The 57,671-nt window shown below is 31.4% G+C and carries 48 protein-coding genes, 3 tRNA genes and 1 other RNA gene (1 of these 52 running past the window's edge); 31 read left to right on the top strand and 21 right to left on the bottom strand.

Annotated elements, in window-relative coordinates; genetic code table 11:
* A protein-coding gene (gene pfkA, locus OS191_RS01280; RefSeq protein ID WP_267153896.1) for a 6-phosphofructokinase crosses the window boundary here: on the bottom strand, window positions 1–485 show its 5' portion. Its footprint begins 502 nt before the window's first position; the window shows 485 of its 987 coding nt (coding positions 1–485); its start codon is at window positions 483–485; the stop codon falls past the left edge of the window.
* A gap of 123 nt (window positions 486–608) precedes the next feature.
* Window positions 609–5,015, bottom strand: coding sequence for a translocation/assembly module TamB domain-containing protein (locus OS191_RS01275; protein WP_267153895.1), 4,407 nt, complete (start codon window positions 5,013–5,015; stop codon window positions 609–611).
* Between the two features lie 93 nt (window positions 5,016–5,108).
* On the opposite strand from OS191_RS01275, the gene tsaD reads away from it, so the two are divergent.
* From tsaD to OS191_RS01235, 8 genes are all read left to right on the top strand, one after another.
* On the top strand, window positions 5,109–6,131 hold the full coding sequence (tsaD, locus tag OS191_RS01270) for a tRNA (adenosine(37)-N6)-threonylcarbamoyltransferase complex transferase subunit TsaD (protein ID WP_267153894.1): 1,023 nt from the start codon (window positions 5,109–5,111) through the stop codon (window positions 6,129–6,131).
* A gap of 111 nt (window positions 6,132–6,242) precedes the next feature.
* The gene (locus OS191_RS01265; protein WP_267153893.1) at window positions 6,243–6,872 is read left to right on the top strand and encodes a peptidylprolyl isomerase; all 630 of its coding nucleotides are present in this window, start codon (window positions 6,243–6,245) and stop codon (window positions 6,870–6,872) included.
* The gene (locus tag OS191_RS01260) at window positions 6,872–7,579 is read left to right on the top strand and encodes a 16S rRNA (uracil(1498)-N(3))-methyltransferase (RefSeq protein ID WP_267153892.1); all 708 of its coding nucleotides are present in this window, start codon (window positions 6,872–6,874) and stop codon (window positions 7,577–7,579) included. Before OS191_RS01265 ends, OS191_RS01260 begins: the two co-directional genes overlap by 1 nt.
* A gap of 36 nt (window positions 7,580–7,615) precedes the next feature.
* Window positions 7,616–8,263 (top strand): DUF4159 domain-containing protein, encoded by a 648-nt coding sequence (locus OS191_RS01255; protein ID WP_267153891.1) that lies wholly within the window; start codon window positions 7,616–7,618, stop codon window positions 8,261–8,263.
* 6 nt (window positions 8,264–8,269) lie between these two features.
* The gene (locus OS191_RS01250) at window positions 8,270–8,794 is read left to right on the top strand and encodes a TrmH family RNA methyltransferase (RefSeq protein ID WP_267153890.1); all 525 of its coding nucleotides are present in this window, start codon (window positions 8,270–8,272) and stop codon (window positions 8,792–8,794) included.
* Window positions 8,795–8,816: 22 nt separating this feature from the next.
* Window positions 8,817–9,908: an AI-2E family transporter gene (locus OS191_RS01245; RefSeq protein WP_267153889.1), complete on the top strand. Its 1,092-nt coding sequence runs from the start codon at window positions 8,817–8,819 to the stop codon at window positions 9,906–9,908.
* A 6-nt stretch (window positions 9,909–9,914) separates the two neighbouring features.
* A complete protein-coding gene (locus tag OS191_RS01240) occupies window positions 9,915–11,105 on the top strand; it encodes a THUMP-like domain-containing protein (protein ID WP_267153888.1) in 1,191 nt (396 codons plus the stop codon).
* A 31-nt stretch (window positions 11,106–11,136) separates the two neighbouring features.
* Entirely contained in the window at window positions 11,137–11,793 is a 657-nt protein-coding gene (locus tag OS191_RS01235; RefSeq protein WP_267153887.1) for an HAD family hydrolase, read from the top strand.
* A 201-nt stretch (window positions 11,794–11,994) separates the two neighbouring features.
* Here OS191_RS01235 and OS191_RS01230 read toward each other — a convergent pair.
* The 4 genes from OS191_RS01230 to OS191_RS01215 all read right to left on the bottom strand — a co-directional run bounded on the left by OS191_RS01230 (window position 11,995) and on the right by OS191_RS01215 (window position 14,415).
* Window positions 11,995–12,068 (bottom strand) — tRNA-Arg (locus OS191_RS01230).
* A 15-nt stretch (window positions 12,069–12,083) separates the two neighbouring features.
* Window positions 12,084–12,158, bottom strand: a tRNA-Pro gene (locus OS191_RS01225).
* Window positions 12,159–12,189: 31 nt separating this feature from the next.
* Window positions 12,190–12,274: transfer RNA gene (locus OS191_RS01220), tRNA-Ser, on the bottom strand.
* 92 nt (window positions 12,275–12,366) lie between these two features.
* Complete coding sequence (locus tag OS191_RS01215) at window positions 12,367–14,415, bottom strand: HD family phosphohydrolase (protein ID WP_267153886.1); 2,049 nt, start codon at window positions 14,413–14,415, stop codon at window positions 12,367–12,369.
* A 128-nt stretch (window positions 14,416–14,543) separates the two neighbouring features.
* Here OS191_RS01215 and OS191_RS01210 point away from each other — a divergent pair, with 128 nt between their 5' ends.
* Complete coding sequence (locus tag OS191_RS01210) at window positions 14,544–15,722, top strand: acetyl-CoA C-acyltransferase (protein ID WP_267153885.1); 1,179 nt, start codon at window positions 14,544–14,546, stop codon at window positions 15,720–15,722.
* Window positions 15,723–15,740: 18 nt separating this feature from the next.
* Complete coding sequence (locus OS191_RS01205) at window positions 15,741–16,490, top strand: C40 family peptidase (RefSeq protein ID WP_267153884.1); 750 nt, start codon at window positions 15,741–15,743, stop codon at window positions 16,488–16,490.
* A gap of 54 nt (window positions 16,491–16,544) precedes the next feature.
* Here OS191_RS01205 and OS191_RS01200 read toward each other — a convergent pair whose 3' ends face one another.
* Together OS191_RS01200 and gyrA are read right to left on the bottom strand one after the other, a co-directional pair.
* Entirely contained in the window at window positions 16,545–17,789 is a 1,245-nt protein-coding gene (locus tag OS191_RS01200) for a tetratricopeptide repeat protein (RefSeq protein ID WP_267153883.1), read from the bottom strand.
* A 32-nt stretch (window positions 17,790–17,821) separates the two neighbouring features.
* Window positions 17,822–20,374, bottom strand: coding sequence for a DNA gyrase subunit A (gene gyrA / locus OS191_RS01195; RefSeq protein ID WP_267153882.1), 2,553 nt, complete (start codon window positions 20,372–20,374; stop codon window positions 17,822–17,824).
* A gap of 257 nt (window positions 20,375–20,631) precedes the next feature.
* On the opposite strand from gyrA, the gene OS191_RS01190 reads away from it, so the two are divergent.
* Both OS191_RS01190 and OS191_RS01185 read left to right on the top strand, forming a co-directional pair.
* On the top strand, window positions 20,632–23,181 hold the full coding sequence (locus OS191_RS01190; protein WP_267153881.1) for an ATP-dependent Clp protease ATP-binding subunit: 2,550 nt from the start codon (window positions 20,632–20,634) through the stop codon (window positions 23,179–23,181).
* 106 nt (window positions 23,182–23,287) lie between these two features.
* Window positions 23,288–23,659, top strand: a complete 372-nt coding sequence (locus tag OS191_RS01185) for a hypothetical protein (RefSeq protein ID WP_267153880.1) — start codon at window positions 23,288–23,290, stop codon at window positions 23,657–23,659.
* Here the strand turns inward: OS191_RS01185 and hutH are convergent.
* Complete coding sequence (gene hutH / locus OS191_RS01180) at window positions 23,656–25,164, bottom strand: histidine ammonia-lyase (protein ID WP_267153879.1); 1,509 nt, start codon at window positions 25,162–25,164, stop codon at window positions 23,656–23,658. The two genes, OS191_RS01185 and hutH, sit on opposite strands and share 4 nt — an antisense overlap.
* A gap of 126 nt (window positions 25,165–25,290) precedes the next feature.
* On the opposite strand from hutH, the gene OS191_RS01175 reads away from it, so the two are divergent.
* Window positions 25,291–26,325 (top strand): TlpA family protein disulfide reductase, encoded by a 1,035-nt coding sequence (locus OS191_RS01175; protein WP_267153878.1) that lies wholly within the window; start codon window positions 25,291–25,293, stop codon window positions 26,323–26,325.
* A 57-nt stretch (window positions 26,326–26,382) separates the two neighbouring features.
* Here the strand turns inward: OS191_RS01175 and OS191_RS01170 are convergent, their stop codons facing one another.
* Complete coding sequence (locus OS191_RS01170; RefSeq protein ID WP_267153877.1) at window positions 26,383–27,927, bottom strand: NAD(P)H-hydrate dehydratase; 1,545 nt, start codon at window positions 27,925–27,927, stop codon at window positions 26,383–26,385.
* 73 nt (window positions 27,928–28,000) lie between these two features.
* On the opposite strand from OS191_RS01170, the gene OS191_RS01165 reads away from it, so the two are divergent.
* The 3 genes from OS191_RS01165 (at window position 28,001) to OS191_RS01155 (ending at window position 30,530) form a co-directional block, all read left to right on the top strand.
* Window positions 28,001–28,516 (top strand): GNAT family N-acetyltransferase, encoded by a 516-nt coding sequence (locus OS191_RS01165; RefSeq protein WP_267153876.1) that lies wholly within the window; start codon window positions 28,001–28,003, stop codon window positions 28,514–28,516.
* Between the two features lie 76 nt (window positions 28,517–28,592).
* Window positions 28,593–29,537, top strand: coding sequence for an alpha/beta fold hydrolase (locus OS191_RS01160; RefSeq protein WP_267153875.1), 945 nt, complete (start codon window positions 28,593–28,595; stop codon window positions 29,535–29,537).
* 177 nt (window positions 29,538–29,714) lie between these two features.
* The gene (locus OS191_RS01155) at window positions 29,715–30,530 is read left to right on the top strand and encodes an alpha/beta hydrolase (protein WP_267153874.1); all 816 of its coding nucleotides are present in this window, start codon (window positions 29,715–29,717) and stop codon (window positions 30,528–30,530) included.
* 56 nt (window positions 30,531–30,586) lie between these two features.
* Here OS191_RS01155 and OS191_RS01150 read toward each other — a convergent pair whose 3' ends face one another.
* Complete coding sequence (locus OS191_RS01150; RefSeq protein ID WP_267153873.1) at window positions 30,587–32,221, bottom strand: aminopeptidase P family protein; 1,635 nt, start codon at window positions 32,219–32,221, stop codon at window positions 30,587–30,589.
* A gap of 201 nt (window positions 32,222–32,422) precedes the next feature.
* Between OS191_RS01150 and gcvT the strand changes: the two genes are divergently transcribed.
* The 7 genes from gcvT (at window position 32,423) to OS191_RS01115 (ending at window position 38,712) form a co-directional block, all read left to right on the top strand.
* Window positions 32,423–33,505: a glycine cleavage system aminomethyltransferase GcvT gene (gene gcvT, locus OS191_RS01145; protein WP_267153872.1), complete on the top strand. Its 1,083-nt coding sequence runs from the start codon at window positions 32,423–32,425 to the stop codon at window positions 33,503–33,505.
* 3 nt (window positions 33,506–33,508) lie between these two features.
* A complete protein-coding gene (locus OS191_RS01140) occupies window positions 33,509–34,423 on the top strand; it encodes a glutaminase (RefSeq protein WP_267153871.1) in 915 nt (304 codons plus the stop codon).
* Between the two features lie 28 nt (window positions 34,424–34,451).
* On the top strand, window positions 34,452–35,285 hold the full coding sequence (locus OS191_RS01135; RefSeq protein ID WP_267153870.1) for a sugar nucleotide-binding protein: 834 nt from the start codon (window positions 34,452–34,454) through the stop codon (window positions 35,283–35,285).
* A 54-nt stretch (window positions 35,286–35,339) separates the two neighbouring features.
* Window positions 35,340–35,630, top strand: coding sequence for a 4a-hydroxytetrahydrobiopterin dehydratase (locus tag OS191_RS01130; protein WP_267153869.1), 291 nt, complete (start codon window positions 35,340–35,342; stop codon window positions 35,628–35,630).
* Window positions 35,631–35,784: 154 nt separating this feature from the next.
* Window positions 35,785–36,507, top strand: a complete 723-nt coding sequence (locus tag OS191_RS01125) for a YebC/PmpR family DNA-binding transcriptional regulator (RefSeq protein ID WP_267153868.1) — start codon at window positions 35,785–35,787, stop codon at window positions 36,505–36,507.
* A gap of 19 nt (window positions 36,508–36,526) precedes the next feature.
* Window positions 36,527–37,138 carry a hypothetical protein gene (locus tag OS191_RS01120; protein ID WP_267153867.1) on the top strand — a complete coding sequence of 204 codons (612 nt, stop codon included), beginning with the start codon at window positions 36,527–36,529 and terminating at the stop codon, window positions 37,136–37,138.
* A 104-nt stretch (window positions 37,139–37,242) separates the two neighbouring features.
* Window positions 37,243–38,712, top strand: coding sequence for a carboxypeptidase-like regulatory domain-containing protein (locus OS191_RS01115; RefSeq protein WP_267153866.1), 1,470 nt, complete (start codon window positions 37,243–37,245; stop codon window positions 38,710–38,712).
* 221 nt (window positions 38,713–38,933) lie between these two features.
* On the opposite strand, the gene OS191_RS01110 is transcribed toward OS191_RS01115, so the two are convergent.
* The 5 genes from OS191_RS01110 to OS191_RS01090 all read right to left on the bottom strand — a co-directional run bounded on the left by OS191_RS01110 (window position 38,934) and on the right by OS191_RS01090 (window position 43,596).
* A complete protein-coding gene (locus OS191_RS01110; protein ID WP_267153865.1) occupies window positions 38,934–39,482 on the bottom strand; it encodes a 1-acyl-sn-glycerol-3-phosphate acyltransferase in 549 nt (182 codons plus the stop codon).
* Between the two features lies 1 nt (window position 39,483).
* Window positions 39,484–40,566 (bottom strand): iron-containing alcohol dehydrogenase family protein, encoded by a 1,083-nt coding sequence (locus OS191_RS01105; RefSeq protein WP_267153864.1) that lies wholly within the window; start codon window positions 40,564–40,566, stop codon window positions 39,484–39,486.
* 26 nt (window positions 40,567–40,592) lie between these two features.
* Window positions 40,593–41,297, bottom strand: a complete 705-nt coding sequence (locus tag OS191_RS01100) for an HAD family hydrolase (protein ID WP_267153863.1) — start codon at window positions 41,295–41,297, stop codon at window positions 40,593–40,595.
* Between the two features lie 27 nt (window positions 41,298–41,324).
* Window positions 41,325–42,053 (bottom strand): 3-deoxy-manno-octulosonate cytidylyltransferase, encoded by a 729-nt coding sequence (gene kdsB / locus OS191_RS01095; protein ID WP_267153862.1) that lies wholly within the window; start codon window positions 42,051–42,053, stop codon window positions 41,325–41,327.
* A gap of 115 nt (window positions 42,054–42,168) precedes the next feature.
* Complete coding sequence (locus OS191_RS01090) at window positions 42,169–43,596, bottom strand: ATP-dependent DNA helicase (protein ID WP_267154282.1); 1,428 nt, start codon at window positions 43,594–43,596, stop codon at window positions 42,169–42,171.
* A gap of 123 nt (window positions 43,597–43,719) precedes the next feature.
* Here OS191_RS01090 and OS191_RS01085 point away from each other — a divergent pair, with 123 nt between their 5' ends.
* From OS191_RS01085 to rsmD, 3 genes are read left to right on the top strand one after another with little or no spacing between them, the layout of a single operon-like run.
* The gene (locus OS191_RS01085) at window positions 43,720–44,454 is read left to right on the top strand and encodes a hypothetical protein (RefSeq protein WP_267153861.1); all 735 of its coding nucleotides are present in this window, start codon (window positions 43,720–43,722) and stop codon (window positions 44,452–44,454) included.
* Entirely contained in the window at window positions 44,417–45,259 is an 843-nt protein-coding gene (locus tag OS191_RS01080; protein ID WP_267153860.1) for a DUF3822 family protein, read from the top strand. The genes OS191_RS01085 and OS191_RS01080 overlap by 38 nt, the downstream gene beginning before the upstream one ends.
* The gene (gene rsmD / locus OS191_RS01075; protein ID WP_267153859.1) at window positions 45,259–45,816 is read left to right on the top strand and encodes a 16S rRNA (guanine(966)-N(2))-methyltransferase RsmD; all 558 of its coding nucleotides are present in this window, start codon (window positions 45,259–45,261) and stop codon (window positions 45,814–45,816) included. The genes OS191_RS01080 and rsmD overlap by 1 nt, the downstream gene beginning before the upstream one ends.
* Window positions 45,817–45,861: 45 nt before the next feature.
* Here rsmD and rnpB read toward each other — a convergent pair.
* An RNA gene (rnpB, locus tag OS191_RS01070) (RNase P RNA component class A) lies at window positions 45,862–46,169 on the bottom strand.
* A 238-nt stretch (window positions 46,170–46,407) separates the two neighbouring features.
* Here rnpB and OS191_RS01065 point away from each other — a divergent pair.
* From OS191_RS01065 to OS191_RS01055, 3 genes are all read left to right on the top strand, one after another.
* Window positions 46,408–48,159 carry a DNA polymerase III subunit gamma/tau gene (locus OS191_RS01065; protein WP_267153858.1) on the top strand — a complete coding sequence of 584 codons (1,752 nt, stop codon included), beginning with the start codon at window positions 46,408–46,410 and terminating at the stop codon, window positions 48,157–48,159.
* A gap of 88 nt (window positions 48,160–48,247) precedes the next feature.
* Entirely contained in the window at window positions 48,248–48,820 is a 573-nt protein-coding gene (locus OS191_RS01060) for a hypothetical protein (RefSeq protein WP_267153857.1), read from the top strand.
* Window positions 48,821–48,852: 32 nt separating this feature from the next.
* Window positions 48,853–49,434 (top strand): MiaE family protein, encoded by a 582-nt coding sequence (locus OS191_RS01055; RefSeq protein WP_267154281.1) that lies wholly within the window; start codon window positions 48,853–48,855, stop codon window positions 49,432–49,434.
* A 195-nt stretch (window positions 49,435–49,629) separates the two neighbouring features.
* Here the strand turns inward: OS191_RS01055 and OS191_RS01050 are convergent, their stop codons facing one another.
* From OS191_RS01050 to OS191_RS01035, 4 genes are all read right to left on the bottom strand, one after another.
* Window positions 49,630–50,157, bottom strand: a complete 528-nt coding sequence (locus tag OS191_RS01050) for a porin family protein (RefSeq protein WP_267153856.1) — start codon at window positions 50,155–50,157, stop codon at window positions 49,630–49,632.
* A 99-nt stretch (window positions 50,158–50,256) separates the two neighbouring features.
* On the bottom strand, window positions 50,257–51,162 hold the full coding sequence (locus OS191_RS01045) for a Ppx/GppA phosphatase family protein (RefSeq protein WP_267153855.1): 906 nt from the start codon (window positions 51,160–51,162) through the stop codon (window positions 50,257–50,259).
* 1 nt (window position 51,163) lies between these two features.
* Window positions 51,164–53,239, bottom strand: a complete 2,076-nt coding sequence (gene ppk1, locus OS191_RS01040) for a polyphosphate kinase 1 (RefSeq protein ID WP_267153854.1) — start codon at window positions 53,237–53,239, stop codon at window positions 51,164–51,166.
* Between the two features lie 165 nt (window positions 53,240–53,404).
* Window positions 53,405–53,890 (bottom strand): SixA phosphatase family protein, encoded by a 486-nt coding sequence (locus OS191_RS01035; RefSeq protein ID WP_267153853.1) that lies wholly within the window; start codon window positions 53,888–53,890, stop codon window positions 53,405–53,407.
* A gap of 473 nt (window positions 53,891–54,363) precedes the next feature.
* Between OS191_RS01035 and OS191_RS01030 the strand changes: the two genes are divergently transcribed.
* Together OS191_RS01030 and OS191_RS01025 are read left to right on the top strand one after the other, a co-directional pair.
* Entirely contained in the window at window positions 54,364–54,873 is a 510-nt protein-coding gene (locus OS191_RS01030) for a hypothetical protein (protein ID WP_267153852.1), read from the top strand.
* Between the two features lie 30 nt (window positions 54,874–54,903).
* Window positions 54,904–57,671 (top strand): SprB repeat-containing protein (locus tag OS191_RS01025; RefSeq protein ID WP_267153851.1); only part of this gene is annotated, 2,768 nt, incomplete at its 3' end.

Raw genomic sequence — 57,671 nt, 5'->3', positions numbered from 1 at the left:
GCCGTATCTCTAATTTTGTCTATCGCCTCCACAACGGTATTAATAGCTGTATCGTAACCAATAGTAAAATTGGTACCATAAATATCATTATCAATAGTTCCTGGAATACCTATGATTGGAAAATTAAATTCTTCATTAAAAACTAAACCACCAGTAAATGTTCCATCTCCACCAATTAAAACCAAAGCATCAATAGCTTCATTAGCTAAATTAGTATGCGCTTTTATTCGTCCTTCTTTCGTTTTAAACTCATTCGAACGAGCCGATTTTAAAATAGTTCCTCCCGTATTAATAATGTGGTTGACATTTCTAGCTGTAAATGCCTTAAAATCTCCTTCCATCATGCCTTCAAAACCTCTGTAGATACCAACACATTCAATATTATGATAAGCACAAGTTCTAACAACAGAACGTATGGCGGCATTCATTCCAGGAGCATCTCCTCCAGATGTCATAACACCTATTTTGGTTATTTTTTTACTCATTTAATCTTTATTAACTATAGTAAATTTACTAAAGAATACCCAATAAAAACAGGGTTTTACGATAAATTTAAGAAGATTTAATATGGAATTTGTTTTATTAAAAAATACAATGATTTATGTCACTTAATCGGATGTTTCTTTCTTAAATCCTACGTAAGAAGGCAACATATCTTCTTTATCTTTAGTTGCTTCTTTTTTAGATGTATCTATGGTTTTTACCTTGCCTTTAAAAATTTTATCCAATAATTCTTTAAACGTATCAAAATCGACACTATAAGCAATTCCAATCCCTTGTGTGTAACCTATCTCTTCTCCAAAGTTTCTGATACTATTTTCTCTATTGAACACTTTAGCTGTTAGTGTTCCTTCTTCATTTAACAAAAAGTCTATTTGTACGTCTCCTGCCACTACCGTTTCACTTACACCTCCAACAGGAACTCCAACTTTACCATTTATAATTACTCGTTCGGAGATATTAGTTTGCAAGGTAACACCCAACCTATCATCCGTTTGGTACTCTGGTGTGTTTTCGCCAGCTTCGTAATTTAATCCAATATTAACTTTATTATTTCCACTGGTTATCAAACCATTAATAATACCATTTAAACGTTCCGTTAAGGTACCAGTAATATTGACATCGTTTAATCTATTTGAAAAAGCGCCAGTTGCCAATAAATACAAGGCCTGATTATCCCTATCTTCCTTAGAACTTAACCTGTATTGAATTTCAGATTTTACAGTGGAACTTAAGTTAGGAAAGGTAAAATCGAATTCAGGATCAGGCTTTTCTAACTGTCCTGTTAGTTGTATTTCTACATTAACAGGAATACTTCTATTGATTGGATTATCTAATAAAGGTGATGGATTGGCTTGGGTTTCATAAATGGCTGTAATATCTATTATAGCACCCATTGGATCTCCATCCCAACCTATACTACCTTCCTGAACTTTAAATCTTTTTTCTATAATTCCTTCATATTTAAAGTTGTAGATTCCTTCAAAAACTATAAAATCTCCAAACATTCTAAACTTCCCATTCGTATTAATTTCAATTAACAACCCTCCTTCTCCTTTACCTCTAATAGTACTTCCTGAATCTTTATCAATAACTATTTCTATTTCTGCATCTTGAGTTATATCTAAGTCGAAATCTAACTCTAAACCTTTAACTTCATTAACAACATAATCTTCACCTTTAAGTTTGGCTTCTTTTTCTTCAGGAGTTAAGAAATGGATATATGAATTATCTCCAAAAGATTCCATATCGCTTAACGGAATAACAAATGTTGTTCCTGGATTTGTTGTTGCTATTACGCTAATAACCAACTGATCTGCTGGACCATTAATTTTTGCCGAACCTCCAATAAATGCTGTTCCGTAATACAAAGCTTCTTCATCATCTTCAGCATGTGTATCTAAAACCACTAAATTATCTGTTGTGACGTCTAGATTCAGTTTCCATTTAGAAAAATTAGTATGACTTAAAGATCCATTTAACAAGCCTTTGGTATCAAATTTAGTATCAGTAAGTTTTAAAGCATTAAAATTGAAACTTTGGTTGGTTAAACTTACATTAGAATTATCTGCAAAATTATAGTCTACATTCAAATAAGGAATACGTAATCCGCCATTATTCAACTCTAAATCGCCACTTATATTTGGTTCATTTAAGTTTCCAGACACCTTAGCAACTCCTGAGACATCTCCTCGAATATCGCTAAGAATATCTTCTAAAAATGAATTGATAAAGCTCAATTTGAATTCATTAAATAACAAATTAACGTCTATGGTTGAGACTTCATCTTTTAAGCTAATATCTCCAACTGCTGCAAAGGACTGCGATACATCGTCTTTAATTTTTATGTTCACATTATAGTTCGATAGATCTTCGTTACCGGTAATGGCTGCATCGAAAGAGCCTAAAGCCAAATCGTTAACTACAAAATTATCTATGGTGATTTTTGAAGAAGGTAAATAATTTCCTTTTTGCTGAAGTACATCAAGTTTACCATTAACATTTCCTAATAACTCTAAACCTTCTATTGAAGGTGTAATTTTAACTAAATCGACATCTTTAAAGTTTAGGTGTAAGTTTTTATAGGTGGAGTCCTTTAGAACTCCTGAAAGAGAAATCTCTTCCTGGTTATGACTCATAACCATTTGCTCGATATTTACGTTTGAAAATTTGTTATCGAACACAACTTTATTAAAATGATTTCTTTGCTCATTAATAACCCAAGTATTACCTTTAAAGGTAACATCTGACTTTTTAAAACCTACAACAGAGTTGTTTTCTTCATTAATAGTGTGGTAAAAGTTTAAATTATAAAGGTCTGTATTTTTAGGACCGCCTTTAAATTCTGAACGCACAAACAAGGTGTCGTTTAGTGTGATATTAATTAAATTAAATTTAGAGACATCATAATATTTGGTATTAATACTATCTATTTCCACATAAGCATTAAATACAGGGTTTTTATTATCTAACTGAAGTTCTATTTGATTAGCAAAATAATCAAATAATTTAATTTCAGGCGATTTAAAAGTTAGTTTAAATTCTTTCTCATCGCTTTCAACTCTTCCCCGAACATGCGTATTTTTTCCAAGCTTTAAATCTGGCACAAAAACTTCAACAATCTTATTATATATTTTAAAATTAAAATCGATGTATTGATTTTGCTTTACTTTATGAGGTTTGAAATTAGTATAGATACTACCAATGGCATTTTCGAATAGTTTTCCAATGTCTTCAAAAACAAAGTCTCCACTTAGCTCACCTTCAATTATATCTGGAGAATTAACACTAATATATCTTACCTGCTCATTAAATTGTGAAGTAATTTCAAAATCATCAAAGAAATAATCGTCATTTTGATTTTTATAGGATGTTTTATTGAATTGAATTCTACCAACGGCATCATTGATTGTGGTTCCTTCCATTTTCATATCTACAATCCCTTTAAAAATAGAGATGTCATCTTTTGTTACAAAATTTAATGCATTTAAATTGGCATAAGACACATTTGCCACAAAATCGAAGGTATTGATGTCTTCAGAGAAATTAGCCAATCCATTAAATTCTAATTGTAAGTTTTTATCGTTAGAAATAAGTTTTCCATTAAAAATCTTATTCATTAAATTCCCTGATATATCAATATTTTCATAGGTATAATTATTATATACCATTGAAAAAATGTCTCCATTTAACTTTGTGTTTACATTCTCTTTTGTAAACCCAGAACCATCAACATCTAGATTTAACGATGTTACACCAAAGGTTTCGTCGTTAATAAACTTTCCAACATTAAACTCTTTAAAAACAACATTCCCAAAGTAAGATGCATTATCGATATCGTTTATTTTTTGCATATCTAAATTTGCATCAATCAAACCAATTTGTGTATTAATAACCACATCTGCTTTAACAGCTGAAGTGGTTATTTCTGTAACACCAATAACATTAAAATTCCCTAATTTATCGAAAGCCGTAGGAATAGAAGCTCCTAAAACATTAGGCAACAAAGCTTTTAAATCTCTATAGTTAGAAGATAATTGGTCGAAATTACCTTTCATATAAAAATTATTGTCTTCGCGATTAAACAAGTTCTTAAAATTAATATTTCCTACAATCTCACTTCTTGTACTTGTAAACAATTCTAGATTGTTAATCAACAAATCGTTAAGAGTTCCAGATATTTTAGCACTCAATTTGGCTCGCTGATTTACGCCAAATTCATTATAAAAGGTGTTTAATTCATTTAAAGCGACATCACTTTTAGTAAATATGGCATCCACTTGAACTTTATTAGTAAAATCTTGAAGTTCTTCTCTGTTGTAAAAGAATTTGACATCTCCTTCAAGAGAAGAATTAGCTGTAGTTATACTCAATTTTTCCAGTAAAATATTGCTTGGTGTATAAGTAAAATTACTGACCAAATTTTTAACTACCAAACCACGACTATCGTTAAAAGCCAAGGTATTAATTCGCGTACTTACATCGCTTCCATTAATTAACAAGTTTGTAGTATTGGCTTGAATATTACTAAATTCAAGGATTTTAGGAGTTTCGTTATTTTCGTTTATCAATCTAAAAATACCATCGTAAATTGTAACATCGCTTGAAGAAAGTAAAAATCCACTTTTTTCTTGAGACGGATTGTCTTCATCAAATTTAGCTACAAAAATATCTAGATTGGTGTCCGTTTCTCCTTCATAGGTTTTTAAGTTAAAAATCAATCCATCTAAATCAATATCACCAAAAACCAGTTTTACATTAATTATATTTTTAAAATTTAAAATAGATGTGTTTAGCTCTCTAGCTGCAAATAAGGTGTCTTTTTTATAATCTCGAATTAGAATTTCTTTTATCTCAACATCACCGTTAAATTGAAGTCCTATTTTACCTATGTTAATGTTGGTACCAAAATCGTCGTTTATTCTTGTAGTAACTTTTTTTCCTAAATATGTTTGAATAGATGGAATAGACAGCAATAGCACCAAAATGATGAAAAGTAGCAAAATGATTGCCACTAATTTAGATACTATTTTTAAAAATTTTTTGATACGTTTTAAAGTTATAACTTTGAAACCAAAATTAACAATTATTGTGCCTAAAATTCACTAATGTCTTCACAAAATATTTATATTCTTGGAATTGAGTCATCATGCGACGATACTGCAGCCTCAGTAATACATAACGGGAAAATTTTAAGCAATATTATTGCTAGTCAAAAAATCCATGAAGAGTATGGCGGAGTTGTTCCAGAGTTAGCCTCAAGAGCGCATCAACAAAACATTGTTCCTGTTGTTAATCAAGCCATTAAGCAAGCAAATATTACTAAAGAGCAACTTCATGCCATTGCTTTTACCCGTGGTCCAGGTTTAATGGGCTCCTTGCTTGTAGGTACTTCTTTTGCAAAATCTCTTGCCATGGGTTTAAACATTCCCTTAATAGATGTCAACCATATGCAAGCGCATATTTTAGCTCACTTTATAGATGAAAAGGGTTTTAACAAACCTCCTTTTCCATTTCTAGCCATGACAATTTCGGGTGGACATACACAAATAGTGGAAGTTTCTAATCATTTTGATATGAAAGTGATAGGAGAAACTATTGACGATGCCGTTGGGGAAGCTTATGATAAAAGTGGAAAAGTTTTAGGATTAGGTTATCCTGCCGGACCAGAAATAGATAAACGTGCACAATTAGGAAATCCAAAAGCCTTTAAGTTTACCAAACCAAAAGTAGATGGTTTAAATTTTAGTTTTTCTGGATTAAAAACAGCTATTCTGTATTTTATTCAAAAGGAAACTAAAGCCAATCCAAATTTTATTAAAGAAAATATCAACGATATTTGCGCGTCTATTCAATATACTATAATTGGTATTTTAATTGATAAATTAAAATTGGCTTCCAAACAAACTGGCATAAAACATATTGCTATTGGTGGAGGAGTATCGGCTAATTCAGGAATTAGACAGGCTTTAAAAGCAGGTGAAAATAAATTTGGTTGGACAACCTATGTGCCTAAATTTGAATTTACTACCGACAATGCTGCCATGATAGCCATTGTTGGGTATTTAAAATATCTAGAAAACAATTTTTCTGAACAAAACATAACTGCTTCAGCTAGACTAAAAATTTAATTTTCTTCAAGATTAACTATTGAAAACTCTGTTAATAACCTTATAGAATAATGCCAATTCTATCAAATAATTTTGTTTTTTTGTCTTACTAAACAATAAATAACTCCCCCAATGAAACATTTTATACTTTTATTGAGCTTAATTACTTTCACATTAAGCGCTCAAGAAACTACTGCCGATTTAGATTTGATTTCGGATACAACTTCAGCTGAAGAATTTTTAAAAACCAATAAAAATAAAGGCAATAAATTAATTACTTTTAATGAAGAAAAACATAAATCTGTTTTAGCAACAAATCTACTTAAACTACCAATTGGTGGAAAAACAACAAATCAAAACAGTTTTGAAAAAACCACCTATAAAGTGATAGAAAAAAATTCGATAGCACATTATAGGTTGAGTTATATTTTATTGGATGTAAAAAATAAGAAAGCTTCAAGTATACAGGCAACCATAAACCAAATTATTTCGGCTTATGATAAAGGTTCTCCTTTTGACTTTTTAGCTAAAAAATACTCAGATGCCGACAATGCCACACGTGGTGGAGATACTGGATGGCTAACAAAAGAAGATATGTCGCTGTTTTTTAGTGTAGATGTTACTGAAAACCAATATATTGAAAAAGAACTGTATACCTTAGAAAATGATGACAAAGGATTGTATTACATTATTCTTAATACATATCAACCAAAAGAAATTAAGGAGATTAAAGTTTTAAAAATAGTAGAGCCAAGACATTAATGCAATTATTTTATAATCCAGATATTACAGAAGAAGCAACACAAATAATTTTTCCAAAGGAAGAAAGCAGACATATTGTAAAAGTTTTGCGAAAATCTGAAGGAGACATCTTGCATATCACCAATGGGTTTGGTTGGCTTTTTACTGCTAAAATAATTGTTGCTGACATTAAAAATTGCATGGCAACTATTACTGAAAAAACATTACAAGCAAAGAGAAGTTATCAAGTTCATCTAGTGGTAGCACCAACAAAAATGAATGATAGATACGAATGGTTTCTTGAAAAAGCCACTGAAATAGGCATCGACAGCATCACTCCTATTATTTGTGATAACAGCGAAAGAAAAGTAATTAAAATAGAACGGTTTGAGAAAATTCTTCAAGCTGCTATGAAACAATCTCTTTCGTGTTATATGCCCAAACTTTATAATGCTATTCCATATCAGGATTTTATTGAGCAATCCATTTCGGGACAAAAATTTATTGCCCATTGCGAAGAAACAGATAAAAAATCTTTAAAGACTGAAATTATACCAAACCAAGACATTACTATTCTAATTGGACCTGAAGGCGATTTTAGTGTTAAAGAAATCGAGCAAGCTATCCAATCTCATTTTATTCCTGTAACTTTGGGAAACACAAGACTTAGAACTGAAACAGCAGCCATAGTTGCTTGCCATTCGGTAGCTTTTGTAAATGAATCTTAAAAATAAGCTTAACAATTTCAATTACCTTATACAGACATGAATAAAACACATTTTTTTTCTTTATTCTTTTCTCTTTTTTCTTTAATTGTATTTTCACAAGAAATAGCTGTATTAAAATATAAAGGTGGTGGAGATTGGTACGGAAATCCTACAGCTTTACCAAATTTAATAGCTTTTTGCAATTCTAATATTCAAACCAAAATCGATCCAAAACCTGAAACAGTTGAAACGGGTAGTTCGGACATTTTTCAATATCCTTTTATACACATGACAGGTCATGGAAATGTTTTTTTCGATGAAGAAGATGTAGAAAACCTTAGAAATTATTTAATTTCTGGAGGATTTTTACATATTGATGATAATTATGGTATGCAACCTTATATTACTGAAGAATTAAAAAAGGTTTTTCCTGATAAAGAACTGACAGAGCTACCTGCAAACCATCCAATTTTTAGCATTGCTTATCCATTTCCAAAAGGTTTACCTAAAATACATGAACACGATGGAGATAGACCACAAGCTTTTGGAATTTTCTTTGAAAACAGATTGGTTTTATTATTTACCTTTGAAAGCGATCTAGGGGATGGCTGGGAAGACGAGGCTGTCCATAATGACCCAGCAGATGTAAGAGAAAAAGCTCTAAAAATGGGAGCTAACATTATAAAGTACGCCTTTGAAAATTAACACCCTGTGAAACAACTCACCCACTATAACTCCCAGTTTAGCAAGCAGAAATTCCCCATTATATTAGTTTGCGATAATATTACAAATGCTCCAAATATTGGAAGCTTGTTTAGAACGGCTGATGCTTTTGGTATAGAAAAACTTATATTTTGTGGCTCACCTATTCCTTCAGGAAGAAAAATGACCAAAACTTCCAGGGCTACTGAAAAAGTAGTGCCTTATGAAGAAAAAGACAACACCCTAGACATAATTAAGCAATTAAAATCTGAAAACTATCATGTCATTTCATTAGAAATTACAAACAATAGCTTATCATTAGACACCTATATTTTTCCAAAAGAACAAAAATTAGCTTTAATTATTGGAGATGAAAATTTTGGAGTTTCTGAAGCCGTTTTAAATCTTTCAGATGCCGTAATTCATATTGATATGTTTGGGCAAAATAGTAGTATGAATGTTGTTCAGGCCACAAGTATTACTTTATACGAAATAACAAAACAAGCTATAAAAAATAAACGCTTGAACATTTAAAAGCATCATGTATATTTGTTGAATGAATTCAAAAGATATTTCCAATGGAATTTTAAGAGCAATCGCCACTATTATTGGTATAAGCATCTTATTATTTTTTTTATATAAAATCCAATCGGTTATAGTTTATATCGGTATTTCTGTCGTTATTTCATTAACAGGAAGACCTATTGTAGGATTTTTAAGAGATCGTTTAAAATTCAATAATTTATTGGCTGTTGTTATTACCATGATCCTATTAATAGGTGTTATTGTTGGTCTAATTGGCTTATTTATACCATTAATAGTTGAACAAGGACAAAATTTATCTTTATTAAATATTGATAAACTTCAAGGTAATATTAAAGGGCTTTACACAGAGTTTATCACTCATTATAACCTTGGAGAGTTAGCTGTAGACGAAGATCCTCTAGCCAGTTCCAGTCTGCTTTCAAAAATAGATTTTTCTGTTATTCCTGAATTTTTAAATTCTGTAGTTAGCGGTCTAGGAAGCTTTAGTATGGGCTTGTTTTCGGTAATTTTTATATCATTTTTCTTTTTAAAAGACAGCAAGCTATTTGAAAACGGCTTGATGACACTTATTCCAGATAATAAAGAAACTCGTTTAAAGAGTTCCATATACAAAATTAAAAACTTATTATCACGATACTTTGTTGGCTTGGTATTTCAAATTTCTATATTGTTTTTAATTTATACCATTGGGCTTTTATTTGTTGGTGTGGAAAATGCTGTTGTTATTGCATTTCTATGCGCTTTAATTAATCTAATCCCATATTTAGGTCCATTAATTGGAGGTTGCATTATGATTTTATTGACTATGACCAGTAATTTAGGCCAAAGTTTTAGTGAAATTATTTTACCCGAAACTCTATATGTGCTAGTTGTCATTATAATTGGACAATTAATTGACAATTTTATTAGTCAGCCACTAATTTTCTCGAAAAGTGTAAAATCTCACCCTTTAGAAATATTTTTAGTTATTATTATAGCTGGTTTATTATTTGGTATTGTAGGAATGATTATTGCCATACCAACCTATACAGCCTTAAAAGTAATTTTAAAAGAATTCTTATCTGAAAACAAACTTGTTCAAGGACTAACAAAAGATTTATAAAAAACTTTGAACGAAAGCATTTTAAATATTGACAGTCAGTTATTTATAAACAACAACTTACATGCTGATACAGCAACTTTAGTACTAAAGAAACACCAAAATTTACAAGTAGATATTAAAGTTCTGATTGAACAAATTGAAGCAAAAAAACGCTGTTTTAAAAAACTTCCAACCTGGTTTGAAACGCCAAATATTTATTATCCAAACAAATTAAATATTGAACAAACCTCTTCTGAAATAACAGCAGATTATAAAGCCGGTCTTATCTCAGGAAACACCTTAATCGATTTAACTGGAGGCTTTGGTGTAGATTGCTTTTATTTTTCGAAAAGCTTTAAAACTGTTACGCATTGTGAAATAAACAGCAAACTCTCTCAGATTGTAACACATAATTTTAAGCAATTAAACGTTAAAAACATCAATACAGTTGCTGTAGATGGTATTTCTTTCTTAAAAAATACGAATTCAAATTTCGATTGGATTTATTTAGACCCTTCAAGAAGGCATGATAGCAAAGGAAAAGTGTTTTTTTTGAACGATTGTCTACCAAACGTGCCAGAACATCTAGATTTATTATTCGAGCATTCTAAAGGGATTCTGGTAAAAACATCGCCATTACTCGATGTTTCTATTGGAATAAACGAATTAAAACACGTAAAATCAATCCATGTTGTTGCAGTAAATAATGAAGTAAAAGAATTGCTTTGGATTTTAGAGAAAGATGCTATTGAAAACGATATTCTTATTAACACAGTAAATATTACTAATGCTAAGAAAGAGTATTTCAATTTTAACTTTAATAAAGAATCTATTGCTGAAACTGAATATAGTCTACCACTATACTATCTTTTTGAACCAAATTTGGCCATTTTAAAATCTGGAGGATTTAATAGTGTATCAGAACAATTTCAATTAAAAAAACTACATCAGCATTCCCATTTATATACATCTAACGAAGAGATTGAGTTTCCCGGAAGGTCTTTTAAAATTGAACAAATTATACCGTATAATAAAAAGCAATTCAAAAAAACTAAAATTAGTAAAGCGAACATAACGACAAGAAATTTCCCAGAACCTGTAGAAAATATTAGAAAAAAGCTTGGTATAAAAGATGGAGGAAACACGTATATTTTTGCTACTACAAATTTAAAGGATGAGAAATTACTAGTTATTTGTTCTAAATTATCTAAAAAATGAAAGCTTCAGTATCTTTGAAAAAAAATCACACATGTTAAAAGCTGTATTATTCGACATGGATGGGGTTATTGTAGATACAGAACCTTTACATCATAAAGCCTATTATGGCATGTTTAATCAATTTAAAATTGATGTAAGCGAAGCCCATTATCAATCGTTTACGGGACAATCTACCATAAATGTTTGTAGAAATCTATGTACTCATTTTAGTCTTAAAAATAATCCTGAAGATTTAGTAAAAGCAAAGAGAAATATATTCAAAGATTTATTTAAAAACGACCCTGATTTACAACTTCTAGATGGTGTTTTAGATCTAATTAAAGAGTATCATGAAAATGGCTTAACACTAGTTTTAGCATCATCTGCTTCTATGGGAACTATAGAAAGTGTTTTTACCCGCTTTGATTTAGATCCATATTTTCTCGCTAAGTTAAGTGGAGCCGATTTAAAAGCTTCTAAACCACATCCTGAAATTTTTATTAAAGCAGCTGCAGTTAGTGGGTATCATAAAAATAATTGCTTGGTAATTGAAGATTCTACCAATGGCATTCAAGCAGCTCATGCTGCCGGCATATTTTGTGTTGGCTATAAAAGTATTCATTCTAAAAATCAAGATTATAGCAAGGCAAACCATGTTATAAACGATTTTAAAGAGATTAGTTATAATCGTGCTAAATTGCTTCTATAATAAAGAAAGGCCTGCAAAAAAAACATATCTGCAAGCACTTTCTATTTCCCCACGCTAATTAAAATAATCACTTCATAAATAATTTTTTTAGAAGGATTAAAAAAACACCTACTATCGGGTAATTTATGTTATAGTTTCTTTTTAAAAAATTAGAAACTTATTAAAACAAAAAAGCCTCACTATTTCTAGTGAAGCTTTTTGTGAGCCCGACAGGATTCGAACCTGTGACCGCCTCCTTAGAAGGGAGGTGCTCTATCCAGCTGAGCTACGAGCCCGTAACTCTAATTTTGTCGGGGTGGCAGGATTCGAACCTGCGACCTCCGCGTCCCAAACGCGGCGCGATAACCGGGCTACGCTACACCCCGAAACAGTTATCTGTTTTAATCTATAAAATTGCGGAGAGTGTGGGATTCGAACCCACGCGACAGTTACCCGTCGACAGTTTAGCAAACTGCTCCATTAACCACTCTGGCAACTCTCCCAATATTTAATGAACTTTGCAATAAAATTGCGGATGCAAATGTAACTCAAACTACTTAAGAACGCAACTATTTTTTTTAATATTTTAAATATTTATTCTGGATATTCAATTCGTAAATGATAAATGTTTGCAAGCTTGCGCTTTAGCACTTTTTTAATAGATTGAATTTCTTTAAAAGTTATATTCGCATTTAAGAATTGTTCGTCCACCATTTGCTTATTTATAATTTTTTCTACAAAAGCATCTATTTTAATAGAGGTTGGCTCTTTTAAACTTTTGGAAGCTGCTTCTACACTATCGCACATCATTAAAATAGCTGTTTCTTTACTAAAGGGTTTTGGTCCAGGATATTTAAATAAATTTTCATCAATAGTAGCATCCATATCTTTTTCCTTTTTATAAAAATAATATACCAAGCTAGTTCCATGATGCGTTCTAATAAAATCGATAACACGATCCGGTAAATTGTTTTTCTTTGCTATTTCAATTCCATTAATTACATGATCTATTATAATTTTAGCACTTTCTTTTGAAGACAGTTCGTCATGTGGATTAATTCCTGTGGATTGATTTTCTGTAAAGTAAGTTGGGTTCATCATTTTTCCAATATCATGATACAAAGCTCCTACCCTAACCAACATGGCATTAGCACCTATTTCGTTTGCTGATGCTTCGGCTAAATTAGCCACGTTTAAAGAATGATGAAATGTTCCTGGAGCTTTGTTAGAAAGCTCCTTTAAAAGCTTTGTATTGGTATCTGAAAGCTCTAAAAGTGACACATCTGAAACTAATCCGAAAAGCTTTTCATAAGCATAGATTAAAGGCTGAACAAATAAGGTGGCTAAACCACATAACACGAACAAACCAAAGGTTTCCCATTTTAACGATTCGACACTACCTTCATGAATAACAAAAAATGCGAAGTATGCAATAATATAGATTAGAGTAATTTGTCCGACAGATATAAACAGATTGGCTCGTTTATAAAGTTCTGATACCGTTAAAATGGTTACTATTCCAGCAATTATTTGAAGAAACATATACTCATAGCTGTTTGAGACAATAGAACCCAGCAAAAGCACTGTAATAACATGTGTGAACAAACCCAATCGAGCATCGAAAAATGCTTTTAAAACCAAAGGCAAAATACATAATGGAACAACATAAATGTATTGCGAATTATAGTTAATAACCAAGGTCGTTATTAAAACCATTAAAAATACATTAAAAAAGATAAATGTTACTTTAGTATTATTTTGAAAAATGTCGTTTCTGTATTTTCTTAAAAATAAAAGCAACATTAATAAAGCCAAAGAAACCAATAATGTATAAGCAAAAACAATCCAATAATAATTGGATTTGGTCCATACTTGAGATTCATATTCAGATTCCAGAGATTTTAACTTTTGATACTTGTCTCCTTCAACGACTTCTCCTTTGGAGATAATTAATGTTTCTTTTTCGACACTTCCTCTGGTGAATGAAATTTTTTCTAAATCGCTTTGTAAAGCTCTTTCAGTAAATTCTTTATCATAGCTAAGGTTTGGTTCAATAATTTCAAAAAACAAAGCAATAAAGGGCTTCTGAAACTGAACTAGATCTTCTTTAGCCAATTCTTTAGTTACAATGTTTTTAATATTATTTTGTTTTACCAAATCAGAATATCTAACGGTTTGCTTTTCAGTTCTCCCTTCTAAAAGAATGGCTTTTTTATCGACAGAAAAATTATAATCCTCATCTAAAACACCATTAGCATATAACTTATCTAAAATATTTAAACCAAGATTATTTAATTCGCTTTTATAGGTAGTTATCAAAGAATCTGGTAGTTCTAGCTTAAATTCAGATTTATATTCAGATATTACTCGTTCTAAAATTCCAGATTCTACATTAAAATATAAATTGGCTTTATCTGTAATTTCTTTTTTTTCCGTTTTAATTTCTTCATCTGTTTTCTTAATAGCAAAATCGAATGGTGCGTATAAGTTTTCAGATTGCCAAGGCTTTCCTCTTTCAAAATTATATTTAAACTTACCACTCTTAGGAAATAAATAAACAATTAAAAATGTGGTACTTATAAAAAGAATCAGCTTATAAGCCAAAGAATGGTTTCTATATAGAAAATTAATAAAGTCTTTCATTGATTAGGTTCAAGTATTCAAATGTAATAAAAATAACAGCGAATTAGACGACTTATAATAAGGGAAACATTCTAAATTCTATTAAAAATTGATTAATTTCGCATCATTAAAAATTAAACCCACAGAAAATGAGCAAAGAAGTTGTAATTGTATCTGCCGCAAGAACGCCAATAGGAAGTTTCTTAGGCGCTTTATCCACTATTCCTGCACCAAGATTAGGTGCTGTAGCAATTAAAGGTGCTTTAGATAAAATAAACCTAAACCCAAATTTGGTTCAAGAAGTTATTATGGGAAATGTGGTTCAAGCTGGAACTGGTCAAGCTCCTGCTAGACAAGCAGCTATTTATGCAGGCATTCCAAATACAGTTCCTTGTACTACGGTAAATAAAGTTTGTGCTTCTGGTATGAAAAGTGTTATGCAAGCTGCTCAAGCCATTGCTTTAGGAGATGCTGATATTATTATAGCTGGTGGCATGGAAAACATGAGTTTAATTCCACATTATTATCATGCACGTACAGGAACAAAATTTGGACCTGCTAAAATGGAAGATGGTATGCAAAAAGACGGTTTAGTTGATGCTTACGATAATAATGCCATGGGAGTTTGTGCTGATGCTTGTGCAACAGAATATAAATTCTCTAGAGAAGATCAAGATGCTTTTGCTATACAATCATATACAAGATCGGCTGCCGCTTGGGAAGCTGGGAAGTTTAACAATGAAGTAGTTCCTGTAGAAGTACCTCAACGTCGTGGTGATGCGATTATAGTTTCAAAAGATGAAGAATTTAGCAATGTTAAGATAGATAAAATACCTGCTTTACGTCCTGCTTTTACAAAAGACGGAACGGTAACAGCTGCTAATGCCTCAACCATAAACGATGGTGCTGGAGCCATGGTCTTAATGAGTAAAGAAAAAGCTTTAGAATTAGGCTTAAAACCATTGGCAACCATAACAGGATATGCTGATGCTGCTCACGAGCCAGAATGGTTTACTACGGCACCTGCTAAAGCCTTGCCTAAAGCTTTAGATAAAGCTGGAATTTCTTTAAGCGATGTAGAATATTTTGAATTCAACGAAGCCTTTTCTATTGTTGGTTTAGCAAATATGAAAATTTTAGGTCTAAACGATAGTAATGTAAACGTTAATGGTGGTGCTGTTTCTTTAGGTCATCCACTAGGATGTTCTGGAGTTAGAATTTTAATTACTCTATTAAATGTTTTAGAACAAAACAATGCTAAAATTGGTGCAGCAGCCATTTGTAATGGTGGTGGAGGTGCTTCGGCAGTTGTTATTGAAAGAAACTAATCCTGATATTTATTATTAATGCAATACGGAATTTGTAATTTAAGCATTGTTCCTTTAAGATTAGAACCTACCGATACTAGCGAATTAGTTTCGCAAGTATTGTATGGCGATTATTTTAAAGTACTTGAGCAACGTAAGTCTTGGAGCAAAATCCGTCTTGGTTTTGATAATTACGAAGGTTGGATAGACAACAAACAATATGTTGAGATTTCTGAAGAACAATATCAAACGCTTCATTTGGAAACGCCAATTCTTTCAAAAGATTTAGTAGAATTTGTAGAAGATAAAGAGAAACAACTTTACGCCATTCCACTTGGAGCATCCTTAAATGGTCTTTCAATTCTTGGTCATACACATGATGGTAACGTTTTTCGAGATTTAAAACCTAAATCGAATATTCTAGAAACAGCTTTTATGTACATAAATTCCCCATACCTTTGGGGAGGAAAAACACCTTTTGGAATTGATTGTTCTGGGTTTACACAAATGGTTTATAAACTAAATGGGTATAAATTATTGAGAGATGCTTCTCAACAAGCAACTCAAGGTGAACCTTTAAGTTTTATTGAAGAAAGCGAACCAGGTGATTTAGCCTTTTTTGATAATAGCGAAGGACAGATTGTTCATGTTGGAATTATTATGAAAGACAACTACATTATTCATGCACATGGAAAAGTAAGAATAGATAGGTTAGACCATTCTGGAATCTACAATCATGAAAGGCGTATGCACACTCATAAATTAAGAGTTATAAAAAAAGTGATATAAAAAAAGCTGCAAATTAATTTGCAGCTTTTTTTAAATTCTATACTCCAAATAATTTTAATTTCCTCCTAAAGATTCTACTGTAGCTTTCATAGCTTTATACTTGGCTGTATCTCCTGTTGCACTATAAATATTTAATAGTGTTTTTGCAGCATCTACATTTGTTGGATCTGTTTTCATTACAGACTCTAAATACGGAATAGCACTTTTATAAATTTCAGTACGTTTTAATTTTAATTCATCATAACGTTTGTTATCTGCAGTAGAACTTCCAAGGCTATTCATTTCTTCAATTATACCTTTTTCCTGATCTAAAATCATGGCTGCCATATTAATTTCAGCATTGGTATAAGTTGGATCTAACTCTATGGCTTTATCATAATATTTCTTAGCAGAATCAAAATCGCCAGATTCCTGAGACATCACACCTAAATTAAATTGTAATTCAGGATTGTTTGGATCTTTTTGTGTTGCTTCAGTCAATAATTGCTTAAATTTCTCTTTATCTCCTGTTTGGAAATATAAGTTTGCTTGAGAAATTAACAAGTTTAAATCGTCTGGGTTTGTTTCTCTTGCTTTGGTCATGGCTGCTAAAGCTTTATCATTTTCACCTTTACTAGTGTAAATTAACGCGATGTTTTTAGCAATTTCCCCTTGTTTGGATTCCGTATTACGTTGTCCAGGCTTTAAGTGCGTTCCAGCTTTAACAGATAAATCTCTAATAGATTTACTTTGAAAAATTTCTTCTTTGTCTGTTTCTTTATCTATAGCAAAGTATTCTTTTTCAACACCTGTATAACCTAAATCGTCTAATTCTTCGAATAACACTAAAGCTCTATCAAATTCTTGAACTCCTGTTGCAGTAATAGCAGCATAGTATAGGTATAACGTATCTTTGGTTGAAACTCTATAAGCATTTTCAAAGTTTTTAGATGAGACACTAAAATCCTTACTTTCATAAGCATCGTTAGCTTTTTTAACAAAAGATTCAATCATCGTCTTTTTTAATTCGGCAGTTTCAGCTTCTAAATCTCCTTTAACTAAACCTAAACTTTTTAATGCTTTGGTAACATCATCATTATTTGCAGATCCATTAGCGTATAACGCTTCAGCATTCAAATAATAATAATCAGCTTTGTATTTATCTTCCATGCTAGATGGATCTAGCTGATCTAATATGGATTTAGCTTCAGCAAAATTATTACTCTTTATTGCTTTTTCAACAGATTTTAATTCTTTTTTTTGTGCAAAAGAAAAGGTAGTTACAGTGATTGCTAAGGCAACTATAAATTGATTTTTCATTGTAATTATTATTTAATTATTTTGATTTATGTTTATTCTTCTTCTTGAGAATTATCAAGAGTTGTGCCATCTATGTTTTCATCATCATTTTCAGAATCGATAGGAACAATAACATTTCCATCTTCATCTAATTCAACTTCATCCTCATCATGCATTACTTTTGCAACAGCAGCAATAGAATCGTTTCCTTTAAGGTTAATAAGTTTAACCCCTTGCGTGGCTCTACCCATCACTCTTAAATCCTGAACAGCCATTCTAATAGCAATACCAGATTTGTTGATAATCATTAAATCATCACTATCAGATACATTCTTAATAGCTACTAAGTTGCCTGTTTTTTCAGTTATAGATATAGTTTTTACTCCTTTTCCTCCACGATTAGTAATTCGGTAGTCTTCTAGACTAGAACGTTTACCATAACCGTTTTCTGAAACAACAAGAATATCGCTTTCCATATCGTCTACAGCAATCATACCAATTACTTCGTCAGTTTTTTCGTTAGCTAAACGGATCCCTCGAACTCCAGAAGCATTTCTTCCCATTGGGCGTGTTTTTGCTTCTTCGAATCGGATGGCTTTTCCAGATTTTAATGCTAACATTACTTGACTTTCACCTGTAGTTAATTTTGCTTCTAATAATTCATCGTCTTCCTTAATAGTTATGGCGTTAATTCCATTAGCTCTAGGTCTTGAATATTGTTCTAAAGAAGTTTTCTTTACCTGTCCTTTTTTAGTAGCCATGATTACAAAGTTATTATTTATGTAATCTTCGTCTTTTAAATCTTGAGTACAGATAAAAGCTTTAACAGCATCGTCTTGCTCAATATTTATTAGATTTTGAATAGCTCGTCCTTTAGAAGTCTTACTTCCTTCTGGTATTTCATACACTCGCATCCAGAAACATTTTCCTTTTTGAGTGAAAAACAACATATACTGGTGATTGGTACCTACAAATAAGTATTCTAAGAAATCTTCATTTCTAGTGGTTGACGCTTTTTGTCCAACGCCTCCTCTATTTTGAGTTTTGTATTCAGTAAGTGATGTACGTTTGATATATCCTGCATGCGAAATAGTAATAACCACTTTTTCGTCTGGAATCATATCTTCAATACTTAAGTCTCCTCCTGCATATTCTATAACCGAACGACGTTCATCTCCATACTTATTTCTAACTTCTTCTAATTCTGTTTTAATAATTTCCATACGACGTTCTTTTTTATTAAGAATGTCTTTTAAATCTTCTATGGTAATCATCAAGTCATTGTACTCTGTACGTAATTTATCTTGTTCCAGACCCGTTAACTGACGTAAACGCATTTCTACAATGGCTTTTGCCTGAATTTCTGAAAGTTTAAAACGTTCAATTAACTTCTCTCGTGCTTCATCTGCATTTGAAGACGCACGAATAATTGCTATAACTTCGTCTATATTATCTGAAGCAATAATTAATCCTTCAAGAATGTGAGCCCGTTCTTCCGCTTTACGTAATTCGTAAGTGGTTCTTCTTACTACTACATCGTGTCTGTGTTCAACAAAATAATGAATAAGTTCCTTTAAGTTTAACAATTGAGGTCTCCCATCAACCAATGCAATATTATTAACACTAAAAGATGATTGTAAAGCAGTGTATTTAAAAAGTTTATTTAAAACTATGTTAGGAATGGCATCACGCTTTAATACATAAACAATGCGCATTCCGTTTCTATCAGACTCATCTCTAATAGAAGCAATACCATCCATTTTCTTCTCATTAACCAAATCAGCAGTTTTTTTAATCATATCTGCTTTATTTATTTGGTAAGGAATTTCTGAAACGATAATACACTCTCTTCCTTGAACTTCTTCAATAATGGCTTTTGCTCTCATGACAATTCGTCCTCGTCCTGTATGAAAAGCTTCTTTTACACCATCATATCCATATATTGTTCCCCCTGTAGGAAAATCTGGAGCCTTAATGTATTGCATTAATTCATCGATTTCAATGTCATGATTATCGATGTATGCTATAGTTCCATCAACCACTTCAGTTAAGTTGTGAGGAGGCATGTTAGTAGCCATACCTACAGCAATACCAGACGCACCATTAACTAAAAGCCCTGGAATTCTGGTTGGTAAAACGGTTGGTTCTTGTAAGGTATCGTCAAAATTTAATTTATGATCAACAGTTTCTTTATCGATATCTGCAAGCATATCTTCCGATATTTTACGCATACGGGCTTCCGTATAACGCATTGCTGCTGGACTATCTCCATCAATAGATCCAAAGTTTCCTTGTCCGTCTACAAGCATGTAACGTAAACTCCATTCTTGAGCCATACGCACCATTGCATCATAAACAGATGTATCACCGTGTGGGTGGTACTTACCTAAAACTTCCCCAACAATTCTCGCTGATTTTTTGTGAGCTCCTGTTGCTCTAACACCTAGTTCATGCATCCCATAAAGAACACGTCTGTGAACTGGTTTTAGGCCATCTCTTACATCTGGTAAAGCACGTGACACAATGACTGACATTGAGTAGTCAATGTAAGCCGATTTCATTTCATCTTCAATGTTAATTGGAATGAGTTTTTCTCCTTCTGCCATATATAATTTTAATTAGTTCTTTTCAAGTTTTCAAATCGTGCTAATATAACCAATTCGGCAGTTATAGTAAGTCTTTCTTATGGTTATTTTGAAGATTTTTATTAACAATTTAATCCTTCTTATTTAATAAGTATGCTGTTAAATATTTTGATTTTATTAAGTTTTTTTTGTCTATTAGCACAAAAGCTATATTTTAAGGTATGGTTTTTGTTTTTAGTTAGATGATTTAATTATTTTAATGAAGAAAGGATTAATATATGGATGATAATTTTTCCCCAAGAGTAAAAGATGTTATTGCTTATAGCAAAGAGGAAGCATTACGTTTAGGTCATGATTTTATTGGCACGGAACATTTAATGCTCGGTTTGCTTCGCGATGGAAATGGCAAGGCCATTAACATTTTAAATGCACTAGAAATTGATTTAAATCATTTAAGACGCAAAGTAGAGATATTAAGTCCTGCAAATCCTAATGTAGCTGTAGTTTCTAACGAAAAAAAGAATTTACATTTAACTAGACAAGCAGAACGCGCCTTAAAAACAACTTTTTTAGAAGCAAAATTATTTCAGAGCAACTCCATTAATACTGCTCATTTATTATTGTGTATATTAAGAAATGAAAACGATCCTACAACAAAGCTATTAAATAAGCTAAAAGTAGATTACGATAACGCAAAAGAACAATTTAAGTTTATGATAACGAACGAAGAAGATTATATAGAACCAAAAGCAGAGTCGTTTCAAGATGATGATTCTAATATGGATGACGATACCTCTAAAGACAACTTGTTTAATACGCCCTCCTCGAAAGCTAATAAAAAATCTAAAACACCTGTTCTAGATAACTTTGGTCGCGACTTAACAGCTATGGCTGAAGAAGGAAAATTAGACCCGGTAGTTGGAAGAGAGAAAGAAATTGAACGTGTCTCTCAAATTTTGAGTAGAAGAAAGAAAAACAACCCACTTTTAATTGGAGAACCAGGGGTTGGTAAATCGGCTATTGCCGAAGGTTTAGCAAATAGAATTGTAAAGCGTAAAGTATCTAGAATTTTATTTAACAAACGTGTGGTTACTTTAGATTTAGCCAGTCTGGTTGCAGGAACTAAATATAGAGGACAGTTTGAAGAACGTATGAAGGCTGTAATGAACGAGCTTGAAAAAAACGATGATATCATTCTGTTTATCGACGAAATTCATACCATAGTTGGTGCTGGTGGGGCAACTGGAAGCTTAGATGCTTCTAATATGTTTAAACCTGCCTTGGCACGTGGAGAAATTCAATGTGTTGGTGCAACAACCTTAGATGAATACAGACAGTATATTGAAAAAGATGGTGCTTTAGAACGTCGTTTTCAAAAGGTTATTATAGAACCTACAACGGTTGAAGAAACCATTGAGATTCTCAATAACATTAAAGACAAGTACGAAACACATCATAATGTCGATTATACTCCTGAAGCTATTGAAGCCTGTGTGAAATTAACTAACAGATACATGACAGACCGTTTTTTACCAGACAAAGCCATTGATGCTTTAGATGAAGCTGGTTCTCGTGTTCACATAAAAAACATCAATGTGCCAAAACAGATTTTGGAACTTGAAAAGCTGCTTGAAGATGTTAAAGAGTCCAAAACTTCTGTAGTTAAAAAACAGAAATATGAAGAAGCTGCTAAACTTAGAGACGACGAAAAGCGTTTAGAAAAAGAATTAGCCATTGCTCAAGAAAAATGGGAAGAAGACACCAAATTACATAGAGAGGTAGTAACAGAAGACAATGTAGCAGATGTAGTTTCAATGATGACAGGTATTCCTGTTAATAGAATTGCTCAAACTGAAAGCAATAAATTAGCCCAATTACCAGAATTGATAAAAGGAAAAGTTATAGGTCAAGACGAAGCTGTTGCAAAGGTAGTTAAAGCAATACAGCGTAATCGTGCTGGACTTAAAGACCCAAATAAACCAATTGGTTCGTTTATATTTTTAGGACAAACAGGTGTAGGTAAAACACAATTAGCTAAAGTGTTATCTAAACAATTATTCGATAGTGTAGATTCGTTAATTAGAATAGACATGAGCGAATACATGGAGAAGTTTGCTATTTCAAGATTGGTTGGAGCACCTCCAGGATACGTAGGTTATGAAGAAGGTGGGCAACTAACTGAAAAAATTAGACGTAAACCATATGCTGTAGTACTTCTAGATGAAATTGAAAAAGCGCATCCAGATGTATTTAATATGTTACTACAAGTTTTAGATGATGGCTTTTTAACTGATAGTTTAGGAAGAAAAATTGATTTTAGAAACACCATTATTATTATGACTTCTAATATTGGTTCCAGAAAACTTAAAGATTTTGGAACTGGAGTTGGCTTTGGAACTGCATCTCAAAAAGCACAAGAAGATGCCAATGCAAGAAGTGTTATTGAAAATGCACTTAAAAAAGCATTTGCTCCAGAATTTTTAAACAGAATTGATGATGTTGTCGTATTTAACGCTTTAGAAAGAGAAGATATCGATAAGATTATAGATATTGAATTAGAAACTTTAATTCTACGTATTAAATCTCTTGGCTACACACTTAAATTAAGCAAAAAAGCCAAAGACTATATTGCAGACAAAGGTTTTGATAAACAATATGGAGCTAGGCCTTTAAAAAGAGCTATTCAGAAATATATTGAAGATAAATTAGCCGAAGAAATAATCAATTCTAACATACAAGAAGGAGATATTATTTCTATGGATTTAGATACAAAATCTCAAGAGTTAACAGTAAAAATTGAAAAGTCTAAAAATAAAACAGAATCCTAATTATTAGACCTTACTATACTTAAAAACGTGATTAATATTTTTTAATGGCGTTTTTCAATTTTGTAAGTGTTTATTTATTAATTTTACTTTTATTATTATTTTTAAAATGTCTAAAACGCTTACATATCCTTTTGGCACTGTTTCAATTCACAATCACTATTTAGTTGCCGTTATGAATGAAGGAATTACTGTAAAACCGGATTTCAATCTGGTTTTAGAGGAAATAGTTGAAGCTAATTTTAAAAATAAAAATTTTGTTTACATCACACATCGAATCCATTCGTATTCTGTGGATCCTAATGTTTATTTTAGAACTTCTCAAATACCCAATCTAATAGGATTTGCTGTCGTTATAGGAAATAAGATTCGTTTGGACAATATTGAAGTAGAAAAAATGTTCTTATCCAAACCATTAAAAAGTTTTAAATCCTTAAACGAAGCAATTAATTGGGCAGAAACATTAATTAATAATACTTAGAATAACTCATTACTATCAATATTCATTGTGTCTAAAAACCAAATAGAGCTTTCTATATCCTTATATAATTCTCTATCGACTGATACAAAATTCACTTCCTTTCTATAAAAACTTAAAAAGCTCTCTATAAATTCTGAAGATTTTAGATACGTTCTCAAACTTAAAGCTTGAGACGCATTAAATAATTCAATAGCTAAAACACTTTTTACATTAGTCACTAATCTATAAGCCTGTGTGGCTGCATTGGCTCCCATACTTACATGGTCTTCTTGTCCATTACTAGAAACAATACTATCTATGCTTGCTGGAGAAGCTAATTGTTTATTAGCGCTTACAATACTTGCCGCTGTATATTGAGGTATCATAAAGCCTGAATTTAAGCCTGGACTATCTACCAAAAAGGCTGGCAATCCTCTTAAACCAGAAACTAACTGAAATACACGTCTTTCTGAGATATTTCCTAATTCTGCCATGGCAATTTTAAGGTAATCTAATGCTAAAGCTAAAGGTTGCCCATGGAAATTTCCGCCAGAAATAATTTCGTCTTCTTTGGAAAAAATATTAGGATTATCTGTTACCGAATTAATTTCAGTAATAAAGGTTTTTTCTACAAAAGCCAAAGTGTCCTTAGTGGCTCCATGTACTTGAGGCATGCATCTAAATGAATATGGATCTTGCACATGTACTTTTTCCTGATTGATTAATTCGCTACCTTCTAAAAACTCACGAACACGTTCGGCTGTCTTTAGTTGTCCATTATGTGGTCTAACCAAATGAACCAACTCATTAAAAGGCTCTATTCTTCCATCAAAAGCATCAAGAGAGATACTTCCTATCAAATCAGCAAAATAAGAGAGTTTATAAGATTCAAATAGTAAATGAATGCCATAGGCACTCATAAACTGTGTTCCATTTAAAAGCGCCAAACCTTCTTTAGACTTTAAGGTTATTGGTTCCCAATCAAACTTAGATAAAATTTCTTCGCCAGAAAAAGGCTTTCCTTTATATACCACTTCCCCTTTTCCAATTAAGGGTAATGCTAAATGAGCTAACGGAGCTAAATCTCCCGAAGCTCCCAAAGACCCTTGAGTAAAAATAACTGGATATACATTATTATTATAAAAATCGATCAGGCGTTCAACTGTCTGCAATTGCACGCCACTATGTCCATAACTTAAAGATTGTATTTTAAGTAGCAACATTAATTTCACAATTCTTTCAGGAACCTTTTCTCCCGTTCCACAAGCATGAGACATCATTAAATTCTCCTGTAACTTTGTTAAGTTATCTTTTGTAATCTTTACATTATACAAAGAGCCAAAACCTGTATTAATTCCATAAATTGGATCATCCTGGCTTGTTAGTTTTTCATTTAGATAAGTTCTACATGTATTAATTTTTTCTTTAGATTCTTCTGAAAGCTGTATCTGTTTGTTTTCAGTAACAATACTATGAAGTGTTTTTAAATCGAGTGTTTTGGTAGAAATATAATGAATGTTTTCCATGGTAATTTTAAATTGATTTCAAAATTCAACATTACAAATCTTTTATGCAAACATTTGTTAATAATTTACTGTAATGATGAATATTATAATTAATCTATTATTTTTGATGAAAATAAACACATAACAATGAAAAAAATTATATTTCTACTAAGTGCAATTGCAGTAATCTCTTGCCAAGAAGAACCTAAAGATTACGTGACATTTTCTGGAAAAATAACCAATAAAAGTAGTGATTCTATTGTTTTAAGAACTCGTGATTATTCCAAAACCATAAAAGTAAATGACGATGGTACATTTAGCGATACCTTAAAAGTTGAAACTGGAATTTATAACTTTTTTGATGGTAATGAAAGCACCAATCTTTTCTTAAAAAATGGTTTTGATATTAACGTAACTCTAGATACTAAAGAGTTTGATGAAACCATCAGCTATACTGGAACTGGATCAGAGCACAGTAATTTTTTAGCCGAAAGATCTTTAAAAGAAGAAAAATTATTAGATATGGACGAGTTAGCTTCCATATCAGAAATGGAAGATCTTGACAAGGCTTTGGACAATATTAAAACAGAATTAAATGAATTCTATGCTTCAAAAACAGGCATCGATTCGTCTTTAATAAATAGTGGTCTTAAAGAGATCGAGCCAATGCTAAAATTCTATAAAGGCTATTTAGCTGATGCTATTAATCTGAAAAAAGACTTACCAGCAGGCGCACCTTCTCCAACTTTTGTAGATTACGAAAATGTAGATGGCACTACAACTTCATTAGAAGATTTAAGAGGTAAATACACGTATATTGATGTTTGGGCAACTTGGTGTGGTCCTTGTAAAGCTGAAATTCCTTCATTAAAAGCTTTAGAAAAAGAATATCATGGTAAAAACATACACTTTGTAAGTCTTTCTATTGATGACGATAGATCTCATGGTGGTTCTTGGGATAAAGCTCGTGAAGACTGGAAAGCGATGATTGCCGACAAAGAATTAAGTGGTATTCAATTATTTGCTCCAGAAGGTTGGCAAACACCTTTTATTAAAGAGTATAAAATTAATGGGATTCCAAGGTTTATTTTAATAGATCCTGCTGGGAATGTTGTTACTCCAGATGCTCCAAGACCTTCAAGTGAAAAACTTAAAGAGTTGTTTAATAGTTTAGAAATCTAAACCTTTTTTATTAGAAATATGAAAGCCACTTGTAACAAGTGGCTTTTTTTATTTTTATTACTTGGTACTTTCTTCTTGTGTCTCTGGTTCTGGTTGCCAAAACAAATCTAAATAAGCATCTCCTAAGGTTTCAACTACCTGGCTAGCAATTAAACTTTGATAACCTGTTTTTTCAACAGCAATATCAGCCGATTTCCCATGTAAATAGACTCCAAAAATGGAAGCAACCAACGGGTTGTAGCCTTGTGCTACCAAACCTGTAATTACACCAGTTAAAACATCTCCTGTACCTCCAGATGCAAGTCCTGGGTTTCCGGTAGTATTTACATATAGTTTTTCCTCTAAAACGGTAATTGTATGTGCTCCTTTAATAACCACAATCACTTGATGTTTTTTTGAAAAAGCTTTTACTTTTTTTAGTTTATCAAAATCGTCTTTCCAAACTCCAATTAAACGTTCTAATTCTTTAGGGTGTGGCGTTAAAATAGTTCCTTCTGGAAGAAGTTTAATTAAGTTTTTCTTTTTTGACAACATATTAATAGCATCAGCATCAACAATTAAAGGCGATTTATTATTTCTAAGAAAATCTTCAAAGGCTTTAATGGTTTTGTTGTCTGTTCCCATACCAACTCCTATTCCAATTGCTGTTGAGTTAAAATCTAATGCAATTTTAGTTAGTATTTGTTCATCTGTATCTGTTAAAACCATGGCTTCGGGAAAAGAAGATTGAATGGTTTGATATCCACATTTAGGAACATAAGCTGTTATTAATCCTGCTCCTGAAGCTAAAGTAGCGCGACTAGCAAGCGTTACTGCTCCAATTTTTCCATAACTACCTCCAATTATTAAAGCGTGTCCAAAATGGCCTTTATTAGAATATTTTTTTCTAGGTTGATATAGCGAAATTACTTCAGTTTTACCAATGAGCTCAACTTCAGTTTCTGTTTTAATTAAAAACTCTCTATCTATACCAATATCCAAAGCTTCCCATTCTACAGAATATTTAGCCGTATCTGGTAAAAAAAATACTAATTTTGGTGATTGAAAACTCAGTGTAAAATTTGCCCACACAACGTCATCTTCATCTTTTGGCACTTGATCAGTATGTAAACCTGAAGGAATATCAATGGCTAATGTAAATGCTTTAGAAGCTCTAAAATGCTGAAATAACTGCTTTACCCATTCCCCTACTTCTCTATTAAGACCAATACCAAAAACAGCATCTATAATAATATCATCACTTTCAATTTGAGGAAAATCGTCTTTACAATCTAATAAAGTTGGCCAATTTTTAGTAACGTGTTTTATTTTATCATAATTATTTAAAAAATCTTTTGATCGTTTATCACTACAATTTACCACATAAGTATGTACATTATATCCATGAGTAATTAAATGTCTTGCAACCACTAAACCATCTCCGCCATTATTACCAATCCCACAAAACACATGAATAGGCACTTGAGCTCCCTGCATTTTTGAATGTAACCAATTAAAGATTTGGATCCCTGCACGTTCCATTAAATCAGTAGAAGTAATATTTTGTCTTTCGGCTGTTAATCTATCTCCTTCGTAAACTTGTTCTTTAGATAATATTTTCATTGAGGTTCAATTGATTTATATGAAGTAAAAATAATACTTTTGAAATCATAAACATACTTATTCTGTTTTTCTAATGACCACAATTGAAAAAGCAACCATAAAAGATGCTGAATTACTTTCAATAATAGGAAGACAAACTTTTATAGAATCTCATGGAAAAAGTGCTGCTAGAAAAGATATTTTAAATTATGTGGAGTCTAAGTTTACAAAAGTCATTTTTGGGACAGAATTAAAAGATAAAAACAATGTATTTCATCTTTTAAATTACAATCAGAAACCTATAGGCTATTCGAAAATAATATACAATGTGCCACAAGACAACATTCAATTTAAAAATGTTACAAAGCTAGAAAGACTCTATATTTTAGAAGAATTTCACCATTTAAAATTAGGATTAGAGCTTTTTAACTTTAATATTGAATTATCCAAAAATCACAATCAAGCTGGAATGTGGCTTTTTACTTGGATTGAAAACTACAAAGCCATTAATTTTTATAAAAAGGCTGGTTTTACAATTATAGGGAGTTATGATTTTAAAATTTCTGATACGCATTCGAATCCAAATCACCAGATGCTTTTAGTATATTAAATTACAAATGATTGCATTAACTTCGTTTTAAATGAAACGACTTTAAATGCCGTAAAAGTCTCAAAAAAGGAAGCAAATGAAGTTACTAATTAAAGGATTAAAAATTTTATCACTTATAATTATTTTAGCTATAATAGGTGTTTTTACCTTTTTTGGTTATCGAGACATCCATTTAAATATATTAAAAGAAAAATACACCAATTCGGCATCTTCATTCCTTTCTATAAATGGCATGGAGGTTCATTTTCGAGATGAAGGAGTCCAAACCGACTCCATTCCAATCATACTGATTCATGGTACTGGATCTAGTTTACATACATTTGATGTGTGGACCAATACTTTAAAAAAATCAAAACGAGTGGTTAGAATGGATCTTCCTGCATATGGCTTAACAGGTCCGTTTCCGGATGGCAACTATTCAATGACAGATTATACAGCTTTTTTAAAGAGTTTTTTGACAGCTCTAGATATAAAGCAATGTGTGCTGGCTGGCAATTCCTTAGGCGGACAAATAGCTTGGAACTTTACTTTAGAACAATCAAATATGGTTGAAAAATTAATTTTAATTGATGCAGCTGGTTATCCTATGAATTCTAAGAGTGTACCAATCGCTTTTAAATTAGCTAAAACGCCTGTACTTAAAAACTTGTTTACTTATATAACACCACGTTTTTTAGTAAAAACAAGTGTTGAAAACGTATATTTTGACACCTCGAAAGTAACAGATTCATTGGTTGACAGATACTTTGACCTCACTCTGAGAAAAGGAAATAGACAAGCTTTTATTGATAGATTTAACATGTCTGGAAATATAAATGCTTTTAATAATATCAAAAGCATACAACAACCAACATTGATACTTTGGGGAGCGAATGATTTATTAATTCCTATTGAAAATGCTTACAAATTTCATGAAGATTTACCTAATGACAACTTAGTAATATTGAATAATACAGGGCATGTTCCAATGGAAGAAAGTCCTCTTGAAAGTTTAGCTCCAATCCTTCAGTTTTTAAATTAAATTTATTAAATAATTCATATTAGATTGCAAACGACATCGTTAAAACTCAAAATCTGCAACCAACTCCAATTGAAATTCAAAATTTAGTGTATTTGTAATAGTTAATGTTTTAAATAGAAAGTTTAATTTCGTAAAAAACCAGCAATTATAACTTCAATGATTGTAAAAAATACATTTATGAAATATTTAGCCTATCTCATTCTTTTTACTCTTTTTTTAATTAATTGTGCCAACAAACCTCAATACAACGATCTCATTCCAGAACATGATAGTTTTAATATGGAATCTATAGAGGTTAATGAAACAAGAACAATCAACGTTTGGATACCCGATAACTATAAAGAAAGTGACATATCTTATCCTGTTTTATATATGCCAGATGGAGGTATTGAAGGTGAGGATTTTCCACATATAGCAAACACCATAGCCAAGCTTGTTAAAAGTAAAAGCATTCCTCCTATTATTCTTGTAGGGATTGCTAACACAGATAGACGCAGAGATTTAACTGGGTTTTCAGAGACAGAATACGACAAACAGTTTGCACCACAAACAGATGGTGCCAAAAACTACAGAAGTTTTATTTCTAATGAATTATTTACTGAAATAGGAAAACGCTACAGAGTAACTGATAAAAAAGGTCTCGTTGGCGAATCGTTAGCTGGGCTTTTTGTGGTTGAAACCTTTTTAGTAACACCTGAGATATTCGATTTTTATATCGCTATGGATCCGTCTTTATGGTGGAACGACAAATATTTAACGACTAATGCTCAAAATTATTTAACAAATTTTCCAGATAAGCATATCAAATTTTGGTTTGCAGGTTCAGATGCTGTAGATATATCAAATAGCACAAAAAAGCTAGCGAGCATTTTAACAATCAATGCTCCCGAAACTCTAACGTGGACCTATTCTGATGAGCCGAACGAAAAACACCACACCATTTTTAGAGCCACCAAAGAGAAAGCTTTTATATGGGCTTTAACCAATAAGTAAATTTGAACAAAAGTTATATAATCTATAAGAATGCTTTTTTTGATAAAGGATTTGAATTAATCTAAATCAGGTAAAATAAAACCCTCTAAAACACTTTTTTCTTTCATTAGCTTTTCTATGTCTTCCGATTTTCTAGGAGCTTCAGCAGAAAGATTTATTGGTCCGTTTTCAGTAATTAAAATATCGTCCTCAATTCTAACTCCAATTCCCCACCATTTTTCATCGCAATCGCTTCCTTTAGGAATATAAATTCCAGGTTCTACTGTAATTACCATATTTGCTTGGAAAGGGCCAAATAGTCCAGCATCGTGCACATCTAACCCTATATAGTGCGAGGTGCCATGTGGAAAATATTTTCTAGATTCTTCTTCAGATTTTATCACACCTAACTCCATTAAACCCTTGGTGATTATTTCTCTTCCAACTGTATCTGTAGAATGATGTGGATTACCAACAACTGCTGCTGCAATACCTGCTTCTTGAGCCTCATAAACCAAATCGTAAATAATCTTCTGCTCTTTTGTAAACTTTCCATTAGCAGGAATAGTTCGGGTAACGTCTGCTGTATAGCCATGATATTCTGCTCCCAAATCCATTAAAACCAATTCGTTTTCAACATGCATTTTACTGTTATCGATATAATGTAAAACACAAGCGTTATTCCCTGATCCTACAATACTAGGATAGCCCTCGTATTCACTACCATATTTTTTATAAACAAATTCGTGAACCCCTTGAATTTCGGTTTCAGACATTTTTGGATGTATGGCTTTCATCACTTCTCGTTGTCCCATGGCTGAAATTCTAACAGCTTTTGTTAATAATACCATTTCTTCTGGAGTTTTTATCTGTCTTAATTCTCCCATGATGGTGGATAACGTTTTAATATCTAAATTACTTTTTGGAGTTTCAGCTTCTATTTTTAGAACTTGCTGTTTTAATTCTATCCTTGTGTTGTTATCTGTAGTATTTACATATTCTGAAATAATTTTATCTTCTTTCAATTCTGGATAATACGCTATGGCACGACCTAAATCTTTAACGACATGATCACTGTTTTCAACCTCACTTTCTTTAATCATTTGATAAGCTCTGTCTTTCATTGGATTTGAAAAAGCTTCTTCTTTATAATTAGCTTGCTTTTTAAATGTTTCAACCAAACTATACAAATCGGATTTCTCTCTTTTTGATTTTCTATAATCATTTTCGAAATTAAAAAACATCACTTTATCAAAAGCGCTATAATCTATACCTGAATTCTCAAAATCTTCCCCGAAATATGCCATTTCAAACCCTAATTTATTTTTAGCACCTTCAACCCCTAAACGGTTGCCATCATAGAGTTCCATACGTGCATTTCTACCTTGTACAAAAAGCATCTCATTATATATTATTCCTTCGGTATTGGTTTGGTTCTCAGAAAAAATAACAAGCACAGCATGTGGTTCTTTATAACCTGTTAAATAATAAAAATTTGGGTCTTGATGGTAAATATAATTTACATCATTAGCACGGTTTCTAATAGGATTTGCAAATAAAACAGCCACACTATTATTAGGCATTTTTTTTCTAAAAGCCTCTCTCCTGTTTTTATGAAATTCTGTAGTTAGATAATCAGTTGGATTGCCTTCTTGGGCAAAAACAATTATGGATAATAAAAAAACACTCAAAGAGATAACTAACTGTTTCATGATGGTTGGTTTTTTAGAACTACCTAAATTAATATTTTATCAGCTGTTTTTAGGATAAGCTTATTAAAATTTAACAAATTTTTAAAGATATATTAAGGGGTTTTAGATTGAACAAAATAGATTTATTTCAATACTTTTGCTTAACAACTTTATTTTAATTTATATAATTTCCGTCTTCACGGAAATAAAAACATATTTTCAATGAAAAACACAGCTTTAACATCCACTCACGAAGCTCTTGGAGCAAAAATGGTCCCTTTTGCAGGATTTAACATGCCCGTTCAATATGAAGGCGTAAATATAGAACATGAAACCGTTAGAAAAAACGTTGGTGTATTTGATGTATCGCATATGGGCGAATTTTTAATTGAAGGGCCACATGCTTTAGAACTTATTCAAAAAGTATGTAGTAATGATGCCAGTAAATTAACCATAGGAAAAGCCCAATATAGTTATTTACCTAATGAAGATGGTGGTATTGTAGACGATTTAATTATTTATCGTTTAAAAGAAGAAACGTATTTGCTGGTTGTAAATGCTGGTAATATTGAAAAAGATTGGAATTGGATTTCGTCAAAAAATGATGTTGGAGCCACCATGAAAGATTTAAGTGAAGACTACTCTCTATTAGCTATTCAAGGGCCAAAAGCTATTGAAGCTATGCAAAGTTTAAGCAGTCATGATTTATCTAAAATAAGCTTTTACAATTTTGTAGTAGGCGATTTTGCTGGAATTGAAAATGTGATAATTTCTGCAACTGGTTATACTGGAAGTGGCGGATTTGAAATCTACTGTAAAAATAGTGAAGTTAAACAAGTTTGGGACAAAGTATTTGAAGCTGGAGCAGAATTCGGTATCAAACCCATTGGTTTAGCTGCTAGAGATACCCTCCGTTTGGAAATGGGGTATTGTTTATATGGAAACGACATCGATGATACCACCTCTCCTTTTGAAGCAGGTTTAGGTTGGGTCACTAAATTCACGAAAGAGTTTACTAATTCTAAAGCTTTAGAAGCAGAGAAAGCACGTGGTTTAGAAAATAAACTAGTAGCTTTTAAAATAGACGATCGTGGTATTCCACGACAAGGTTACGATATTGTAGATGGACAAGGTAAGAAAATTGGTCATGTAACCTCCGGAACCATGTCTCCTTCTTTAGGAATAGGTATAGGCTTGGGATATGTACCAAAAGTTTTTGCTGATGTAGATACTAAAATCCATATTCAAATTAGAAAAAATGCTATTCCTGCAACCGTTATTAAGTTACCGTTTTACAAAGTTTAATATATGATTGATTACCAAGATGTTTTAAATACTATCTACCAAGAAATTATTCAGGAAACAGAAAAAGGTGACATAGCCACATATATTCCAGAATTAGCAAACGTAGATAAAAGCACCTTTGGAATTCATTTACAATTAGTTTCTGGACAAGCCTTCTCAGTTGGAGATGCTGAAAAGAAATTTTCTATCCAAAGTATTTCTAAAGTTCTGAGTTTGGCCTTAGCCTTATCTCGTGTAGGTATAGATTTATGGGATAGATTGGATGTAGAACCTTCCGGTAATCCCTTTAATCATTTATCATTATTAGAGTTAGAGAAAGGCATTCCTAGAAATCCTTTTATCAATTCGGGAGCTATCGTAATTGCAGACATGTTGGTATCTTTATTAGAGCATCCTAAAGAGGATTTCTTAGATTTTGTTAGAGATTTAACTGGAGACGACACCATTGATTACAACAATAAAGTAGCCGATTCTGAAATGCAAACAGGCTTCAATAATTTTGCTGCTGCAAACCTTTTAAAGTCATTTGACAATCTAAATAATGATGTAGCCGATGTATTGGATTTCTATTTTCATCAATGTTCTTTAGAAATGACTTGCGCTCAGCTTACAAAGGCTTTTTACGTTTTTGCTAATCAAGGACATTGCTTAAAAGAGAAAACAAGACTTACAAAAAGCCAAGCCAAACGTATCAATGCCATTATGCTTACTTGTGGTTTTTACGACGAAGCAGGCGAATTTGCTTTTGAAGTTGGACTGCCAGGAAAAAGTGGTGTTGGAGGAGGAATTGTTGCCCTACTTCCTAACGAGTTTGTTATATCGGTTTGGGCTCCAGGTTTAAACGAAAAAGGAAACTCTAAACTAGGGATGCAAGCTCTTGAAAAATTTACTACAAAAACCAATCAATCCATATTTTAATTAAAAATCTTCCGTTTTAGAGAGAGATATGAAAGAAAGAGAAGATAAACATCGGATATTAATTCTAGGTGCAAGTGGATTTTTAGGAAATGCCATTTACAAAGAGTTATGCTCCTATTTTAATACTTTTGGCACCTACAAAATATCACGTCCTTTTTATGAAAAAAATAAACACTTTTTTCAATATAACGTTGAAGAAGATGATGTTTTTGAAATTTTAGAAGCTGTAAAACCAACCATTATTATTTCAGCATTACGAGGAGATTTTTCGGCTCAAGTCATTGCGCATTCGCATATTTGCTATTATTTAAAGGCACACAGAGAATGCAAAATCATTTTTCTTTCATCTGCCAATGTATTCGATGGTTACAGTAAATATCCCAGTTACGAACAAGACAAAACCTTAAGTCATAGTATTTATGGGCATTTCAAAATTAAAATTGAAAACATGCTCATGCGTTTACCAAAAAGACAAATAACTATTATTAGATTACCTATGGTTTTTGGTTTGCATTCGCCTAGAATTCAGGAATTAAAAGATTCTTTAAGTTCAAAAGAACCCATTGAAGTATTTCCAAATTTGGTTATAAATGTGACTTCAGACACCAAATTAACACAACAAATTCACTATATGATTAACCGAAATAAAACAGGAGTTTTTCATTTAGGAAGTACGGATTTGGTCCATCATGACGATTTTATAGCAGAACTTATAAAAAGTTTAGGACGCTATAGTCCAACTTTTAAACAGGTTTTTACCACCAACGATGAACGTTATTTGGCGGTCTTACCAAAAACTAATTTATTACCTAAAAACTTACAGTTAACAAGTCAGGAGATTATAAATGAGCTGCTTGTTTAATTGATAATATCATCTAAAATCATTAATTTTATTGATATTAAAAAATCGAACATCATGAGTAAATTATCAGAACAAGACATAGAAAAAAAATTATTGCGTTTCCCAGATTGGGAGTATTACGAAAATGCTATTCACGCTGAATTCGAATTTGACAACTTTAGAGACTGCTTTAGTGCTATGAGTAGAATTGCTTTTGAATGCGAAGCTTTAAACCATCATCCCGAATGGACTAATATCTATAACATCCTTTCCATTTCCTTATCAACACATGATGCTGATGGGGTTACAAACAAAGATTTTCAGTTAGCTGAAGCTATTGAAATGATTGTGGAAGTACAAGAGTAAACTAGTATCCAGTTTACAATTACAGTTATCAATACCAATATTTAGAAAAAATATATTTAAGAATTATCTTCATACAATCATTCTCAATTATCATATTTTTCTAAATTTGTCTCAATAATTTTTGAATATTAAACTTTAAACTTTGAATTAAGAAATGGGAAGAGCTTTTGAATTTCGTAAAGCGCGTAAAATGAAACGTTGGTCTGCCATGAGTAAAGCATTTACTCGTATTGGTAAAGACATAGTTATGGCAGTAAAAGAAGGCGGTCCGGATCCTGCAAGTAACTCAAGATTACGAGCAGTGATACAGAATGCCAAAGCTGTAAACATGCCAAAAGACAATGTAGAACGTGCTATTAAAAAAGCAAGCGACAAAAGTCAAGGCGATTATAAGGAAGTTATTTTTGAAGGATATGCACCTCATGGTATTGCTGTTTTAGTAGAAACAGCTACAGATAATAATACCAGAACCGTTGCTAATGTGCGTAGTTATTTTAATAAATGTGACGGTAGCTTAGGCACTTCTGGATCTGTAGTTTTTATGTTTGACCATACATGTAATTTTAGAATTCCAGGAGAAGGATTAGATCCTGAAGAATTGGAATTGGAATTAATAGATTTTGGAGCTGAAGAAGTTTTCTTAGATGACGATGGTATTTTAATCTACGCCCCTTTTGAAAATTTTGGTGCCATTCAAGCTGAGTTAGAATCTCGGGAGATTGAAATTCTCTCTTCTGGTTTTGAACGCATTCCACAAGTCACCAAAAAATTGAATGATGAAGAAATCGCAGATGTAGAAAAACTTCTTGAAAAATTAGAAGAGGATGACGATGTGCAGAACGTATATCATACTATGGAAGAAAGTTCTGAAAATTAAAGTAATTTAAACTCTTCTTTTGAAATATCTAAAACTACTATTTATCTCTACTCTGTTAACCTGTTTTGTTCCAAAAAACACATTTGGGCAGAATGCTAATAAAAAAGTGAAATATGCAGATGCCAAAGGTGTGTATATTTCTGAAAAAAGATTCAATGAATGTTTAAAAGCAGGATATCCCACTACAACAATTGAAGAAGATAGAATTATTGTTCATTTTCTAAGTCGGAATTATTTTGAAGGTAAATTGACTCAAACAGAAAATGAACAAGTTCGGTTAATGGTAGAAAAGATTGTAGGCAAAGACATTGATAGTAATAAAACCATTGCTATTCATTTATATAAAAAAAATGATAAACAGCTACAGCGTGATATCAAGTATAAAAGATATTGGAAATGGATCAAGAAAAATCCAAACAGAATTGAAGCTTTTTTAATAGGCAATAAAGATTCTGGTATTATCCCAAATCCTGAAAAACATGTTTATGTTGATTCATATAATTTTTTAAACAATACGTTTTTCAATAATTCAGAATTAGATTATAATCATTTAGCATTTAAACCTGATGGTACTTATAGATTATTTCTGGGTGAATACGATATCTTAGGAGTTATAGATGGAACTTTCTAAAATAAAATTCATAAATATTTCTAAAAATCCTAAACAAATTGTTTGGGATTTTTCATCTTTATAGGAAACAAATCAACAAGTCAATCGTTTTAAAAATAAAACACATGCTTAAAAAGTCACTATCTATCTTATTTATTTTAGGTTATATCTATTCCGGATTTGCACAGCAAGTTTCAGGTAAAGTTGTTACTAAAACTAACGAGCCAATTCCTTTTGCTACCATTCAAATTGGTCCAAATTATGGTGTTATTACAAACGAAGAAGGTAGTTTCTCTATTGATACAGAAGGTTTTAAAGCCTCAGATTCTGTGCATATTTCTTGTATGGGTTTTGAAAAAATTGGATTTGAACTTCAGGAGTTTTCTTCTAAAACATTTAAACTAGACGAGCAAGTTAACGAGCTTTATGAAGTGTATTTAACCAATAAGCCTTTAACCATAGATTCTATAATGTATTATGTAAATAGAAATCTAAAAAGCAATTACAAAAACAATCTTGTTACTTATGATATTTTTAGCCGAAGAACGGAATATATTATTGGGAAAGATGCCGATTTTGAGATAGACAAATCTACAGGTTTTAAAAAGAAACAACTAGAAGCTTTTAACAAGGATTTTGACGCCTTAGAAAGATCCTTACTAAACAACAAGTCTAAACAATACACAGAGTTTGTTGGGAAATTGAATATTAAAGATGTTGAAAGCTCTAAACTGGAAGTGGATAAAGCCATTAGGTTATTAGACGAACGCAACGACCAATCTGTTGAAAATTTGGCAGAAAAAGGCCAAGAACTTATATTAAAGCATTTAGATAAAGATAAAATATATACCGTAAAATCTGGATGGTTTAAAGTATCAGATTCAGTTTCATTAGATGAGGAAAAAAATAATAAAATGGAAGACACCATTAATTCTTTAAAATTTATAAGAAACATGGTTCAAAAAATGGTTAACGATCATGGGTTTTCTTCAAAAACTATTTTAAACTTTATTACAGATACCAGAAAATATGAATATGAAATAAAAGACATTACGTTTATAGGTTCAGAGATGGTATATGTTATTGAATATGCTCCTAGAAGAGGTTCGGCAGATTTTGAAGGAACCTTTTATGTATCGAATGAAACCTTTGCCATCCTTAGAGCTGATTATAAATTTGCCAAAGGAAGAATAGGTGAAAAACTAAATTTAAAACTTTTGCTTGGGATTAAATATATAGAACAAAACAAACGAGGTTTTGTTATTTACAAGAAACATAAAGATGGCTATTATTCTCCAAATTATATGACAGATCAATTGGACAGATATTTTTATGTAGATAGACCTATAAAATTTAAAGACAATAACAGTAGAGAAAAAGTATCTTTCGATTTTAAAGTAGAAGGCATATTTAAGGAAAAGAATGAGATTTTAGTCATGGGAGAAAAAGATATCACGCCATCTGAATTTAATGCTACAAAAGAAAAACGTAAAATTGATTATGAAACTCTTAAAGCATTTAATCCAAATTATTGGAAAGACTATAATGTGTTAGAGCCTTTAAAAGAAATGAAAGAATTTAAGGTTGTAGACTAGACTAAGCTTTAAATTCTCAGGAGCCGTTTAAATAATAACATTTCCTGATTTTATTTCTAATTTAAGAGAGTATTTTGAGATCTTTATAAAAAATACAAAAGCTACTTAAAAAATTAAGTAGCTTTTTTGATATTAGTAAATGTTTCTTTTTAGGGACAAAAGTTTACTTTATGTTTCATTTACTAAGTTGTTTAATAAAATCAAAATGTGTGCCGAAGTTTCTATGAATACTCAGGAACTTTACCTACAACGCCTTCAAAAAATTGTTTCATTAATTTAAAATCGGCTTCCATATCATCTGTTGGATAAAAGGGTTCAGAAATTTTATTTTGTTTATTTTTAAAATCAAGAGTAAACATAATTATTGGCACATTTGCAGCTTTGGCTATATAGTAGAAGCCTGTGCGCCACTCGGTTACTTTTTTTCTAGTACCTTCTGGCGCTATATTTAACCGGAACTCTTCATCTTTATCAAAAAGCTTAGCTATGGCTTCTACTTTATTTTGTCCAGAAGTTCTATCTATAGCTCTTCCTCCAATAGCTCTCATATAATAACCTAAAGGCCAGCTAAACAATTCCTTTTTAGCAATAAAATTAGCTTTAATTCCAATTACTTTTCGTAAGAGCAACCCAATATAAAAGTCATGCCAGCTAGTATGTGGAACAGCTATTAAAACGGCTTTCTTAATAGTATCTTTAGACATGTTGGTATTCCCAACTAGTTTCCAACCTAAAATCTTAAAATAAATAAATTTAGCAAGTTTCTGCATCTTACATTTTAAGGTAAAGTTCTTTTAGCTTGCTTCTTGTTATGGTTTTTTGCCAATGTTTTCCAAGTGCATTTTCCCATAAAGGCTCTAAACTTAAGGCTACATCAATCATAATATCGAATTCCTTATCAGATAATTTTGAGCAAATTCCTTGTGGTAATTTAATTTGATGTTTGTCTTTCATTTTCTTAAAAAGTTTTACACCATCTGGATAAAATTCTTCTAAATGATCGAAAACAATACAATTACCAATGCCATGTTTTGTACCAAGTAAATAGCCTAAACCATAACTCATGGCATGTGCAACACCAACTTGCGAATACGCAATACTCATCCCTCCATGCCAAGAAGCCATCATAAGTTTGTCTTGAGCTTCTTCTTCAGTTAGGTTATTATCTAAGAATAATTCAACACAAAGATCGTATGCCTTTTCTCCATAACTTTTACTAAATGCGTTTAAAAAGGTTCCGTTTAAAGATTCTATACAATGAATATAACAATCCATTCCTGTATAAAACCATTGATCTACAGGAACATCTTTAGTTAATTCTGGGTCTAAAACTACTTGATCGAAAGGTGTGAAATCTGAATTAATCCCTAATTTCTTTTCTGGACCAGTTAAAACGGTAGTTCTTGAAACTTCAGCACCTGTTCCAGAAATGGTAGGAATTCCAACATGGTAAATGGCAGGGCTTTTAACCAAATCCCAACCTTGATAGTTTTTAGATTCTCCTTCGTTGGTAAGCATTATGGACACGGCTTTAGCTAAATCCAAAATAGTACCTCCCCCTATTCCAATAATTCCAGACGGAAGTGCTTTATAATTTAGTATAATCTCTTCAACAAGATCATCTACTTGTGAGGTTTTAGGTTCTTCGTTTGCAGAAATATAATATATTTTATCATCATATGCCAAGGGAATTCTTGAGGTTACCCAGGAATTACCTTGAAAAACATCGTCCACAATATAAATAAATGGTGCTTTTACGTTTAGTCTTTTAGGGGATAGAATATCTCCTAATTGATTAAAACTGCCTCGTCCAAAAACCACTTTGGACACCATTGGGAAATTTTTATAAGTCATGAATTCGTAATACTATAATTATCTAATTAGTTTAATAATGGTAAAATATCCAACAAACCAGCTACGGTTTTATAGGTTTTACCATTGGTCTCTTTCTCGTTCACTTGTTCGTGTGCCCAAGTTGTATGAAATGGCACATGAATAGCATGCGCTTTAATATTTACTAAAGGTAACACATCAGATTTTAATGAATTTCCTATCATTAAAAATTCTGAAGGTTTAATATCTAAATGATTTAAAAGTTTTGAATAATTAGCTTCTTGTTTATCAATTAAAACTTCAATATGATGAAAATAATCCGTTAAACCAGATTTTTCTAATTTTCGTTGTTGGTCTAATAAATCGCCTTTTGTAGCTAAAATAAGTCGGTAGTTTGTTGATAGATTTTTTAGCACTTCTTCAACTCCATCAAGTAATTCTACTGGTTTATTTAGCATGTCTTTTCCTAAATCTAAAATGGCTTGTATTGTTTTGTTTGACACTGTATTATTAGACAATTCCAAAGCCATCTCTACCATAGAAAGCACAAATCCTTTAACTCCATAACCATAAAGTGGTAGGTTTTTCATTTCCTTTTTAAAGAGTTCCTGATCTATTTTGTTTAAGGTTTCATATTGAGATAATAATTTGGCAAAACTTTTTTCAGCATCTCGAAAATAAGTTTCGTTTACCCAAAGTGTATCATCTGCATCAAAGCCAATAACTTTTATATTCTTGTATTCTTTAATCAATTCAAATCTATTTTTAATAATAGCTCTTTATTTCCAAAGCCTTTTTGCTCGTTCCAAATCTTCTGGAGTATCTATTTCTACACCTTGAACATCGGTCTCCACCATTTTTATTTTTTTGCTATATTCTAAATAACGAATACATTCAATTTTTTCTGATGCTTCCAATTTTAACATGGGTAATCTGTAAAAATCTAATAATGCTTCCTTCCTAAAGGCATAAACACCTTTATGTTTGTGGTATTTAACATTGACGGTTTCGTCTCTTGGATATGGAATTGGACTACGTGAAAAATAAAGCGCAAAATTGTTCTTATCTACAATAACTTTTACTGTATTTGGATTTTTAATTTCGTCCCAATCTGTAATATGAACCATTAAAGAAGCTAAATCGATTTCTTTTTTGGTATCGTCTTTAAAGACTTCAATTAATTTTTTTAAGGAAGAGACTTCGGTAAATGGCTCATCTCCTTGAACATTTACAACAATATCGATATCCATAAATTCGACTGCTTCTGCAATTCTATCGCTTCCACATTCGTGTTCTTTTTTACTTATAATGGCTTTTCCACCATGATTTGTAATTTCATCGAAAATAATCTGACTATCGGTTACCACAAAAACATCGTCGAACAACTTGGTATTTACAGTAGCTTCATAAGTTCTTCTAATAACAGATTTTCCTCCCAAATCTTGCATAAGCTTGCCTGGAAAACGTGATGCACTATAGCGTGCTGGTATCATGGAGATTATTTTCATCTATAAATTTACATTGTTATTTCAAAAATAGGACTTTTAAAAGATATTTAACCTCTAACTTGATTGAAACTTTTTGACTTTTTAATAATCTTTTAAACTCTAGGGATAAGGTGATTTATTCTTCGGTAAAAAATTCATTCTGAAAACCTATCAAATAAAGCTTTTCTTTAGCACGAGTCACTGCTGTGTACAACCAGCGTAAATAATCTTTTGTAATGCCTTCTGGTAGATATGGTTGTTCCACAAATACCGTATTCCATTGTCCTCCTTGAGATTTATGACACGTTATGGCGTAAGAAAATTTAACCTGCAACGCATTAAAATACTTATTCTTTTTGACACTTAAAAATTTTTTATAATTACTAGTTTCATTTTCGTAATCTTTCATCACTTCTTGATAAAGTCTGTTAGAGTCTTCATAAGTAAGCGAAGGCGTTTCAGCTGAAATAGTATCTAAAAGCAAAACGGTTTCAAAGGGCCTCATTCTAGGATAATCGACCATTCGAATTTTAACTTCAGCAAAACGAAAGCCATATAAATCAATAATATTAAATATTTCTAAAACTTCAATAATATCACCATTGGCTATAAAACCTGCTTCGGTTGTAGGTTTTATCCAGAAATAATTATTTTTTACTACCATTAAATAATCTCCAGTAGTTAACTCATTTTCATTAAATAAAATCCGGGTTCGTATTTGCTCATTATACAAATTGGCACGCTTGTTACTTCTAACAATTATGGCAGTTTCTTCATTTCCTAATTGACTATAAGCATCATTTATGGCATCCATAATTTCATAACCATCAACAAGTCTAACAATATCTGTGTAAGTATTTAAATTAAATTTAAAAGTGTCGAAAAAGGTATCTGTAAGTGCTTCCCGTAAATTTGTGGCATTTACAAGAATTCCAGAATCTTGTTCTTGCCTAACAACTTCATCTAACTCCATTTTAGTAACCTGCTTATTGTAATTAAGCGCTAAGGTATTTGAATCTAATGCTGGGCTTAAATCTAATTTAACAGGAGGTAATTGCGCTGTATCTCCAATTAATAACAGCTTACAATTAAATCCAGAATACACATATTGTATTAAATCGTCCAACAAGGAGCGATTTTCAGAAAATTTAGATTCATTTGGAGCATCTGGAATCATAGAAGCTTCATCTACTATAAATATGGTGTTTTTATGTTTATTTGGTTGTAAAACAAATTTAACTCCACCACCTTTTTCTTTTTTTGGAAAATATATTTTTTTATGAATAGTAAAAGCTTCCTTTCCTGAATAATTAGAGATGACTTTGGCTGCCCGGCCCGTTGGAGCCATTAATACAGCACTTTTTTTTATCTTCCATAAATTATTAACAATAGTCCCAATAATAGTTGTTTTTCCTGTACCTGCATACCCTTTTAATAAATAAAGTGCATTTGGGTCTTTACTAAAAACAAACTCCGAAAGTTGTAATAAAACAATTTCTTGTTTTGAAGTTGGTTGGAATGGAAATTGCTGTTTTATAAGAGAATAAAATTCCGAAGGGGTCATGAAAGATGTTAATTTATTAAATTTCATCAAATATAGGAATGATTTTTACGTCCTTTGGTTTTTACGATTAAAAAAAAATTGTAGATTTGCGTTATACCTTAATAAAATTTAATAACTGACACTATGTTTAAAATAATTCTTATAGCTGTTGCTGTAATAGTAGTTACAATTGGTTTAGTATGGCTAATTGACAAATTTATTCCTTCTAAATTAAAGCCAGTATTAACTATTGCGCTTTGGGCATTAATTTTCTATTTAGGATATTTAACCTATATGTCTATTTTCGAACCTATTCAATTTAACAAAGTAAAAAATAAACGTTACGCTGCAGTTATTGAAAAGCTTATTGACATAAGAGATGCCCAATTAGCTCACCAACAAGTAACAGGTAAATTTGCTCCTAATTTTGAAGACTTGGTAAAATTTATTGATACTGCTCAATATACCATTACACAACGTAGAGATTCAACTGTTATAGATGAAGAAATGACTAAACGTTATGGTGGTGTTGAAATGACAAAAGAACTTAGAATTATAGATACTTTAGGTTTTAAAGCTGTTAGAGATTCTTTATTTAAAAATTCTGACAGATATAGAACCATGATGAATGTACCTGCAACAGATGCTAAATTTGAAATGAAAGCTGGCTTATTAGAACAAAACGATATGAAAATTCCAGTTTTTGAAGCTAGCGTTAAGAAAAGTGTTATTTTACACGATCAAAACAAAGGCTTAATTGCTCAGGAAAATCAAGTTATTGCTGTTGATGGAGTTAATGGAGATGCTTTACGAGTAGGATCTATGGATGAAGTTAAAACCAATGGAAATTGGCCTAAAACTTATGGTGACAGCGAATAAATCAGAAAATATATCAACTAATTTAGATTTGTCCATTCAAATAAGTTTGAATGGACTTTCTTTTTGTATTCTAGATACTGTTTTAAATACCATTACTTATTTAAAACATTTTGAAAAAGAAAAAAAACTGTCCCCTTTTGGTGCTCTAGATTTTTTAAAACAACTTTTTAATACTGAAAAGGAGCTTCAAAATAACTTCAATAAAGTACATGTCGTTTATGTAAACGAATTGGCTACAATTGTTCCTAAACCTTTATTTAATGAAGACTATTTAGCAGATTATTTAAAGTTTAATTCTAAAATTTTAAAATCGGATTTTATTGTATACGACAATCTAGAAATCAATGATAGTGTGACTGTTTACGTTCCTTACGTGAATATTAATAATTACATTTATGAGACTTTTGGCAGTTTTACATACAATCATTTTTCCTCTATTTTAGTTGAAAAAATATTACAGATTGAAAAACATGCTGACGATGTTAAGTTTTATGTTCATGTCAACAAAGACCACTTTGAAATTGTAGTTTCCAACCAAGGAAAATTAATACTTTTTAACACCTTCGATTATTCCAGTAAAGAAGATTTTATTTACTACATCTTGTTTACCATGGAACAATTAGGGCTAAATCCTGAAAAAACAAACCTCGTACTTTTGGGAGATATTGATAAAGAATCGAACTTATTTACCATATTATATACATATATTAGACACATAAGTTTTGGAAAACGCTTAGATTCTTACCTTTACACTAACAAACCAAAATCGAATTATTCCGATTTTGTTTTAATACAAAGTTTTTAATGCGCATTGTTTCTGGACAATATAAAGGCAGACGGATTACTGCTCCAAAAAAACTACCTACTCGCCCAACAACGGACATGGCTAAGGAAGCCTTGTTCAATATTCTTAACAATCAGTATTATTTCGACGATGTCTCAGTCTTAGACCTCTTTGCTGGCACTGGAAACATCAGTTACGAATTTGCTTCTCGTGGCACCACAAATATTACTTGTGTAGATCAAGATTATGGTTGCATTAAGTTTATAAACGAAACAGCTAGAAGTTTCGAAATGCCGTTGCAAACTATAAAAAGTGATGTGTTTAAGTTTCTAGAAAAAAACACACAAAAAGCGCATATTATTTTCGCAGATCCTCCTTACGAATTTTCAGACGAGGATTTTATTAAAATCCCTGAACTAGTTTTTAAAAACAATTTACTGGAAGAAAATGGTGTTTTAATTGTTGAGCATTCTAAGCACACTAATTTATCTAAGGTTGAAAATTTTAGTTATTCAAAAAGTTATGGTGGAAATATGTTTAGTTTTTTTGAATTAAAAAATGCAAATGAGGAAGAATAAATTGTAAAAACAAGTCCCAAATAGAATACACTAAATGGGATTGTTTATATAAGCAAATCTATAAGCCGAATTCTGTACTCAAAAAAGAGCCCTTATCATTTATCTGAGTGTTTTGTTACCAAAACACTTTAGCTGCCTACCCTCCAACATCAAGCGTGCAGCCTTCAATCGTTGGTTTACATGACATTGCACCACATAGAGTTTACCTGGTTTCACTACAGCATTACCTGTACATACTTTCTGTTGCACTTTTCCTAGCCTCACGACTGGTGGCCATTAACCACTATGTTGCACTTTGGTGTTCGGACTTTCCTCCATTCGACTAAACGAACAGCGATAAGGCGATTTACTTCCTGCAAAAATACATAAAAGATATAAGTGTCTCTAGTTATATTCACCAAAAGTAAAGTAGATTTTAGATTATTTTACAAACTAAAGAGACCCCTTTTATAGTTTTATTTTTTAAAGGTGATTTTTGTTAATAACTCCTATTAAATTTAAATAGGAATAGTACTTATTTTAAACCTTATTTTTAACTTTGTTACTTTAGCAGTTATCTTAATTAGATTGCTAAAATAAATTCAGAAAAAATTGGAACACTTTGTAGTATCTGCACGTAAATACAGACCTCAAACATTTAAAGATGTTGTGGGACAGCAAGCTATTACAAACACCTTACTGAATGCTATTGAAAACAATCATTTAGCGCAAGCACTTCTGTTTACTGGACCTCGTGGGGTTGGTAAAACAACCTGTGCTCGTATTTTAGCTAAAATGATTAATAGTGATGGTACAGAAAAAGAAGATGAAGATTTTGCCTTCAATATTTTTGAATTAGATGCGGCTTCCAACAATGGCGTGGACCAGATAAGAGAATTAACCGATCAAGTTAGAATTCCCCCACAGGTTGGAAAATATAAAGTATATATTATTGACGAGGTTCATATGCTTTCTCAAGCTGCTTTTAATGCTTTTTTAAAAACTTTAGAAGAACCACCAAAACATTGCATCTTTATTCTTGCAACTACCGAAAAGCATAAGATTATCCCAACCATTCTTTCACGCTGTCAGATTTTCGATTTTAAACGGATTTCTGTAAAAGACGCTAAAGATTATTTAAAATATATTGCTAAAGAACAAGGCGTTCAAGCTGAAGATGATGCACTTCATATTATTGCCCAAAAAGCAGATGGAGCCATGCGTGATGCTCTTTCTATTTTTGATCGTGTGGTCAGTTTTTCTGGAAAAAATTTAACCAGACAAGCTGTTACAGAGAATTTAAACGTTCTGGATTATGAAACCTACTTTACAAGTACAGATTTAATTTTTGAAAACAACATTCCAAGTTTACTAATTCAGTTTAATAGTATTTTGGCAAAAGGTTTCGATGGACATCATTATATTTCAGGACTAGCCTCCCACTTTAGAGATTTGTTGGTTTGCAAAAACTCTGAGACCATCGAATTATTAGAGGTTGGTGAAGAAACCAAAGAAAAATATCTCATTCAATCACAAAAAGGGTCTCAAGCTTTTTTAATGAAAGGCATAGAGTTGGCTAACGATTGCGATCTGAAGTTTAAATCCAGTAAAAATCAACGGTTACTTGTTGAATTATGCCTCATGCAGCTTGCCTCTATCACTTTTGATGGAGAAAAAAAAAATAGCAAAAACTTCATAATTCCTGCTAGTTACTTTATAAAAAAAGGAATTAAACCTGTTCCTGTTGCTATTCCTGAAAAACAACCAATAACAGCTCAAGAACCTAAACAACAATCGTATACTAGCGTTTCAACAAACAAGACAAATACTCCAGATAACTCAGCAAAGACGGTTTCTGAACCTGAAAAAACTAAAACTCCAAAGATTTCATTAAACAGTGGAAAAAAAGCCACTTCTGGTTTGTCTTTAAAAAGCATTAAAGCCAAAAAGGAACATCAAATAAAACAGATGGAAGTGGTTGTTGATGAAGAGAATTTACCAACAGATTCTTTTACTAATGAAGAATTCATGTCACATTGGAACAGCTTTATAAAACAATTGGAGGAAAGTGGACAGTTTAATTTAGCTTCTATTCTTTCTATAGATACGCCAAAAGTAAAAGGTACAACTATTTATTTAGAGTTTCCAAATTCTACAAACAAAGTAGAACTTGAGCGTCAGCAATACGATTTGATGATGTTTTTGAAAAAATCTCTAAACAATTACAATCTTCATTTATCTATTGATATTAATGAAGAAATGGAAAAACAATATGCATATACAGATAGAGATAAATACGAAAAGTTGCTTGAAAAAAATCCAGCTATAGAAAACTTAAGAAAAATGTTTGATTTAGATATTTAATCTAAAAAAGAAATTAATACTAGTTTACAAACTCAGAAAATAGATAAGGAAATAACAAGATTAGATACTTAATTTAAACAGGAAATTTATGGGAAAATATATTTTTACACTTGTACTTATGTGTATTGGGATTGCTTCTGTAAGTTGCGATGGAAGATATCGAGTTTATAAATCTAATACGGATATTTTAATAGAAAATAAGTTATTAGATTCCTTTTCTGAAAACATCACTTACATTCCTGAATCTTATACAGAAGTAGTTACAGACACTATTTTAAGTAATGGTTTCCATATAAAAATGAAAACGTATTCTAATATGGAAAAAAGTGTTTTATATGAATTTAAACAAGACACCATAAACTTTAAAGAATATCATAGAGAGTTTATTTCTGAAGTTATAATTACTAAGAACTCTAAAGAAGTTTTTAATAAAATAGTTGACAAACAGTTTTTCGAAATCACAGAAAATCTACATTTAAAAAATTCTATTGTGAAATTAATGGTTGATGAATCCTCATCTGTTAAAAACAACAGCATGATACTTTCTGCCATGATTCAGACAACAGATAGTAAAAAAATACGCTTTTACGATATTATAATAGATGCTGAAGGCACCTACAAACTAAAAGAAGCAAAAGAACTTTACGCTTATACTAATTAGTTAATTTTAAAGCAATGACAAAACAAAAAATCATGCTAGGTTTAAAGTTGCCCACAGATCCACGTTGGGTAAACATAGTAGAAAAAAATATTGAAGATATATTAACAGATCATGCTTATTGCGAACAAAAAGCAGCAAGTACAGCTATTTCTTTAATAGTAGGTTTCCCAGAATATACAGAGCTAGTTCAGGAAATGATTGCTTTGGTTAAAGAAGAAATAAGTCATTTTAAAATGGTTCACGATCGTCTCTTAGAAAACGGTTGGACTTTAGGTCGAGATAGAAAAGACGACTATGTTTTAAAACTAATTACTTTTTTTCCAAAAGGAGGTAGCAGAACGACACAGCTTGTACATAGATTGCTTTATGCGGCTTTAATTGAAGCCAGAAGTTGCGAACGTTTTAGATTACTTTCAGAAGAATTGGAAGATAAAGAATTAGCCGAATTTTATCGAAAATTAATGGTAAGTGAAGCCAATCATTATACGATGTTTTTAGGCTTTGCTAGACAATATGGAGACCGAAAAGAAGTAGATGAAAAATGGCAAGAACTCCTTGATTTTGAAGCTGATATTATGAAAGACTTGGGAAAAAAGGAAACCATTCATGGGTAAATTATATTATCTTTATTAATCAAATCTACTCATATGAAAAAATACTACATCATTTTTCTCTTTCTTTTTAGTTATTTCAGACACAAACAGTAAACAACAAATTTTAAAATTTATTAAAAATTAAAGCTTAATCTTAAAAACAAAAAACTCCAATATGTTGCCATATCGGAGTTTTTTGTTTGATATATGTAATATTTAAATCTTTACACCAACACCTATTTGAATGTTGCTATTTTTAGCCTCGTAAGTGGATTCGGTATCAAGAACATTTGTAAATCCGTAGTGGTATCTAGCATCAATAAAAATATCACTTGTTATAAAAAATTCTAGGCCTCCAACCATAGAGAATGCAAAGTTTTTACTGTTATCTTCATGTTCCCAGACTTTAACCCCAGCCATTGGTCCAGCTCCAATTAAAAATCTTTCGCTAAATCTATATTTCATTAATATAGGTATTTGAATATAATCTATTCGTAAATCTTTGTCTTTAGCTCCTTCGGCAGAAAATTGAATTTCTGGTGCAATAGCAATGGTTTTAGACAGATCGTATTCTCCAAAGAATCCAATTGCAAAACCATTTCTATGGGTATTGTCAAAAACTGGGCTTGGTTCAAAATCTAGATTAGAAATATTTAATCCTGCACGAACTCCATACATGCTTCCTTGTGAATACGTCAAGGTTGAGCAGATGACAAAAGCCAAAATAAAAATTGTTTTTTTCATAATAAGATATTTTAAAAAAAGTAGTTTCGGGTTACTAATGAGGCTAATATATATGTTTTACTGAAAAGTGATATATATTAAAGATTAAATGTATAGTTTTTACTGTGTATTGCTTGAAACCGTGTCGTGATAGATACTTTTTATAATTCCGTCAGACAAACCAATTTTTGGAACATAAATATCTTTGGCGCCACTCCATTTCATAGAGGAAAGGTAAATTCTAGTAGCAGGAATAATAACATCTGCTCTATCTTGGTTTAAATCTAATTCTGTAATTCGTTCTTCATAAGAATAAGACTGAAGTGTATTATAGTAAGAAGTTAAGTAGAAGTAAGTTAATGGTTTGCCTAAAGATTTTCCTGAAATTTTAAATATTTTATTTATGTTTCCTCCAGAACCAATAACATCAATTTTTTCGTAAGCTTCTGTATGCAATTTAATCCATGCTTCAAGCTCGTTCCATGTTTCTTTTTTAACAATATCGTTTAACAACCTAACAGTTCCAATTTTAAACGATTTAGAAGTTATAGATTCTCCTTTACTAATAACTGTAAACTCACTACTTCCTCCTCCAACATCTACATAAAGATAAGTTTTGTTTTTATCAATATATGAATGTAAATCTGTTGCTGCAATAATAGCTGCTTCTTCTTCACCTTCTATAATATCTATTTTTATGTTGGTTTCTTTGTAGACTAATTCAGAGATTTCTTTTCCATTTACTGCTTCTCGCATGGCAGAAGTTGCACAAGCCTTGTACTTTACAACATTGTGTGTTTTCATTAACAACTTAAAAGCTTTCATGGTGTCGATAATTCGATCTTTATTGTAATCTGAAATAGTTTGCTCTAAAAACACATCACCTCCTAGACGAACTGGCACACGAACTAACGAGCTTTTCTTAAATCGAGGCTCTTTTCCTTTTTCTTCAATAATGTTTGCGATTAATAGTCTAACAGCATTGGAGCCAATATCTATAGCTGCATATTTTTTTATGGTAAGCATATTAATTGTCAAGTTTTTTTAAGTAATAATCGTATAAAGCAAATTGCGACCTAACTTTTGGTGCTTTGCTTTTTCTATATTCATTTTTTTGAGATGCGTTAAGAATTCGGGCTTTTACATTATCGCTCCAAGAGATATTAAATGTTTCGATAAGTTCCTTTTTAATGTCTTCGTCGTAAATAGGACAGCTTACTTCTACTCTATTTTCAATATTTCTCGTCATAAAATCTGCTGAAGAAATATAGACTTTTGGGTCGTTATTATTACAGAACATATAGAGTCTTGTATGTTCTAAAAATTTATCGACAATACTAATAACTTCAATGTTTTCACTCATTCCTTTAACTCCTGGAATTAAACAGCAAATACCTCGAATTATCATCTGGATTTTAACTCCAGCTCTACTAGCTTCATATAATTTATCGGCCATTTTAAAGCTAGAAAAACTGTTCATTTTTAATCTAATATAAGCTGGTTTTCCTGCTTTCTTATTTTGAATTTCAGCATCAATAAGTTTAAAAAACTTTTTTTGTGTATAATGAGGCGAAGTTATAATATGCTTATAGGTATAGATTTTATAGTTTATTTCGAAGAAATTAAAGACTTTATTAATATCCTTTAATATTCTTTGATCTGAAGTAAACAAGGTATAATCTGTATAAATTCTTGCAGTAGATTCATTAAAATTTCCAGTGCTTATAAATCCGTAACGTTTTAATTTAGTATTCTCTTCACGTTCAATAACACACATTTTACTATGTACTTTTAGACCTTGAACTCCAAAAATTAAATTAACACCCTCATTTTGCATTTGTTCGGCATAATCTATGTTTGCCTGTTCATCAAAACGCGCTTGAATTTCTATAGAAACAGTTACTTTTTTACCGTTTTTTGCAGCATTTATTAAAGAACTTGCTACATGTGAAATTTCGGCAAGTCTATAAATAGTTATTTTAATGGTTTTAACTTTTGGATCTAATGCAGCTTCTCTAAGAAATTTTACTACATAAGCAAATGTTTGATAAGGAGCATATAGTAGATAATCTTTTTTAGCTACACTATCGAAAATACTAGCTTCAAGACTTAAATTTTTTATAGGTAAAGGATCTATTTTAGCATAAAGTAAATCTGTTCTCCCCAAACTTGGAAACCCCATATAATCTCTTCGGTTATGATATCTTCCACCTGGAATAATGCTATCATGAGAATCAATACCCATTTTAGTCATTAAAAAATTTAAAGTTTCTAGATCTATGGTTTTATCATAAACAAATCTTACTGGTTCTCCAATTTGCCTGTGCTTAACACTATCTGAAATTTTTTCAATAAAACTCTTACTCAAATCACTTTCAAAATCTAGTTCGGCATCTCTAGTAATTTTAATCATATGTGCCGAGATACTATCGTATTTAAAGATATTAAAAATATCGTCTAAACAATAGCGCAATAAATCGTCCAACATAATAATGTAGCTTTTACCATTTTGTTCTGGTAAAACCACAAATCGATCCATGGTTTTTGAAATTTCAATTAAAGCATATTGAAAATTTTTATCGTTATTTAAAGCCATTTTTACAGCCAAATATGATGCACTGTCTTTTAAATTTGGTAAATCTATTTCATTGCTTAAAATAATAGTAACTAAAGCTGGACTAACCTTTTGAATAAAGTATTGTTTAATGAATTTATGCTGACTTTTCTCTATCTCATCTTCTTTAATGATAAAGATATTTTCCTTCTCAAGCTCTTTCTCTATATTGCTTAAAATCTTTAAACTCTCACTTTGTTTTACTATAACAATTTGTGTTATTTCTTCAAGAAGTTCTTTTGCTTTAATACCACCTAAAACACTTTTTGCATCTTTACCAGCCTCTATAATACGTTTAACAGTTGCATATCTAACTTTAAAAAATTCATCTAAATTGTTTGAGAAAATTCCTAAAAACCTTAACCTTTCAATTAAGGGTACATTCTTGTCGGCTGCTTCCTGTAGTACTCTAGCATTAAACTGCAACCAGCTAATCTCTCTATTAATATAACTATTATTAGGTTTTTCAATTTTTGTCATTAATAACATATTTAGATATTACAAATATATTCTATTAGTATCAAATACCGAATAGATTAAACGCTTACTTATTTTTAATAATCAAAGACTATCTCTTTAAAAACTATATGTGGTTAAACAGAAAAAAGCATTCTATAGTAAAGCTTTTTATTACGAAGTGATGAATAATTTATATTACCTTAAATCTCTTGGAAACAATATTTTAACCGTTTCTCCTTTATAAATATATTTCCAAGAATCAACATGAAATTCTATAACTACAAGTCCACTAGTTGGCACATTATCGATATATCGATCTCCAAACATATTTACAAAATTGGTAATGGCTTCATTATGTCCAAAAACCATTAAAGTTTGAATATTGTTGTTTGTGTTTTTGATTGTTTGAATGAGATTTTCTCCAGAAAAATCATATAGGTTTTTATCAAACTGAATTAAGTTAGAACCTATATTTAGTTTGTCAAGAAAAATTTCAGACGTTTTTTTTGCTCTTTTAGCTGTACTAGAATACACTTGATCCGGCATAAAATTAAACTGCTTAAAATTTAACGAAACAAGCTTAGCATCTCTAACGCCTCTTGGTTCTAGGCCACGATCATGATCCTTTACACCATCCTTCCAAGAGGATTTAGCATGTCTAACAATAATTAATTTTTTCATTTTTCACGATTAAATGCAATTTTTATCGACAAAGTGTTGTGTATGTCGGACATATGACTTATTTTGGCCACAAATAAAGTAAGCTACTATAAAACTAAATAAATAATCATTAAATATTAAATAAATGAAATGCAATTTTTAGAAAATTTTTTAAATCTTAGAATTTAAGAAATAATACGTTCGGCTAATTATTATATTTCATCGACGAAGTGTTTGTAAAAAGCCTCTTAACGAATATTTAAGTTATTTAACATTTATTTTTGATTTGGTTAAAGAATCGCTATTTATTTGTTACGTAAGCTATTAATTAAAAATGATCCCAAGTCAAAAAATTAACTTAATCCATTATACACTGAGAAATCGGTGGACTTCCCTCAACAATTGTACAACATATTGTATTACAAGAAATTAAGATAAATTTAAGGATTTTACATTTTTATTATTTAAGGTTTATAAATTAAACTTGAAAAATTATGAGAAAAATTATTAAACGAACGTTTTCAAACTTTCTAATGGTTTGCGCGCTATCAATTTTCTTTTCTGCCAACAGTTTTGCACAAGAGAATATTCAAAGAATTTTCGATGAAAGTTCCAACAACAATAGCAATTTAAGAATTTCGGGAAGCATCCCGAATGAATTACTGCACGGTAAAAATCCTACTATTTATATAGAAAACTCAAGTATTCTTAATATTACTGGAGATGAAAGTCCTAAAGTTTTAAAACTTTTAGATGCTAGCTCTTATAGTTTATTACAAGATAATAATAGACTATATAACAATGTTGAAGTTATCACTATAACTTTAAATAGATTATCCGATTTGAATAACAGATTGGATTTATCTACAATTAACGGGTTCTCATCCTTAAGATATGTTTACGTTAAATGTATGTTTGATTGTTCAGATCAACAAATACGAAGCTTTCTTTTAAATGCAGATTCTGTAACAACCGTATTCTATAAAGTTGTAACCCAGTCCTAAATTATATTATAATAATTAATTATTATACAAATGAAAAAACTATACGCTATTAAAATTCAGGCTAATAGAAATATTCTAAAACTAGTATTATTAACGGTAATGTTATTAAGTGCTAGTTTCTATAGCTACAGTCAAGTTAGAGTTCCTTTTGCACCTAGGACTTCCGATTTCACACCTGGTCAAACGGTATATAATATTAAAGGTGACTTTACTATGATAGGAAATACCAACCTAACTTTAGTAAATTACAATAATAATTATAATAATAGTAACAGGGACATGGAATTTGTTGATGTGGATGGAATTGCTTCTACAGTTAACTCCTCTTCGTCTACACTAACATTATCTAATGAAAACGGAGCCGATCCCGAATGTTCTAATATTGTTTATGCTGGTCTTTATTGGACAGGCAGAAATAGAGGAAGTAGTTTTACAGATTTACAAAGAAGAACTGTAAAATTTAAAGGTCCCGGACAATCTTACCAAACATTAGTAGCGGATGCAAGCGATATTAGATATCCAGGAGATGGAAATATGTTTGCTGGATATAAAGAAGTAACAACATTAGTTAGAAATGCTGGTTTAGGAGAGTATTTTGTTGCTGACATGGCCTTAAGTGAAGGTGATGGTGGAAGTACCGGTTATTATGGTGGCTGGGGAATGGTTGTTGTCTACGAAAATTCTAAAATGGATTGGCGTGATGTAACTGTTTTTGATGGTTATGCCTATGTGGTTGGTGGAAATGCAAGTCACACTTTAAATGTCTCCGGTTTTAATACAGTACAACAAGGAGATGTTAATATAAAACTTGGAATGATGGCTGGTGAAGGAGATGTTGGTATATCTGGAGATTATTTCCAAATATTAAGACAATCTGACAATCAATATCAGAGTTTAAGCCACTCTGGAAATAGCCCTACAAACTTTTTCAATTCGTCTATACAGACTGGAGGAAATCCTAGAAATATAAACAGGCAAAATAATACAGGTTTAGATATTGCTATGTTTGATGTTCCTAACCCCGGAAATGCTGTTATATCAAACAACCAAACTGCTACTCAATTTAGATATGGTTCTACTCAAGACACTTATATTATCTATAACGTTACCTTTTCTGTTGATGCGTATATCCCAGAGTCGGAAGGATTATTGTCTGCTAATAATATTAATGGTCTACCTCCTGTAGCACCATATGTTGTACAACCAGGTGATGTTGTAGAATATGGAGTAGAAATAAGAAATAAAGGTACAGAAGCAATTGAAGATGCCAGATTGGTTATTCCAATCCCTTATACATCTCAATATGTTCCAGGTAGTATTAGTTATAATGAATATAATCCATTATTTCAAGCTTCACCTCCTTACTATTCACCTACTGAAGGTGCAACTGGAGCTATTGTATGGGATATATCTAATATTCCTTTGAATCCTGCCAATTTAAACGAATTAATGGCAGATATTACTTTCGAACTGTCGTCTACTACTGATTGTTCCATTTTAATTAATAATAATTGTGCCCCTAAAATTGTAATTGTAGGTGGTAATATTTCTGGAACTGGAACTATTTCCGGAACTGATTATTCATTACCATTAATTCAAGGTTATCAACAAAATGGCACTTGCCAAGGAGAACCAAATACTGATCCTATTGAGATTGATATAGACTCTGATCAATATATTATAGATAATTGTACAGATGTTTCAGTAGAAAGAGAATTCTTTTATTGCGATTTTGAAGGAAACTCTATTCCTGTTTCAGCTGTTTCAGGAAACTTCCCTCCTGGGTCAAGATTTTACGATTCTTACCCCGTTACGGATTCTTCAATACAATATAATGTTAGCAATCCTTTTCCTGCTACAATTGGTATAACTACTTACTATGCTGTACCTCCAGGAGATACAGGCTGTAGTTATATTTTTACTATTGAAATAACTGAAATTACTACGGTACCTACTGTAGCAAATGTTGTTTACTGTTTAAATGAAACAGCAGTTGCTTTAACAGCAACACCTACAGATCCAGATTATATTCTTTTATACTATTTAAATAACAATCCTGGCTCTCAAGGGCTATCATCTTTAATCCCTGATACGGATGTAGCTGGCACTTTTACATATTATGTAGCAGAAGGGCCAAGTAATTCATGTGTTGGAGACAGAGTTCCAATCACAGTAACTGTTTATGATGAAATTACAATAACACTTGAAAGTTTAACTAATACCACATGTTCAAACACAGATACTGGAGCTATTGATATTTCTGTTTCTGGCGGAACTGGTAACTATACTTATTCTTGGAATGATACAACTAATTCAACAACTCAAGATCTTTCTGATTTAGCTGCAGGTTCTTATACAGTTACGGTGAATGATGATAATTCAAATTGTACCGCAACTGCTACTTACGAAATTATTACTGAAGATAATGATGCTCCAACTATCGTTGCTCCTGATGGGTTTACAGTAGAAGGATGTACTTCTTCAGATATTACTGTCGGTGATTTTACAGCATTATCTTATAATGAAACAATAACAACTATAACCGAAGCTGAGTTTTTAGCGGAAGGTGGAACTTTTACTGAAGATAATGTAGCTAGTATAACATATCAAGATAGTTCTTCTGGTTCTTGTCCACTTATTGTAACAAGAACATATATTATTACTGATGATTGTAGCTTAACAGCTTCTGCTACTCAAATAATTACTATTCAAGATACAACAAGTCCAGTATTTGATGCTGCTCCGGCTGCTGTTACTGTTGAGTGTATCGATGATGTACCAGCCATGACAGACCTTGG

It is taken from the genome of Xanthomarina sp. F2636L (assembly GCF_026410195.1).
In the GTDB taxonomy this organism is placed as follows: domain Bacteria; phylum Bacteroidota; class Bacteroidia; order Flavobacteriales; family Flavobacteriaceae; genus Xanthomarina.
The sequence above is the reverse complement of the archived record's forward strand: the minus strand, read 5'-3'. Positions and strand labels throughout refer to the sequence as shown.

Bases quoted from the DNA above. Each gene is read 5' to 3' on its own strand.
- tsaD (WP_267153894.1), top strand. From the start codon at position 5,109: ATGTCTTCACAAAATATTTATATTCTTGGAATTGAGTCATCATGCGAC.
- OS191_RS01265 (WP_267153893.1), top strand. From the start codon at position 6,243: ATGAAACATTTTATACTTTTATTGAGCTTAATTACTTTCACATTAAGC.
- OS191_RS01260 (WP_267153892.1), top strand. From the start codon at position 6,872: ATGCAATTATTTTATAATCCAGATATTACAGAAGAAGCAACACAAATA.
- OS191_RS01255 (WP_267153891.1), top strand. From the start codon at position 7,616: ATGAATAAAACACATTTTTTTTCTTTATTCTTTTCTCTTTTTTCTTTA.
- OS191_RS01245 (WP_267153889.1), top strand. From the start codon at position 8,817: ATGAATTCAAAAGATATTTCCAATGGAATTTTAAGAGCAATCGCCACT.
- OS191_RS01235 (WP_267153887.1), top strand. From the start codon at position 11,137: ATGTTAAAAGCTGTATTATTCGACATGGATGGGGTTATTGTAGATACA.
- OS191_RS01215 (WP_267153886.1), bottom strand. From the start codon at position 14,415: ATGAAAGACTTTATTAATTTTCTATATAGAAACCATTCTTTGGCTTAT.
- OS191_RS01210 (WP_267153885.1), top strand. From the start codon at position 14,544: ATGAGCAAAGAAGTTGTAATTGTATCTGCCGCAAGAACGCCAATAGGA.
- OS191_RS01205 (WP_267153884.1), top strand. From the start codon at position 15,741: ATGCAATACGGAATTTGTAATTTAAGCATTGTTCCTTTAAGATTAGAA.
- OS191_RS01200 (WP_267153883.1), bottom strand. From the start codon at position 17,789: ATGAAAAATCAATTTATAGTTGCCTTAGCAATCACTGTAACTACCTTT.
- gyrA (WP_267153882.1), bottom strand. From the start codon at position 20,374: ATGGCAGAAGGAGAAAAACTCATTCCAATTAACATTGAAGATGAAATG.
- OS191_RS01190 (WP_267153881.1), top strand. From the start codon at position 20,632: ATGGATGATAATTTTTCCCCAAGAGTAAAAGATGTTATTGCTTATAGC.
- OS191_RS01185 (WP_267153880.1), top strand. From the start codon at position 23,288: ATGTCTAAAACGCTTACATATCCTTTTGGCACTGTTTCAATTCACAAT.
- hutH (WP_267153879.1), bottom strand. From the start codon at position 25,164: ATGGAAAACATTCATTATATTTCTACCAAAACACTCGATTTAAAAACA.
- OS191_RS01175 (WP_267153878.1), top strand. From the start codon at position 25,291: ATGAAAAAAATTATATTTCTACTAAGTGCAATTGCAGTAATCTCTTGC.
- OS191_RS01170 (WP_267153877.1), bottom strand. From the start codon at position 27,927: ATGAAAATATTATCTAAAGAACAAGTTTACGAAGGAGATAGATTAACA.
- OS191_RS01165 (WP_267153876.1), top strand. From the start codon at position 28,001: ATGACCACAATTGAAAAAGCAACCATAAAAGATGCTGAATTACTTTCA.
- OS191_RS01160 (WP_267153875.1), top strand. From the start codon at position 28,593: ATGAAGTTACTAATTAAAGGATTAAAAATTTTATCACTTATAATTATT.
- OS191_RS01155 (WP_267153874.1), top strand. From the start codon at position 29,715: ATGAAATATTTAGCCTATCTCATTCTTTTTACTCTTTTTTTAATTAAT.
- OS191_RS01150 (WP_267153873.1), bottom strand. From the start codon at position 32,221: ATGAAACAGTTAGTTATCTCTTTGAGTGTTTTTTTATTATCCATAATT.
- gcvT (WP_267153872.1), top strand. From the start codon at position 32,423: ATGAAAAACACAGCTTTAACATCCACTCACGAAGCTCTTGGAGCAAAA.
- OS191_RS01140 (WP_267153871.1), top strand. From the start codon at position 33,509: ATGATTGATTACCAAGATGTTTTAAATACTATCTACCAAGAAATTATT.
- OS191_RS01135 (WP_267153870.1), top strand. From the start codon at position 34,452: ATGAAAGAAAGAGAAGATAAACATCGGATATTAATTCTAGGTGCAAGT.
- OS191_RS01130 (WP_267153869.1), top strand. From the start codon at position 35,340: ATGAGTAAATTATCAGAACAAGACATAGAAAAAAAATTATTGCGTTTC.
- OS191_RS01125 (WP_267153868.1), top strand. From the start codon at position 35,785: ATGGGAAGAGCTTTTGAATTTCGTAAAGCGCGTAAAATGAAACGTTGG.
- OS191_RS01115 (WP_267153866.1), top strand. From the start codon at position 37,243: ATGCTTAAAAAGTCACTATCTATCTTATTTATTTTAGGTTATATCTAT.
- OS191_RS01110 (WP_267153865.1), bottom strand. From the start codon at position 39,482: ATGCAGAAACTTGCTAAATTTATTTATTTTAAGATTTTAGGTTGGAAA.
- OS191_RS01105 (WP_267153864.1), bottom strand. From the start codon at position 40,566: ATGACTTATAAAAATTTCCCAATGGTGTCCAAAGTGGTTTTTGGACGA.
- kdsB (WP_267153862.1), bottom strand. From the start codon at position 42,053: ATGAAAATAATCTCCATGATACCAGCACGCTATAGTGCATCACGTTTT.
- OS191_RS01090 (WP_267154282.1), bottom strand. From the start codon at position 43,596: ATGACCCCTTCGGAATTTTATTCTCTTATAAAACAGCAATTTCCATTC.
- OS191_RS01085 (WP_267153861.1), top strand. From the start codon at position 43,720: ATGTTTAAAATAATTCTTATAGCTGTTGCTGTAATAGTAGTTACAATT.
- OS191_RS01080 (WP_267153860.1), top strand. From the start codon at position 44,417: ATGGAAATTGGCCTAAAACTTATGGTGACAGCGAATAAATCAGAAAAT.
- rsmD (WP_267153859.1), top strand. From the start codon at position 45,259: ATGCGCATTGTTTCTGGACAATATAAAGGCAGACGGATTACTGCTCCA.
- OS191_RS01060 (WP_267153857.1), top strand. From the start codon at position 48,248: ATGGGAAAATATATTTTTACACTTGTACTTATGTGTATTGGGATTGCT.
- OS191_RS01055 (WP_267154281.1), top strand. From the start codon at position 48,853: ATGCTAGGTTTAAAGTTGCCCACAGATCCACGTTGGGTAAACATAGTA.
- OS191_RS01050 (WP_267153856.1), bottom strand. From the start codon at position 50,157: ATGAAAAAAACAATTTTTATTTTGGCTTTTGTCATCTGCTCAACCTTG.
- OS191_RS01045 (WP_267153855.1), bottom strand. From the start codon at position 51,162: ATGCTTACCATAAAAAAATATGCAGCTATAGATATTGGCTCCAATGCT.
- ppk1 (WP_267153854.1), bottom strand. From the start codon at position 53,239: ATGTTATTAATGACAAAAATTGAAAAACCTAATAATAGTTATATTAAT.
- OS191_RS01035 (WP_267153853.1), bottom strand. From the start codon at position 53,890: ATGAAAAAATTAATTATTGTTAGACATGCTAAATCCTCTTGGAAGGAT.
- OS191_RS01030 (WP_267153852.1), top strand. From the start codon at position 54,364: ATGAGAAAAATTATTAAACGAACGTTTTCAAACTTTCTAATGGTTTGC.